This is a genomic window from Stenotrophomonas sp. PI_27 (assembly GCF_027854495.1).
GTDB lineage: Bacteria > Pseudomonadota > Gammaproteobacteria > Xanthomonadales > Xanthomonadaceae > Stenotrophomonas > Stenotrophomonas pavanii.
Window position 1 is genome coordinate 1 of the sequence record NZ_JAJNOF010000012.1, and the last position, 56306, is coordinate 56306.

The window sequence follows — 56306 nt, forward strand, 5'->3', positions numbered from 1 at the left end:
CGGGCGCAGGTGACCCCGCCTCAGAACGGCTTGGCCAGCACCAGCCACACGATGGGAATGAACGCCAGCAGCGGGATCTCGTTGATCCAGCGCAGCGCGCGCGACGACGGCAGCGCCCGGCCCTTGGCCACGCCCTTGAGCAGGCGACCGGTCCAGCCGAAATACACCAGCAGCAGCACCACCAGGCCCAGCTTGGCGTGCAGCCAACCGGCGCCGCCGGGAGCGACCATGGTCGGGAAATCGGGGATGACCTTGTAGCCCAGCCACAGCACCAGGCCGAGCAGGAACGCCAGCCCGAACATCGAGTGGCCGAAGCGGTACAGACGCAGGCCCATCAGCTGCAGGCGCTCGCTCACCGCTGGCTGGCCCGCGGTTTCAGCCAGGTTGACCAGGATGCGCGGCAGGTAGAACACCGTGGCCATCCACGCCACCACGAACACGATGTGGAAGGTCTTGACCCAGTAGTAGCTCTGCATGCGCTCGCTCCGGCGGCTGGCGTAGGTTGGCGGCCATTCTCGCATGCCGTGGCGAAGCCGCCGCAGCCACGCATGCCGCGACACATCGACGCATGGCGCGTCGCAACACCGTACGATAGGCGCCGTTTTCCCCCGATCGCGCACCGCCCCATGGACAAGACCTACGATGCCGCCTACTTCCAACGCTGGTACCGCCGTGCCGACATCGGCGGCAGCGCCCGCCTGGCGCGCAAGGTCGCATTGGCCGTGGCCAGCGCCGAGTACTACCTGGAGCGGCCGATCCGCAGCGTGCTGGACATCGGCTGCGGTGAAGGCGCCTGGCGCGCGCCGCTGCTGAAGCTGCGTCCGAAGGTCGAATACCTTGGCTTCGACAGCAGCGAGTACGCTGTGCGCCGCTACGGCAGGACCCGCAACCTGCACCTGGCGCGCTTCGGCGATTTCGCCTGGCTGCGGCCCTGCGCACCGGTCGACCTGCTGGTCTGCTCGGACGTGATGCATTACGTGCCCAACCGTGAACTGCGCGCCGGCCTGGCCGGCCTGGCCGAGCTGACCGGCGGGGTGGCCTTCCTGGAGACCTTCGCCGCCGAGGACGCGTTCGAAGGCGACCACGACGGCTTCCAGGCGCGCCCGGGGCGCTGGTACCGGCGTGAGCTGACCCGCCAGGGCCTGCAGCCGGTAGGGTCGCACTGCTGGCTCGGCCCCGCCCTGGCAGGCGATGCCGCCGCGCTGGAGCGGATGTGAATCCGGATTCATTATTTTCAGCCGACTTAACCTGCGGGACACCCGGATGGGATATGCTGCGCGGCAACATATGACCATACATATTCGGTCGTCATGCTCTATCAACTGCACGAACTGACCCGCAACCTGCTCGCCCCGTGGGTGCACCAGGCCCAGGCCAACGCCAAGTTCTTCGCCAACCCGGGCCACTGGTGGTCGCAGATGCCCGGTGCCGATCGCCTGGCGGCGGTCAATGAACTCTTCCATCGCATCGGCAAGGATTACGAGAAGCCCGAGTGGGGCATCAACGAAATCGAGGTCGAAGGCGAGCGCGTGCCGATCGTCGTGCACGAGGAAGTGAGCAAGCCGTTCTGCAAGCTGCTGCGCTTCAAGCGCCACAGCAATGAAGCCGACCAGCTGCACACCATGCTCAACCAGCCGTTCGTGCTGGTGGTGGCGCCGCTGTCGGGCCACCACGCCACGCTGCTGCGCGATACCGTGCGTACGCTGCTGCGCGACCACCGCGTGTACGTCACCGACTGGGTCGACGCGCGCATGGTGCCGTCCAGCGAAGGCGAGTTCGGGTTGGATGACTACATCGCCTACATCCAGGAGTTCATCCGCCACCTCGGCGTCGAACGCCTGCACGTGGTGAGCGTGTGCCAGCCGACCGTACCGGTGCTGGCCGCGGTTTCACTGATGGCCAGCCGTGGCGAACCGACGCCGCGCACGCTGGTGATGATGGGTGGCCCGATCGATGCGCGCTGCAGCCCGACCGCAGTGAACAACCTGGCCACGCAGAACCCGCTGTCGTGGTTCGAGAACAACGTCATCCACACCGTGCCGGCCAGCTATCCGGGTGCCGGTCGTCGCGTGTACCCGGGCTTCCTGCAGCACGCCGGCTTCCTGTCGATGAACCCGAGCCGCCACTTCAGCTCGCACTGGGATTTCTACACCGACCTGGTCAAGGGCGACCTGGAAGACGCCGACGCGCACCGTCGTTTCTACGACGAGTACAACGCGGTGCTGGACATGCCGGCCAAGTACTACCTGGACACCATCCGCGTGGTGTTCCAGGACTTCCTGCTGCCGCGTGGCGAGTGGGTGGTGAACGGCGAGAAGGTCGATCCGTCGGCGATCCGCGATACCGCGCTGCTGAGCATCGAAGGCGAGCTGGACGACATCGCCGGCCTTGGCCAGACCGAGGCGGCGCAGGCGCTGTGCACCGGCATCGCGGCCGATCGCCGCGAGCATTTCATCGTCGAAGGTGCGGGGCACTACGGCATCTTCAGTGGCCGTCGCTGGCGCGAAGTGGTGTACCCGAAGGTCCGCGACTTCTTCGCCGCGCATGCCGAAGCACCGGCAGCCAGGGCCACGAAGAAGAAAAGCAACGTCACCCCGTTGCGCCGGAAGGCGGGTTGATTCCCCGCAGGGGTCGGAGCCCGTTCCAACGGAAAGGGCTCTGACCCCAGCATGATGGGATCCCGGGTCAGAGCCCTGTTCTGCGAACAGGGCTCCGACCCTTGGCCTGTTACAACCGCACCAGCAGGTTCTTGGCGATCAGCCCGTGCAGCTTGCCGATGCCACGGGCCAGGTGCAGGGTCAGCACCAGCAGCAGCGCGCCGGCCGCGGCCAACGTGATCGCCACCAGCGGCGAGGCCGCCATCGGCAGTACATTCATGTCGTTGATGTACACGCCCGGGATGTCACCACTGAAGATCGCCGCGACCGGCGCCCAGATCAGGCTCAGCGACAGCGAGAGCAACGTCACCGCGATGGTGAAGTAGATGATGCCCAGCGGCAGCATCAGCACGAAGTACAGCAGGGTCAGCCAGGTGCGCCCGTCGGTGAACATGTCGCCGATGCGCTGCAGCCAGGTGCGGCTGCGGTCGGTGTAGCGCGGGCGGCGCGGCATGCGCTCGCCCAGCAACGCTTCCACCAGCCGACCTTCCAGCAGCGCCAGCCCGCGCACCGAGCCGAAGAACAGCACGGTCAGCGGAATGCCGACGATCAGGATCAGCAGGCCGAGCGACAGCGACAGGCCGGTCACCACCCAGGTGAAGAAGAAGATGCCCGTGGCCAGCGACAGCAGCATGTAGAAGAGCGCGCCATAGGTGTGCGGATCGGCCACCACGCCGAAGAAGCGCGCCAGCAGCGAACGCGGCACCGGTGCCGGCGGCGGTGCGGCCGGCTCGACGCCACTGGCTTCGGCCGCCGCACGCAGCACCGGCGCGGTGTCCGCACGCGGCGTGCGCAGCGCGCGATTGACCGTCACTTCGGTCTCGCGGTAGATCTCGGCCACTTCATCCGGGGCGCCATAGCTGCCGGCCACGTCGGCGATCACCTCGGCTTCGCTGCGGCCGGGCTGCGCCGCCAGCTCCGAGCGCAGGTATTCCTCGGCGTCATACAGCGCGTCCTGCACCATCGCCGGGTCGGCGCCTTCCAGCGCCGCGCGCAGCTGCGCCAGGTACTGCGGGATGGTCGTGGGCAGGGCGCGGCCTGCCAGGCTCGGGTCGTTCATTGCGGTACCCCCTCCAACACGGAATCGACGGAATCGCGGGTGGCCTGCCAGGCCTGGCGCCACTGCGCCAGCACTTCGCGGCCACGTTCATTGATGCGGTAGTAGCGGCGCGGCGGACCGCTGCTGGACGGCTCCACGTGGCTTTCCAGCAGGCCGGCGCCCTCCAGGTTGCGCAGCACCGGGTACAGCGCACTCTGCTTGCCGCTCAGCACGCCCTCGCCCACCCGCTCCAGCTCCTTGGCAATGAGGTAGCCGTACAGCGGCTCCCCGGCTCGGGCCAGCACCGCCAGCAGGGCCAGCGATACCGTTCCAGCGCTGAGCTCCTTCTGGAACTTCTTCAGGTGGACATCGTCCTCGGACATGACCGGCCCTCCACTACGTTGAAGTCCACAGTAGTGCGAAGTTCGGTATAGCGAATGTGTCGTTAGTCACTCTGCCGGTTGGCGCGACTGCGCGGCTCGCGCAGAATCGAAGCCTCGTTCATGTTCCGGGGTTCCCATGCCGCACCGCCGTTGCCTTGCCCTGACCGCCCTCGCCCTGTCCTGCCTGCTGCCCGCCCTCGCCAGCGCGGCCACGCCCTACCGCAGCCCGCAGCAGATCCTCGACGCCTCGGCGGCCAGCGACTGGCGCACCCCGGACCCGGCCAACCTGCTGTACATGGACCTCCCGGCCGGTCGGGTCATCATCGAGCTGGCACCGCAGTTCGCCCCGCGCCATGTCGCCAACATCCAGACCTTCGCCCACGAGCATTTCTGGGACGGCACCAGCATCTACCGTTCGCAGGACAACTTCGTGGTGCAGTTCGGCGATGCCGACGCCGATGACGCAGCCAAGGCCAAGCCGTTCGGCAGTGCCGCGCGCAAGCTGCCGGCCGAGTTCGAGCGCGCCAGCGCCGGCCTGAAGGTCAGCGTGCTGCCGGACCGTGATGGCTGGGCCGCGCAGACCGGTTTCGTCGACGGCTTCCCGGTCGGCCAGGACCCGCAGGCCGGCAAGGCCTGGCTGGCGCACTGCTACGGCATGCTGGGCGCGGGCCGCAGCAACGAAGAGGACAGCAGCATCGGCGCCGAACTGTACGTGGTGACCGGCCAGTCGCCGCGCCAGCTGGACCGCAACATCACCCTGGTCGGTCGCGTGCTGAAGGGCATGGAGCTGCTCAGCGCGACGCCGCGTGGGCCGGCGCCGATGGGCTTCTACACCGACCCGACGCTGCGCACGCCGATCGTATCGATCCGCCGCGCCAGCGACGTGCCAGTGGCCGAGCGCACGCCGATCCAGGTGCTGCGTACCGACTCGAAGACCTTCGCCGATACGGTCGAAGCACGGCGCAATCGCGTGGATGATTTCTACAAGCGTCCGGCCGGGCATATCGATCTGTGCAATATTCCGGTGCCGGTGAAGTAACGCCGTCGCGGGTTCTGCGCGCGGCGCGTGCTGAAGGTGCTTCACGGTTCATGGGCGTTACTTTTCTTTGTACGCAAAGAAAAGTAACCAAAAGAAGCGCGCCGCCGGTCGCGAGCCGCCGTGCTTCGCACGTCGGTCCCCTGCGCTTCTCGGTGAATCAGGGGACGGTGTGCACAAGGCAGCCGACTAGCAGTCGGCTCTACAGGACATCGGCACCTCTTCGCCCCTGGTTCCCCTGCGATGCTCGGCTCGCTCAAGGCGGACCCAGATCAAATGCCACAGCTGCACCCAGTAGATCCACGCCATGCGTGGATGCTCTTGCTGTTGATCTTGATCTTCCAGTCCGCCTTGAGCGAGCCGAGCACCGCAGGTCCGGCGAGGGCGAAGAGGCGCGGGTGTCTGAGCGCAGCGAGTTCCCGCGCCGTCCCTCGACGGGCCGAGGAGCGCAGGGCACCGATGCGCAACGCGCATCGGCTCGTGACCGGCGGAGCGTTTCTTTTGGTTACTTTTCTTTGCGCACAAAGAAAAGTAACGCCCATGAACGATGAAGCACCTTCAGCACGCGCAACGCGCAAAACGCCAACGCCTCAGCCCTTCTGACTCACCGCCACACTACCCAGAATCAACGCACCGGCAATCAGCATCTGCAGCGTCACCGGCTCACCCAGGAACAACCACGCAAACGCCGCGCCGAACAGCGGAATCAGGTAGGTCACCGTCGACGCACGCGACGGGCCGATGCGGCCGATCAGGCGGTAGAACATCAGGAACGCCAGGCCGGTACAGGCGACGCCCAGCGCGATCGCTGCGCCCCAGGCCTTCAGTGGAATCGCCGCCTGCGGCCAGTGGGTCACCGCCATCGGCAGCATCCACAGCGAGGCACACGACAGCGTTGCCGCAGCGGCCGCGGCCGACGGCAGGCCGGTCATATGCCGCTTCACCAGGTTCACGCCGAGGCCGTACAGCAGCGAGGCCGCCGCACCGGCCAGCACTGCAGTGCCGATGCTCAGGCCCGAGACCTTGGCCGTGGCCAGGACCACCACGCCGGCGAAGCCGACCAGCAGCGCGCCCGCACGGCGCATGCCGATCTTTTCACCGAAGAACAGGAACGCGATCAGCGCGGCGAACAGCACGGTCATCGCATTGCAGATCGCACCGATCGCGGCCGGTGCCTGCTCGGCCGCGTAGGCGAACAGCACGAACGGCAGCGCCGAGTTGATCAGGCCGATCGGTGCCAGCCACAGCCAGCGCCGTGGCGGGAACTGTGCGCGGGCGCGCCACAGGAACGGCAGCAGCACCAGCGCACCCAGCACCAGCCGAAGCTCGACCAGCGCGAACGGGCCGAACGAGGGCACCGCCACCCGCATGAACAGGAACGAGCAACCCCAGATGGCGCCCAGCAGGGTCAATTCCAGCGGCGTGCGCCAGTCGCGCTCGGCTGCCTGTGGGACCGCATTCATGTCCTGCCTCCGTCCATCGTCTGTTCCTGGTCAAGGCGTACAGGATCAGGCGCAGACGCCCGCCGCACAAGCGCGTAGTATCGCTGCCAGCCACAAATATGGTTTGAGGCTGGACATGCAGCTACGCCCTTCCCTGCTCCCCGCACTGGCCGTGTTCGCGGTCGCCGCGCGCCACCAGAACTTCGCCCAGGCCGCGCAGGAGCTGCACCTGACCGCCAGCTCGGTCAGCCATCACGTGCGCCGCCTGGAGGAGGTGCTGGAGACCCGGTTGTTCCTGCGCCACGCCCGCGGCGTGCGCCTGACCGCCGAGGGCCGGCAGCTGGCCGATGCCGCCAGCGCGGCATTCACTGACGTTGCGGCGGTGGCCCACCACCTGCATCCGGATGCCGACAGCGTGCCGCTGCGGATCACCACGCTGCGCTCGCTCTCCTACTGTTGGTTGCTGCCCCGGCTGCCGCGCTTCACCCAGGCCTATCCGCATATCCGCATCGAGCTGCACACCGGCAGCGGCCTGGATCGCTACGACGACAACGGACCGGAAGTCGGCATCCGCTACGGGCTGGGCCAATGGCCGGGCCTGCGTGCCCAGCACCTGATGGATGACTACCTGTTCCCGGTGGCCTCACCGGCGCTGGCCGGGGTCGAAACGCTGCTCGATCCGGCGCGCATCGCCGACCTGCCGCTGCTCACCGACCTGTCACCGCAGGGCTGGCGCGACTGGTTCCGCCACGCCGGCGTGCGCCCCCCGTCGCCGCTGCCACCGATGCACACCTTCGCCGACAGCACCGATGCGATGCGTGCGGCGGTATATGGCATGGGCGCGGTGCTGGCGCGCACCCATATCGCCCAGCCCTACCTGCAGCGTTACGAGGTGGTGCGCCTGCCCGGCCCCGCACTGAAGGCGCGCTACGCGTATCACGTGGTGCACGCCGAGGGACAGCCTCCCAGCCCCGCCGCACGCCTGTTCATCGACTGGTTGCTGGAACAGGCGCAGGACGAGCGCACGCCGGTTCCGGCGTTGCCGGAAAGCCTGCTCGGCCGCCCGGCCACGCTTGCCTGACTTCGCCCTCACCCGTTCTTTGCCCGATGCTGGCTAGGCTGCGTGCACCTCCACAACGTACCTACGCCATGGCCATGCTGCGACTGCGCATCACCGGAACCGAAGACGACGCCCGTGCCATCAGCGACCTGCTGCTTGGCCTGGACGGCATCGAACATGTCGAGGAAACCGACGACCTGATGCCACACATGGACGACGACGATTCCAGTTCGGCCGGGCTGTCCGACGACATCGGCCCCGGCATCCATGAGCTGGAAGTGGAAGTCGGCAATGAAAGCACCGCGCAGAAGGTACGCGACGCCGTGCAGGAGCTGGCGCTGGAGCTGGATGTGTTCGTCGAGTACGAGACCGACGAGGGCTGATGCCGGCCGGCGGCCGGCATCAGCCTTGACCTCGGACGTTGGGCGGCAGCGTGCGGCGGCGGCGACGCCACCACGCGCGGGCCCCCCAGGCCACGACCAGGGCCAGCACGCCCACCGGCAGCAGGGCCGCCACCGCGCGGATCAGGAACGCGACGCTGCTGCCGAGGATGCCGCCCGATTCGCTCAGCGCCTCGCCGATCTCGCTGCGGCTGCGCTGGCCAGAGGTGGTCTCGAAGTGCAGCGTCACCAGCTGGGTATCGATGCGACGACGCTGCTGCGCGGCGTCCTTGTTGGCCTGCTCGACGCCGGCCTCGATTTCCGACAGGCGCGTGGTGATCGCCATCAGGTCTTCGATCTTCAGGTCCTTGCGGTCCTGGTAGGACAGCAGACGGGCGTGTTCCTTCTCCAGCCGCGCCTTGGTCAGCGCCGTGTCCGCCACGGCCTGTGCCAGATCCTCGGCGCGGGTGGTGCGCGACTGCAGCGTTCCGCCCTCACCGGCCATCGCGATCAGCGGCTCGGCGCCCTTCGGCGCGATGCGCACCTTGACCTCACCGCTGGGTTGCTCGCCACTGCGCTGGTCGACCTGCAATACCGCGCAGTCGCCGAACTTCGCGCTCTGGCAGGCCTGGGCGATCTGCTGGATGCGCGGTGCGATCTTCGCCGCCTCCAGCTGCACCTGCACGTCATGTTCATAGGCGAGGAACGCACCTTCCGGCGACGCGACCGCCGCCTCGGCGGCCGGGGCGCCCGCATCGGCGGCCATGTCGCCCTGCTTGGCGCAGCCCGCCAATGCCAGCAGCACCACCGGCATCGCCAGGCTGCGCGTCCAGGCGCGCGCGCCCGTCACAGTGCGGCTCCGTTGTAAGAGGTGACCGAAAGACCGGCCAGATCCACCTGCGGTACGCAGCGCACGTTCACCGCCACCATCGGCGTGCCGGTACGCGGGTCGACCGCCTCGCTGTAGGGTGCGATGCCGCACGTGCGGCAGTGGTGATGGTCGATGTGGGCCTTGTTGAAATGGTAGGTGGCTACGTCCGCCGGATCGGTGACCAGCTCGAACGCCTCACGCGGGGCAAACCACAGCAGGCCGCCGCGGCGGCGGCACAGCGAGCAGTTGCAGTCGAGGACGTCGCTGATCGGCGCCTCGGCCTGTACGGTGAATGCGATCCTGCCGCAATGGCAGCTTCCCTGGTATTGCATGTCCTGCGCTCCGCTGGAGGGTCCTTGTCTGTGTCCATGGTAATCCTATGGCACGGGGACAAAGCAGCCCCAGGGCCCTATGCTCGGGGTTTGCCCCTGTACAGGAACGCCGATGCGCCCGCATCTTCTTGCCCTCGCCCTGGTCGCTGCGCTGGCCGGTTGCCAGCCAGCCGACGCCCCGACCACCGCTGCCGCCCCGGCCGCCGGCCAGCAGGCCGCTGACGCGGCGGTCGACGCCGCCTTCGCCGATCTGTCCAAGCGCGCGCTGGACACCTGGATGCAGCTGTCGCCGGTCAGCGCCACCCAGATCGGCGACCACCGCTACGACAGCGAACTGGACGACCTGAGCGCCGCCGGCCAGCAGAAGACCGTGGACGCCTACAAGGCGTTGCTGGGCGAGCTGGACAAGATCGATGTGGCCAAGCTGGGCCGCGAGAACCAGGTGGACGCGGCGATCCTGCGCAACCAGCTGCAGTCGGAAATCTGGAACGCCGAAGTGCTGCAGTCCGGCAAGTGGGACCCGCAGCTGTACAACGGCATCGCCGGCAGTGCGATCTATGGCCTGATGGCGCGTGAGTTCGCGCCGCTACCGGAACGCCTGAAGTCGGCCACCGCGCGCATGGAAAAGCTGCCGGCGATCTTCGCCCAGGCGCGCGAGAACCTGGATCCGGCCCGCGTGCCGAAGATCCACGCCGAGACCGTGGCCAAGCAGAACAAGGGCATCCTCAGCATCGTCGATACCTTCATCACCCCGCACATCGGCGAACTGCCGCAGGCCGACCAGCAGCGTCTGCAGGCGGCCATCGAGGGCCTGAAGAAGGCGGTGGACGAGCAGCAGACCTGGCTGGACAAGACGCTGGTACCCAATGCGAAGGGCGACTTCCGCATCGGTGCGGAAAAGTACGACCAGAAGCTGAAGTTCGCGCTGAACTCCTCGCTGTCGCGCCAGCAGATCGGTGAGCGTGCGCGCGCCGAACTGACGCGCGTTCGCCAGGACATGTACGGCATCGCGCAGACCGTGCTGAAGGACAAGCCGGGGGCGCCGGAGATGCCGGCCCAGCCGACCGACGAGCAGCAGCAGAAGGCAATCGAAGCCGCGTTGGAACTGGCCTACGCCGACAAGCCGGCACGCGACAAGGTGGTCGACGACGCCAAGGCCGCGCTGGCGCAGTCCACTGCATTCGTGCGCGAACACGACCTGATGACCCTGCCCGACGCGCCGGTGGACATCATCCTGATGCCGGAATTCCAGCGCGGCGTGGCCGTGGCCTACTGCGATTCGCCGGGCCCGCTGGACAAGAACCTGAAGACCTTCTACGCCGTGTCGCCGATTCCGGACGACTGGAACGAGAAGCAGGTCGACTCGTTCCTGCGTGAGTACAACTCGCGCATGATCCACCTGCTGAGCATCCACGAAGGCACTCCGGGCCACTACCTGGAAGGCTGGCACTCGGCCAAGTTCCCCTCCACCCTGCGTGCGGTGCTGCGTTCGGGCCTGTTCGCCGAGGGCTGGGCGGTCTACACCGAGCGCATGATGCAGGAGCAGGGTTACCTCAACAACGACCCGCTGTTCCACCTGGTGCAGCTGAAGTTCTACCTGCGCACGATCTCCAACGCGATCCTCGACCAGGGCGTGCACGTGGACAATTGGGATCGCGAGAAGGCGATGCACCTGATGACCCACGACGCGTTCCAGCAGGAAAGCGAAGCGGCCGGCAAGTGGGTGCGTGCGCAGCTGACCTCGGCGCAGCTGCCGACCTACTTCGTCGGCGCGCAGGAACACTTCGACACCCGCAAGGCGGTGCAGGAGAAGCTGGGCGACAAGTTCAACCTCAAGGCCTACCACGACCAGATGCTGTCCTACGGCGCACCGCCGGTGCGTTTCGCACGCCAGCTGATGCTGGACCAGCCGATCGAGTGATCGGGACGGGGTGAGATGAAGCGGAGCGGCCCGGGGAAACCCGGGCCGATCTGTTTGTGGGGGAACGCCAGGCCATCTCCGCATCACGTGCCGGCAACATGGCCAGGCGCATCGTTCGCCGGATTCCCCCCTTCCGCCGGTTTCCAATGTCTCTCCGCTTGCTTCGCCTCGCCCTGCTGCCCACGCTGCTGGCCAGTGCGGATGCCTTCGCCGCCTGCCCCGCGCCGCCGCCCGGCCAGCCGGACATCCGCGCGCTTGGCTACTACACCGACAAGGTCGGCTCGGTGATCGACCCGGCACTGCAGCAGCAGAACAAGGACGCCACTGCACCGCTGGACCGCTATGCCGCCGACGTGGCGCGCATGAGCGATGACTACCTGCGCGATGGTGACCCGGCAGCGGCACAGTGCACGCTGAACTGGTTGGGGGCGTGGGCCGACGATGGTGCCATGCTCGGGCAGATGATCCGGGTCAACAACGATCAGTCGTTCTACATGCGGCAATGGATGCTCGATGCAGTGGCGATGGCCTACCTGAAAGTGCACGACCAGGCCGATGGCCGCCAGCGTGCGCGCATCGATCCCTGGCTGCAGAAGCTGGCACGGGCCAACGTGGCGTACTGGGACAACCCGAAACGGCGCCGCAACAACCACTACTACTGGGGTGGCCTGGGCGTGCTGGCCACCGGACTGGCCACCGACGACGATGCGCTGTGGCAGGCCGGCCACGCCGCGTTCCAGAAGGGCATCGATGACATCCAGGACGATGGCAGCCTGCCGCTGGAGATGGCCCGCGGGCAACGGGCCCTGCACTACCACGACTACGCATTGGCGCCACTGGTGATGATGGCCGAGCTGGCGCGTCTGCGCGGCCAGGACTGGTATGCCAGCAGGGATCACGCGATCGACCGCCTGGCGCGACGGGTCATCGAAGGCAGCAGGGACCCTGCATGGTTCAACCAGCACACCGGCGTTGCCCAGTTGCCCCTGCAGGCCAGCGGCTGGGTCGAGTTCTACCGCCTGCGCTCACCGGATGGCGGCGTGTTCGACGCCGCGCATGCGCGCGGACCGTTCCACTCGCCACGGCTGGGCGGCGACCTCACGCTGATGGCCACGCAGGGCATCGTGCGCACACCGCTGCGATAGCCCTCTGTTTCAGTTCCAGCGACGGCCCCGCTGCAGCAGGTGCTTGAACTGCGCAGGGCTGCAGCCCTGCCGATTGCAGCCTGGCAAGGGCAGCACGACGCGCCCCGGCGGCTGCGCCTCGGTCAGCGGCACGGCATCGCGTAGCTGCGCGGAGGTCGGATAGACGTAGGCCAAGCGGAACCGCTCGCCACCGCTCCGGCGGTCACGCCAACGCTCGAACTGCAGCAGGCCACCAATGGGCGTCTTCTCGTACTGCCCTGGCAGCCGGTAGTCACCGATTCCCATTGCGGCCAGCACCGAACCGATGTTCGAATCGTGGCCGACCAGCAGGCTCACCCTGGGCGACGCCGGATCGTCGAACAAGGCATCGAGCTCCGCCAGCAGCGGCGCGGCCACGTCCCGTGCCACGTCAGGGGTGCCAAACAGGATGTCCTGGTAACCGTTACGGATCTGCGCCAACGCCTGCCATTGGCGTTCCGCGTTCAAGCGGCCCCAACCTTCGCCCGGAACGCCACTTCCCTGGTAATGCTCCATCAGCAGGGCATCGACCAGACCGCTGGCCAGTGCCAGTGAACCCGAAGCGCGTGGCTCCTTGCCCGGCTCCGCACTGAAGGTCGTGTCGGCCAGCGTCAGATGGCAGTCGCTGCGCCCCGCACAGGCCGCCGACTGCGAGTAAAGGGTGATCGCCTCCACCACGGACAGTGCCGGTGCCAGATCTGCTGCGGCCAGCGACTGCTGCATTGCCGCCAGCGCGCGCTTGCGGAAGGCCGCGTCGTCACGGTGGATCACCGGATTGAACAACGGATCCATCGTACCCAGCGCCCTGCGCTGCTCGACCTCCACATGACAACCCGGGAATGCGCCGGCAACGAAGAACTGCGCGGTGGCCTGGGTGCGCTGCAGGCTGTTGGCATGGGCGTGGAAGTCAGCCCGCTGCGGGCAACCCGACCCCGGCAGCAGCTGCGCCTGGCGCAGCCACTGGCCGATGTAGCGGCCCATGTAGACCTCCAGCACGCCGCCCTTGGTGGTCAGCTCGCCGGGGCTTACGTCCCAGGGTGTCCAGTGCTCTGGCGTGGCATGGGCCAGGGCGCCCGACGCGACCACCGGCGCGCGCAGGTTGTGGCGGCTGAGCAGGACGACCTGCTCGAGCTGTTCGCCTTGCACGGGTGCCGTCGCCGCGGCTGCGGCCGTTGTGGCCAAACCAAGTGCCAGCAGCAGCGGGCGCAGGCATCGGATCATGCAGGTCTCCTGAGACACGTCGGGGTCAGAGCCCTTTCCTCCTGAAAGGGATCCGACCCCGAAACCGTTACTGATCGGCCGCCACGAAACCACCGGTCTGCCGCGCCCACAACCGTGCGTACAGGCCACCGGCGGCAATCAGCTCGGCATGGCTGCCGGTCTCGACGATGCGGCCCTGGTCCATCACCACCAGCCGGTCCATGCGCGCGATGGTCGACAGCCGGTGCGCGATCGCGATCACCGTCTTGCCGCCCATCAGCTCATCCAGGCTGTCCTGGATCGCCGCTTCCACTTCCGAGTCCAGCGCCGAGGTGGCTTCGTCCAGCACCAGGATCGGGGCGTCCTTCAACAGCACGCGGGCAATGGCGATGCGCTGGCGCTGGCCGCCGGAGAGCTTCACGCCACGCTCGCCGACATGCGCGTCGTAGCCGCGACGCCCCTGCCCGTCCACCAGCGTGTCGATGAAGGCTTCGGCACGCGCCTTGGCCACGGCAGCGCGCAACTGCTCTTCGGTTGCGTCTGGACGGCCATACAACAGGTTGTCGCGGATCGAGCGATGCAGCAGCGAGGTGTCCTGGGTGACCACGCCGATCTGCTGGCGCAGGCTTTCCTGGGTGACGTGGGCAATGTCCTGACCATCGATCAGGATGCGGCCGCTCTCCAGGTCGTACAGGCGCAGCAGCACGTTGACCAGGGTCGACTTGCCGGCGCCGGAGGGACCGACCAGGCCGATCTTCTCACCCGGCTTCACCACCAGGTCGAGGCCGGCGATCACGCCGCCCTTCTTGCCATAGTGGAAGTGGATGTCCTGGAAGTGCACGCCACCGCGGGTCACCTGCAACGGAACCGCATCCTCGCGGTCCTGCACAGTCAGCGGCTGGGCGATGGTGGTGATGCCATCCTGTACCGTGCCGATGTCCTCGAAGATGCCGTTGATGGTCCACATGATCCAGCCGGACATGTTGTGGATGCGGATCACCAGGCCGGTCGCGAGCGTGATCGCGCCGACGGTGATGTGGCCGCCATTCCACAGCCACAGGGCCAGGCCACAGGTACCGGCAATCAGGAAACCGTTGACGATGGCGATGGTCAGGTCCATGCCGGTGGTCACCCGGGTCTGCGCGCGGTGCTTGACTGCCAGCTCCTGGATCGACTCGGCCACGTAGGCCTGCTCGCGTCCGCCGTGGGCGAACAGCTTCAGCGTGGGGATGTTGGTGTAGCCATCGACGATGCGGCCCATCGCCTTGGAACGCGCTTCGGACGCAATCCAGGCCCGTTCCTTCGCGCGCGGGACGAAGTAGACCAGGATCACCGCGTAGGCCAGCAGCCACAGGATCAGTGGCACCATCAGCCGCCAGTCGGCCTGCGCGAACAGGTACAGCGCGGTGCCGGTATAGACCACGATGTACCAGAGCGAGTCGACCATCTGCACCGCCGACTCGCGCAGCGAGGTACCGGTCTGCATCACCCGGTTGGCAACGCTGCCGGCAAAGTCGTTCTGGAAGAAGCTCAGGCTCTGCCGCACCACGTAGTTGTGCATCAGCCAGCGCGAGCGGTTGCTCAGGCCGGGCACGATGGCCTGGTTGACCAGCAGGTTGTGCAGGCCGACCAGGATCGGCCGCGCGATGACCGTGATGAACAGCATCCAGCCCAGTTCATTGGCATGGCGCCTGAAGAAATCGGCACCGGGCTGCTCGGCGACCATGTCGACGATGCGGCCCAGGTAATCGAACATCGCCACTTCCACCAGCGCCAGCAGCAGGCCGGCGATCAGCGTCGCCAGCAGCACCGGCCACACCGGGCGCAGGTAATGCAGGTAGAACGGCAGCACCTTGCGCGGTGGCATGCGCCCATCCACGGGCGGGAACACTGGAATCAGGGATTCAAACCAACGGAACATCGCATTCCCTCGCCTCTTGCAAGCGGCGGAGTATCCCACGACGGATGTGTACGCCAGCCGACGGTCACCCGCGGCTCCGGTAGTGCCGGCCGCTGGCCGGCAGCCTCGCGACGCATCCGGGGATCATCGGGTTGCCGGCCAGCGGCCGGCACCAGCCTCACTCCCTGACCGGGGTGAACAGCAGGTCCTGGAAATCGAAGCTGAAGTCGGTCAGGTCGGAAATCGACTGCATCCGTACCTCGCGCACCTTGCCATCCGGATCCAGGCTGAAGTTCACGAACGCGTCGGCGTTGAGCGAACGGTCGTCCCAGCGCACGATGAAGGTGTCGTGCTGCCAGTGCTCCAGGCGGCCGCTGAGCTGCGCGGTCTTCATGAAGCGCAGGCGCAGGCCCTTGCCTTCGGCACTGATCTGCATGTCGCCGTACCAGCGGTCGCGGAACGTGCCGGTGTAGCCGGCCAGCGCCAGCGACGGCTTGCTGCCGGCGTCGCGCGCACGCTGGTGCTTGGCCCAGGCCTCGTCGGCCTTGTCCTGGCCCTTGGCCACAGCCTTGGCATAGGCGTCCACCCAGTCGTGCTTCTCGCCGCCCAGGTAAGCGTCGAGCACGCTCAGGGTGATCGCGTTGAACGCCGCGCCCACTTCCTGGTTGGTCAGCACCACCACGCCCAGCTTTTCGCCCGGCACCAGGGTCAGCCGCGAGACCATGCCCGGCCAGCCGCCGGTGTGCCATACCAGCTTGCGTCCACGGTAATCGCTCAGGCTCCAGCCCTCGCCATAGCCGGCAAAATTGGCCCGTGCCGGTGCCAGCTCCGGCACGCTCGGCGCCGGGATCGACTGCGGGGTGATCATCCGCCACATCTGCTGCTGGCTTTTTTCACTGAACAGCACCGTGCCATCGGCAAGCTTGCCCTCGGCCAGCTGCACCTGCATCCAGCGCGCCATGTCGTGCGCGCTGGAATAGATGCCACCGGCACCGGCGTTGTTCGACCAGGTCAGCGGCGCGACGGTGCGCAGGTCCTTGAAATCGTACTTGGCGTGGCCGACCGCGGCCTTGTCGCCCGGCTTCAGGTGGTCGGCGTTGTAGCGCGTGCCGGCCATGCCCACCTTGTCGAAGATGCGGGTCTGCAGGAACTGCTGGTAGCTCATGCCGGAGACATGTTCGATCACCTGCTGGGCCACCGCGTACAGGATGTTGTCGTAGGCGTAGTTTTCGCGGAAACCGCCCTTCAGCGGCACCCTGCCCAGCCGCTCCACCACTTCGGCGTTGCTGTAGGAGGTGGTCGGCCAGAACAGCAGGTCGCCGGCGCCCAGGCTCAGTCCGCTGCGGTGCGAGAGCAGGTCGCGGATCGTCATCTGCCCGGTCACGAAGGGATCGGACATGCGGAACGATGGCAGGTGCTCGATCACCTTGTCGTCCATCTTCAGCTTGCCGTCCTCGGCCAGCAGGTTCAGCGAAGTGGCGGTGAACGCCTTGGTATTGGAGGCGATGGCGAACAGCGTGTCGGCCTGCACCGGCTCCGGCTTGCCCTGCTCGCGCACGCCCCAGCCGCGCTCCAGCACCACCTCGCCGTCCTTGACCACGGCCACCGCGATGCCGGGCACGTCGAACTGCGCGCGCACGCGCTCGACGGTCGCATCCAGATCCTGCAGCGGCGGCGGGGTCGCCGCGCTCGCCATGGTCGTGCACGCCAGCAGCACGGCTCCTCCAATCCAGGTGTTCATGCAGCACGATCTCCGAACAGGGGTGGCGGCCGTGTGCAGGCCGTCACCGGGGTTTCGCGGGATGGTAACGGTCGCCGATGCACCCTGCCCTGTGCCATAGGAGGGGTGTCATGGGACAGAACGGGCAGTCCAGCAAGGGCTCCACCATCATTCCATGCCTGCGCTACCGCGATGCGCTGGCCGCCATCGACTGGCTGCAGCGCGCCTTCGGTTTCCATGCCCAGGCCGTATACGCCGACGGCGATACCGTGTTCCACGCCCAGATGACCTTCGGCACCGGCATGATCATGCTGGGCTCGGCCGGTAACCAGAGCGCATGGAGCGAACACGCGGTACTGCCCGGCGAAGTCGGCGGGCGCCAGACCCAGAGCGCCTGCGTGATCGTCAGCGATGCCGACGCGCACTATGCCCGGGCCAAGGCTGCCGGCGCGCGCATCGTCATCGACATCGCCGACCAGGACTACGGCGGCCGTGGCTACGCCTGCGCCGATCCGGAAGGCTACCTGTGGTGGTTTGGCAGCTACGACCCGTGGCGCGAGGACCACGGCCAGTGATCGCGTCGTCGCACCCGGCGGAGATCCGCTGTGGCATCGGTGGCTGGGTGTTTCCCGCGTGGCGCGGCGGCGCGTTCTATCCGGCAGGGCTGCCACAGCGCGAGGAACTGGCCCACGCCAGTCGCGCCCTGCGCTGCATCGAGATCAATGGCACCTTCTACCGCACGCCCACCCCTGGCCAGTGCGCGCAGTGGGCAGCACAGACGCCGCAGGGCTTCCGTTTCTCGATGAAGGCGCCACGCTACCTGGTCCAGCGTCGCGACCTGTCCAGCACCGTGGACGCGGCCGCGCCCTTCCTGGAGGCGGCGCTGGCGCTGGGTGACCGGCTCGGCCCGTTGCTGTGGCAGTTCGATCCACGCCATCCGGCCGATGCCGAGGCGCTGGATCGGCTGATGGCTGAGCTTCCCAAGCAGCTGCAGGGTGTGCCGCTGCAGCACGCGCTGGAGGTGCGCAACGCCGCGGCACATGGTCCGGCACTGGTCGCCGCCGCGCGCCGCCACGGCGTGGCGCTGGTGATCGAAGACAGCGACGAGGCGCCGTTACACGGCGATGTCAGTGCCGGCTTCGTCTACGCACGGATCAAGCGCAGCCAGGCCCGCTTGAAGGAGGGGCTGCCCGCCCCGGTGCAGCGGCGCTGGGCCGAGCGTGCGCAGCGCTGGTCCCGCGGCGAGCCGGTAGACGACCTGCCCTGCCTGGCCAAGCCAGCCGCGCTCGCACCACGCGAGGTCTACCTGCTGTGCATCGGTGCGGGCAAGGCACGCAATCCGGCCGCGGCGATGGCCCTTCAGCGCCTCATCGACGACGCCAGCGATCCAGCCCCCACAGCAGCGTCCACCCCGTCACGAACACGCCCGCCACGCGCAGCACGTTGAGCAGGAACGCGGCCAGCCCCAGCCGTTGCAGTTCCAGGAACGGATACGGCGCCTGCCCTGTCACCGCGGCCACCCACATCGCCCACCCCAGGTAGATCAGCGGCAGCCACAGCACCGTGCCCAGCGCGCGCCAGCGCAGCGCCCCATGCGGCAGCAGCCAGCACCACCCCAGCAGGTACAGCGCCGGTACCGCGTAGTGCAGGCCGGCATCGACCCACCACTGCAATCCGCTGGGCTGCCACAGGCCCTGCAGCGCCAGCACGTAGACGCAGGCCGTCACCCCGATGCACAACGCGAGCACCGCGGCGACCGTCGTGCCCAGCACGCCCGCACGCACCAGCCTGACACATCCCACGCACACCGCCAGGTTGCTGAGGATGGTGAAGTAACCGAAGAAGCGCAGCGTCACCGTGCCGATCCCGGCCCCTGCGCCTGCCCCGCGCACCAGCAGCAGGTACTGCAGCAGCAACGACGCGGCGGCGATCAGTGCGATCAGCGCGGCCCAGGTGCGCAGGACGGAGCGGTCGGCAGCCATGGCGGGGTCCCTGGGCAGGTTTCCGCGAGCATGCCACAGGCATCGCCGGCTGCCGCGCGATTGCCTCACAATAGGGGGATGAGCACACCCGACACCCACAAAGCGCTGTGGCAGATCCACTTCTGTGTCCTGCTGTGGGGCGTCACCGCCATCCTCGGCAAGCTGATCACTCTGCCCGCACTGCCGCTGGTGTGGTGGCGCATGCTGCTGGTGACGGCGATGCTGGCGTTGCTGCCGCGGGTCTGGCGAGGATTGCGCACGCTGCCGCTGCGGCTGGTGGCCGGCTACGCCGGCATCGGTGCGCTGGTGGCCCTGCACTGGCTGACGTTCTACGGCGCGGTGAAGCTGGCCAATGCCTCGGTGGCGGCCACCTGCATCGCGCTGGCGCCGGTGTTCACCTCCATCATCGAACCCTGGGTCGCCAAGCGGCCGTTCCAGCTGCGTGAACTGGCGTTCGGCCTGGCGGTGCTGCCGGGCGTTGCGCTGGTGGTCGGCGGCGTGCCCGATGGCATGCGCCTGGGCGTGTTGATCGGTGCGCTGTCGGCGCTGCTGGTGGCCGTGTTCGGCTCGCTCAACAAGCGCATGGTCAGCCACGCCGATCCACTTACGGTCACCGCGCTGGAACTGGGTGCCGGCACCCTGACCCTGACCCTGCTGGCGCCGCTGATGCCGTTCCTGCTGCCCGCGCTGGCCAGCCCGCTATGGGTGGTCCCGAATCTGCACGACGGCATCCTGCTGCTGGTGCTGGCCGGGTTCTGCACGCTGCTGCCGTTTGCCCTGGCCCTGGTCGCGCTGCGCCACCTGAGCGCCTACACGGTGCAGCTGGTGACCAACCTGGAGCCGGTCTATGCGGTGGTGCTGGCGGTGGTGCTGCTGCGCGAACAGCACGAGGTGACCCCGTGGTTCTACCTGGGCGTGGCGATCATCGTCGGCGCAGTATTCCTGCATCCACTGCTGAACCGCCGCAAGCCGGTGCAGCACCCTGAAATCCTTGGCACGGCCGAGGCGCGCAACATCGCCGATTGAGCGCAGCCACGCAGGTGGTGGTAGTGGGCCGGTGCTGATTCAGTCCGCCCGTTCCACCCGGTTGCGGCCATTGCCCTTGGCCCGGTACAGCGCCTTGTCGGCGCGTGCCAGCATTTCATCCACGGTCTCCCCTGGCTGGTGCTGGGCAACGCCGATGCTGATCGTGACCGGGAAGCCAAGCGGCAGGTCGGCCACCGCCAGGCGCAGGAATTCGCATTGCAGTTCGGCGGTGCGCAGGTCGGTCGCCGGCATCACCACCACGAACTCCTCGCCGCCATAGCGCGCGGCCATGCCACGGCCGGCGAAGTGCGAGCGCAGCAGCGCGCCCAGCTCGGCCAGCACGCGGTCGCCGGTGGCGTGGCCCTGGAAGTCATTGATGTGCTTGAAGTGGTCGACGTCCAGCAGCGCCACGCACGCCACACCGGGCAGGTCTCCGCTTGGCGCAACGGCCTCTTCCAGCGCCGCCGCCATCGCGCGGCGGTTCGGCAGGCCGGTCAACGCATCGGTGCGGCTCTGCGCGGCCAGGTCGGCATTCTGCGCCAACAGCACGTCCTGGTACTCCGACAGCAGGCGCTCGTAGTCATCGCGTTCCAGCATGTGCTTCTGGATGTCGAGCGCGAAGCGGCGCAGCTCCATCACCAGCATCACCTGCCGCGACAGCGCAGCCAGCGCCTCGGCCTTGTCGCTGGCCAGGTGCTGCGGCTGCGCATCGAACACGCACAGCGTGCCCAGCGGCAGGCCATCGGAACTGATCAGCGGCGCACCGGCATAGAAACGGATGTGTGGATCACCCACCACCACCGGGTTGTCGTGGAAGCGGATGTCCTGCAGTGCATCCTCGACCACCATGATCTGCTGCGGCTGCAGGATGGCGTGGCCGCACATCGATTCGCTGCGCAGGTTTTCTGCCGCATCGATGCCCTGGATCGACTTGAACCATTGCCGCTCGACATCGATCAGGGTCACCGCCGCCATCGAGGTGCCACAGACCGCCTTGGCGATCACCACCAGGTCGTCGAAGGATTTTTCACGTTCCGAATCAAGGATGCGGTAGCGGTACAGCGCCTCGAGCCTCAGAGCTTCGTTGGCAGGCTTGTCGGGCTTGATCATGCAGCGTCACGTTCCGGCAGGTCACCGCAAAGTCTAGCGGATGCCGGTCCCCAATCTGCACCCTGGGTGGTGCCGGCCGTTGGCCGGCATCCCGCGCTCATTCGATGCCGGATGCAGCCGGCCAGCGGCCGGCACTCCCGCGCGTTACCAGTCCAGCTGCTTCGGCAGCAGGCCCTGCAGTTCCTGCTCGGTCAGGTTGCGCCACTGGCCCGGCTTCAGCGCGCCGATCTTGATGTTGTCGATGCGGACGCGGCGCAGCTGGGTCACCCGATAGCCGAACTCGGCGGCCATCAGGCGGATCTGCCGGTTCAGGCCCTGCTGCAGGGTGATGCGGAAACCGAACTTGGCGATGCGCGAGGTCTTGCACGGCAGCGTCATCTGGTCGTGGATGCGAACGCCGCGGGCCATGCCGCGCAGGAACTCATCGGTGACCGGCTTGTTCACCGCCACCAGGTACTCCTTCTGGTGGCCGTTCTCGGCACGCAGGATCTGGTTGACGATGTCGCCGTTGCTGGTCATCAGGATCAGGCCTTCGGAGTCCTTGTCGAGGCGGCCGATCGGGAAGATGCGCTGTTCATGGCCGACGAAGTCGACGATGTTGCCCTTGACCGACGTTTCGGTGGTGCAGGTGACGCCGACCGGCTTGTTCAGCGCGATGTAGACGTGGCGGCGGGCGCCGGGCTTGCGGGCCACGCGCGCGCGCAGCGGCTGGCCGTCGACCAGCACCTGGTCGTCCTCGCCCACCACCGCGCCAGTGCCGGCCGGATGGCCGTTGACGGTGACCCGGCGGGCGGCGATCAGGCGATCGGCCTCGCGGCGGGAGCAGAAGCCGGTGTCGGCGATATGTTTGTTGAGTCGGGTGGTCATCGGCGCATTATCCGGCATTGCCGCGCGCGGCGCTTCATGCGAGCCCGGGCGGATCGAGCGCTTCGCCGTCGAATACGCGGTTGCGGCCGGCGCGCTTGGCCACGTACATGGCGTGGTCGGCGCGGCGCAGCAGCGCGGCCAGGTCGTCCTCGCCCGGCCGCCATTGCGCCAGGCCGATGCTGGCGGTCACCTCCAGACCGGGCACCTGCAACGCCCGACCGGCCTCGGTGATGTGCTGGCGCAGGCGATCCAGGCGGGCCGACGCGGCCTCGCGCGGCATCCCCGGCATCAGCAGCAGGAATTCCTCGCCGCCCATCCGCACCACCTGGTCCTGGCTGCGGACCGCGGACCGCAACGCACGCGCCACCGCCACCAGCACCTGGTCGCCCACGGCGTGGCCGTGGCGGTCATTGATGTCCTTGAACAGGTCGATGTCGAGAAAACCAATCACCAGCGGGCCGCGCTCACGATCCACCCGCTCCAGGTGCTGGGCCAGCTGCTGCAGCCCGGCGCGGCGGTTGGGCAGGCCGGTCAGGCCATCGGTTTCGGCCAGCTGGCGCAGTTCATCGCGCTGCTGGCGCAGTCGGCCCAGCCGCTGGTTCAGCGCATAGGCGGCCATCATCAGCAGCCAGGTCACCGCCAGCTGCAGGGCTTCCACGCGGTATTCCAGCAACCACCCGGCGCGGCAGGCATCGGCCAGGATCAGTACCAGCATCGGTGCCAGCGCGGCCAGCCCTGCCTGCGCCCAGCGATCGCCGCGCAGCCGCGCCCACACCCCGACTGCCAGCGCCAGGCCACAGCCCAGCAGGTAGGACAGCTGCAGGCCCTGCGCCACCCAGGCCAGGCTGCGCCACGGCAGCCAGGGCACCAGTACGGCCAGCAGCAGCAGTCCCCACAGCGCCAGCCGCTGCAATGGACGCGAAGCCGGCAGCAGGCGGTCACCGCCGTTCAGGCGCCACAACGCCGGCAGCACCAGCGCCTGGGACGCAGCGGTCAATGCCAGCAGCCACCACGCGCTGCGCTCACCTACCGGCAGCCAGGGCTCGGGGTAGCCGCTCAGCCCTCCGAGGATGGCCTGCCACAGCACCAGCACGGTGGTACCGGCGATGTAGACCAGGAAACTGCGGTCGCGGGTGGTGAGGAAGGCCATCAGTGCCGACAATGCCAGCGCGATTGCCACGGCGATGCAGGCCGCGCGCACCAGCAGGCGGGCGGTATCGTTCTGCTGCACCGGGCTGGGCGCCCCCAACCGCAGGGTCGGTACCCAGCGCGCCTTCAGCGGTGTCTGCCACGAAACTCGGAACGGTTCGTGGCTGCCCGCCGGCGGCACCGCCACCAGCCCGATGCCGGCGCGGAAGCGTGAGTCTCGGGTACGGGCATCGTGCATGTTGCCGCAGATTTCGCGATCACCGTGCTGCACGCGGACTTCGCCGGCGAACACATTGAACACGTCCAGTGCCTGCGGCTGTCCTGACCAGCCTTCCGGCGGCGCGGGCACCAGCACCTGCTGCCGCGAACCGGCCAGCATGGCCGCCGTGCATGCGCGATGCGGGGTCGGCTCATCGGTGCCTGCACCGACCAGCAGATAGTCGCGCCCGGCTTCGGCTGTGGCGGCCCACAACGGCCACGGCGTTGCCAACCACACCAGCAGCACGACCAGCACCGCTCCTGTTCCGTACTGCCACTGCCTGCCGCCCACGCCAGTCCCGTTTCCTGCTTACGCCCGCGCCCACTGCACGTCGCCCCTGGCGGGCATTATCGCAGCCACGGCCACCGCCCACGTGTAGACCAAGGTCGCTGTCAGGTTCAGCCAGCGGCGGGCGGCCCCTTCACCGCCACCAGGCGCACCGGCCGCAGGTCGGCCAGGGTCATCCGCTCCAGCGGCTGCGGCCGCTCGATCGCATAGCCCTGCAGGCCCTGCACCCCGAGCCGGGTCAGTGCGGCGGCCACTTCGGCGGTCTCCACCCATTCGGCCACCACCTCCATCTGCAGCTCGCGCCCCAGCTCACTGATCGCGCGCACCGTGGCGTGGCTGACCGGATCAGTATCCATGTCGCGCACGAATGCCCCGTCGATCTTCAGGATATCGGCCGGCAACTGGCGCAGGTATCCGAACGAGGACAGGCCGGAGCCGAAATCATCCAGGGCCATCCGGCACCCCCGTGCCTTCACCGCGTCGATGAAGGCGCGCGCCTGGCTGAGGTTGCTGATCGCCGCCGTTTCGGTGATCTCGAAGCACAGCTTGGCGGCCAGCGCGCGGTTGCGCTCCAGCAGGTCGCAGACAAAGGCGAGGAAGCCGGGCTCGGCGATCGACTGTGCCGACACGTTGACGTTGCACAGTCCCAGCTGCCGCACGTGCGCCGGGCATACCTGCAGATGCCGGAACAGCAGGCCGAGCACGTGCCGGTCCAGCGCCACGGCCATTCCGTAGCGCTCCACTGCCGGCATGAACTGGCCTGGCAGGTGCAGGCTGCCATCGCTGCCGCGCATGCGCACCAGGACCTCATAGTGCAGGTAGCTGGGATCGCCGACGCGGGCGATGCGCTGCGCGTACAGCACCATGCGGTTCTCGGCCAAGGCCAGGCTGACGCCCTGCAGGCGCTCGGCTTCCTGGCGCCGCTCCTCCAGTGCCATTCTGTCTTCGTTGAAGCAGTGCACGCGGTTGCGGCCGGCCTGCTTGGCCGCGTAGCAGGCGCTGTCGGCGGCGCTCATCAACCAGTTCACATCCGGTGCCTCGGCGCTGACCTCGACCACGCCGATGCTGCAGCTCAGCTGTGGGCTGCCCTCGCTGATCGGGAACGTCGCCTGCCCGAGATTGCGGATCACCCGCTGCAGCACGCGCTTGGCCTCGTCCTGCCCGGCATGGGCAAGGAACACCGCGAACTCGTCCGCACCCAGCCGGCCCACCCAGTCGCCATCGCGCACCGCCGCCACCAGGTAGTCGGCGAAGCTGCGCAGCATCTGGTCGCCGGCGGCGTGGCCGAAGCTGTCGTTGACCAGCTTGAAGTGGTCCAGGTTGATGTAGCACAACGCATGCGTGCCGCCCTCGCTGCGCACCTGCAGCAGCGCGCGTTCCAGCAGCCGCTCGATCTCGCGGCGGTTGATCAGGCCCGTCAGCGGGTCATGGCTGGCGTGGTGTTCGATCTCGCGCGCCAGGGCATGGTTCTGGCTGACGTCTTCGATGATGGCAAACACCGACAGCCCGCCCCCGGCGCTGCGCACGCCGGTACCGCTCCAGCGGCCCCAGACCAGGCTGCCGTCGCGACGGCGGAAGCGCAGTTCGCTCGGCCGCAGCTGGCGGTCCCAGTCGATGCGCCCCACTCCGTCGATGACCAGCTCACCGTCCATCAGCAGGTCACCCAGCGACAGCTGCAGCAGCACGTCGCGGCGATGGTCGAGGATATCGGCCATCGCCTGGTTGGCCTCGATCACCTTGCCTTCGGTGTCGAGCTTGAGCATGCCGACGTTGGCCTGGTAGAACGCTGCGCGGAAACGGCTCTCGTGCTCGGTCAGGTCCTTGCCGACGCGGCGCGCCAGGGCGACCGCCATCAGGCTGATCGCCAGCACCGACAGGCCCGCGACCATCAGGGTCGCCAGCCGCACCAGCGTGGCCATCCGCAGCAGTGCCTGCGAGAACGCCTGGCTCTGCACCTTCATCCGCTGGTCCAGGTCACGCAGCTGCTGCAGGTAGTGGTCGCGTGCGGCAACGGGCACCAGGCTGCCGTCGTGCTGCAGCTGCAGTTCATCGATCAGTCGCTGCAGCGCCATCAGGTCGCCATCGGTCTGCCGCCACAACGCGCTCGCTTCGCGGAAGGCACCGATGTCGCGCGCGTAGCGGAACGAGAACACCAGGCGTGGGATGTCGGCACGTGCGTTGCCGCCCTGCAGGAAGCCCTGCCTGGCCTTTTCCTCGTCCGGTTCGGCCTGTTCCAGCGCCAGTCGCGCCTGCAGGTCGCCCAACGGCACCTGCAGGGCCTCGCGTGCGTCGTCCAGGTCCTGGGCATCACCGCGCGCCAGGTAGCGACTGAGTGCGGCAGTGGCATCCTGCTGGCCACGCGACCAGTAGCCCTGGCCGGCGATCCAGGCAGTGGAGGCCGCCTGCAGTTCCTGGATCAGGGCGGACAGAGCGACCAGTCCGATCGCCATGCCCGTCAACAACGCGAATCGCAGTCCCAGCCCCCGGGTCATCGGCACCCGCCGGCTGTGTTGGTCCGTGCCACTCCTACCCATCCCGGATCCCCCTGAATGTGCTGCGGTGACAACCTCCTTAGGAACCGGCTCAGCCTAGGACCGGCAATGTGTGGGCCATGCGAAAAAGGGGACGGAGGGGATTAAGTCGTATCTGGCTGGCCATACGCCAGTGCCAAGAACGACTTAATCCCCTCCGTCCCCTTTTTCTGTCCGCCAGCCCGGGGGCTGGCGGTGGTGTGGACGGCTGCGGCTTAGAAGCTGCGCGGGCCGCGCGGCTTGAAGCCGTCACGACGCGGCGGGCGGCTGTCGCGGTCACCGCCGCGGTCGCCACCATGGCCACCATGGCCACCCGGACCACCCGGACCACCCGGCCCGCTGCGACGGGGGCCACCCGGGCCGCCCGGGCCGCGCTTGTCGAAGCGCGGCTTGAACGGACGCGGTGCCGGGTTGGTGTCTTCACCCGGGGCCAGCGCGCGCATCTGCAGCTGCTGGCCGGACACCCAGACCTTCTGCAGGTGCGACAGCACGTCCGGCGGCATCTGTGCCGGCAGGTCCAGCAGCGAGAAGTCGTCGTGGATGTCGATGCGGCCGATGAAGCGGCTTTCCAGGCCGGCTTCGTTGGCGATGGCGCCGACGATGTTGGCCGGCTTCACGCCATGCTGGTGGCCGACCGAAATGCGGTAGGTCTCCATGCCCTGCTCCGGTGCGCCACGCGGCGGAACCTCGCGGCGCGGACGCGGCTCGAAACCACCTTCGGCGTCGTCGCGACGCGGGCCGCGCTCGAAGCGCGGACCCCGATCGTTGCGCTCGAAGCGATCGCCACGTTCCGGACGGTCGCCACGGTCGAAGCGCTCGCGCGGTGCGCGCTCTTCGCGCGGGGCACGCACCGGCGGCTGCAGCAGGAACGGGGTGTCACCCTGCAGCAGCTTGGCCAGCGCGGCGGCGATCTCGATGGCCGGCACGTTCTGCTCGTTCTCGAAGCGCTCCAGCAGCTGGCGGTAGAAGTCCAGGCCGCCGGCACCCAGGGCTTCGCTGATGCGCGAGGTGAACTTGTTGATGCGGGTGTCGTTGACCGCTTCCACGCTCGGCAGCTGCATCTCTTCGATCGGCTGGCGGGTGGCGCGCTCGATCTGGCGCAGCATGCCCTTCTCGCGCGGGGTCGCGAACAGGATCGCCTCGCCGCTGCGGCCGGCACGGCCGGTACGGCCGATGCGGTGCACGTAGCTTTCGGTGTCGTAGGGGATGTCGTAGTTCAGCACGTGGCTGATGCGCTCCACGTCCAGGCCGCGGGCGGCCACGTCGGTGGCGACCAAGATGTCCAGCTTGCCTTCCTTCAGCATGGCGATGGTGCGCTCACGCTGGGCCTGCTGCATGTCACCGTTGATGGCGGCAGCGGCCAGGCCACGGGCCTGCAGCTTGCTGGCCAGTTCTTCGGTGCCGGCCTTGGTCCGCGCGAAGATGATCATCGCGTCGAACGGCTCGACTTCCAGGATGCGGGTCAGCGCGTCCAGCTTGTGCATGCCGCTCACCCACCAGTAACGCTGGCGGATGTTGGCCGAGGTGGTGGTCTTGGCCGCGATGGTCACTTCCACCGGGTCCTGCAGGTAGGTCTGCGCGATGCGACGGATCTGCGGCGGCATGGTGGCCGAGAACAGGGCCACCTGGCGCTGCTCCGGCAGCTTCTTCAGCACGGCTTCGACGTCGTCGATGAAGCCCATGCGCAGCATTTCATCGGCTTCGTCCAGCACCAGCGTCTTCAGCTCGGACAGGTCCAGGGTGCTGCGGTCCAGGTGATCGATCACGCGGCCCGGGGTACCGACCACGATGTGCACGCCGCGGCGCAGGGCCGACAGCTGCTGGCCGTAGGGCTGGCCGCCGTACACCGGCAGCACGCGGAAGCCGGGAATCTTCGACGAATAGGACTGGAACGCCTCGGCAACCTGGATGGCCAGTTCGCGGGTCGGCGCCAGGATCAGGGCCTGGGGCTTGATCTGCTGCAGGTCGATGTTGGACAGTACCGGCAGCGCAAAGGCCGCGGTCTTGCCGGTACCGGTCTGGGCCTGGCCCAGCACGTCGCGGCCTTCCAGCATCGCCGGGATGGTAGCGGCCTGGATCGGCGACGGGGTTTCATAGCCGATGGCGGTGACCGCCTGCATCACGGGCTCGGACAGGCCGAGCTGCGCGAACTGCAGCGGCGCTTGGGAATCTTGGGACATGGGGAACTCCGAAGGCACTGCCGTCTTCCTGGCAGTGCGATAAAAAAGGTGATGGTCCGCGCTTTGGGCGCCCTTCTTATCGCGTGCCCTGGCGCTGCTCGGTCGGAGGAGATTTCACTCGCTCAGAGCGGAATGATACCGCATTGATGCTGAACGAGGCATACAGCTTTCCTCACACGTGCCGTCGGCCCCGTGCTGGCGCACAATACGCGCCCTCTTCCCGGCCCGGCCGCTGGCCTGTGCCCTCCTCCCAGGAACGCGCTCCATGCAGATTCTCGAATTCGACCTCGACGACGACTACGTCGAACTCAAGCAGCTGCTCAAGCTGGCCGACCTGGTCACCAGTGGCGGCGAGGCCAAGATGGTCATCAGCGAGGGCCAGGTACGGGTCGACGGCGAAGTCGAACTGCGCAAGGCCTGCAAGATCCGCGCGGGCCAGGTGGTCGAATTCGCCGACAGCCAGATCCGCGTGCTGGCCGCCGGCTGAGCTGAAGCGGTTCAGGCCACGCGCTGGGTCAGGTGCGTGGCGATCAACTGCCTGAACGGAGCCACGCCCTGCGCCACGCGCAGGCCGGCCGCCCGCAGCAGCCGTGCCGGCCGGCGATCGTCGGTGTACAGGCTGGCGATCGCATTGGTGGCTTCGTACAACGGACGCGATGCCAGCCGATGACCGCGCTGGTAGCGGGCCAGCATGCCGGCGGCGGCAATGTCGGCACCACGGCGCTGCTGCGCGACGATGCCCTGCGCCAGCCGCTGTGCGCTGGCCAGGCCCAGGTTGAAGCCATGCGCGGTGACCGGGTGCATGCCCACGGCGGCATCGCCGATCAGCGCCGAACGCTCGCCGACGAAGCGGTGCGCGTACATCCCCACGAGCGGATACGCCTGCGCCGTGGCCACCGGCTGCATCCGGCCCAGGCGGTGTTCGAAGCAGGCGCTGATGGCCTCACCGAAAGCCACCTCGTCCATCGCCAGCAGTTCTTCGATCTGCCGCGGCGGCAGCGTGATCACCGCCGATGCCTGGCCCGCGTTGAGCGGCAGCAGCGCCATCGTGCGGCCGTAGCCGAACCATTCCCAGGCAGTGTGGTGATGGTCGCGCTCGACCTGCATGCGGCATACCAGCATGGACTTGCCGAAGTCGCGCATCTGCGCACCGATGCCGAGCATGCGACGCGTGGCGGAGAAGCGGCTGTCGGCCGCGACCAGCAGCCGCGCGTGCAGCGTACTGCCGTCGTCCAGCGTGACCACGTGGCCCTGCGCATCGGCCTGCGCGCCCAGCACCTTGCGCCCGTCGAACAGGTGCAGGCCATCCTGGCCCTGCACGGCGTCCCAGGCAGCACGGCGGATCAGATGGTTGGGTACCAGCCAGCCCAGCGGCTGGCCGTCGACCTGGCTGCTGGCGAAGGTCAGCGCGAACGGCGAGCTGCCGTTCATCACCTTGGCATCGCGCAGTTCAGCGACCTCGGCCTGCGGCAGGCGCTGCCACAGCCCCAGCTGCTCCATGCTCTGCCGCGAGGCATGGGTCAACGCGATCTCGCGCCCATCGAAGGCGGCTTCGGCCAGCGCCTGGCGCGGCTGCACTTCGACCAGCCCGACCTGCAGACCATTGCCCGCCAGCGCACGCGCGAAACACAGGCCCGCCGGTCCGGCGCCGACCACCACCACGTCCATCCTGCGCATGCGCGCCTCCTGCCGTTGATCCCGTCCGCGCCAGCATAGCGCCGCACAGCTGAGCGGCCTTGATCTGGATCAGGCCCGGATCACAGCAGTGCGAACACCAGCGCCAGGATCGACAGCAGCGACACCAGCCACACCAGGCTGCGCACGTAGGGCACGCCTGCGGCGTACAGCGGCAGGTAGACCACGCGCGCCCAGAAGTAGGCCTGCGCGGCCAGCGCGGTGGTGTCGTTGCCGCGCCCGGCCAGCACGACCGCGATCGCCGCGGCGGCGAAGAATGGGAACGTCTCCAGGAAGTTGGCCTGGGCCCGCTGCAGGCGACCGGCCAGCGGACTGAGCGGCCTTGCGTCGCCATCCCGTGCCGAGGCATTCCACTTCATTCCCCGTTCGCGGGTGACCACGGTGGAGGTGGCGAAGATGTAGACAAAACCCAGCAGCACCGACCAGGCCAGCATCGTCAGTTCAGTTGCCATCGCTCATCTCCTCAGGGCGCCGACGCACGCAGGCTGTAACCGGCCAGGCGCCACACCTGGTCTTCGTCGAAGCGGAACGAAACCAGCTCGCGCACCGGCTGCGCGCTGTTGGCGAAACGGGTCGGGAAGCTGACGTTGATGTAGAGGCCTTCGGGCACCGCAGCGCCGGCGCTGTACTTGACCCGGGTAATGGTCGGCTGGCCACGGCCGGCCAGCGCCCCCAGGCGCGTGCGCTCGGCGCTCAGCTGGCTGACGAATGCAGCCTTCGGCACCGCACGACGCGCGACGGCCGAAGCCCCGTCCCACAATTCGCCGGCGCGATTGGCATCGACCAGCTGCGCCGCCTTCAAGGCAGCCGCGCCCATTTCCGCGTCCTGTTTCTGCACCTGTGCCTGCTGCGCGGCGGTCAGCGCCGGTGTGCCGGCGGTGGCCGGCTTCGCGGCTGCCGGCGAGGCCGGGGCCGGGCGTGCCGGAGCCGGGGCGGGCGTGGCCGGCGCAGGTGCCTGCGCCAATGCGGTCAGGGGCAGCAGGGACAGCAGCAGGAGCACGCGCTTCATGGACACCGCCGGTTTTCTGGAGAGAACCGCAGTCTACGCCAGCGCGGTGACTACGCTGTCAGCGTGCCGGGGCGTTGCCCTCCACCGCTGCCGCATCGGCCTGCGCTGCGGGCGCGGCGGTGTTCACTGGCGCCTGCTCGGCCACCGGCGGCGGCTCCGACGGTGCCGGCGGCAGCGTCGCCACATCGATCTCCGACAGCGGGCTTTCTTCCGGGCACACCGCGTCCGGGAAGCCGAAGCGCTGCTTCAGGGCCTGGCCGCAGCTGTTGATCGACTCCATGTCGGCGCCGTCGCGCTTGCACTGCTGGTCGAAGGCGATCAGGAAGGCATCCTTGCGCTGCACGAAGTCATCGCCGCAGGCACGCATCTGCTTGATCCTTTCCAGATCGTCCTGCACCGCGTTGGTGCCGTCCAGGCCGAACTGGCGCAGCTCCTCCGGCGTCAGCAGGCGCAGGCTGCGGTTGGGCACGGTCATCATCAGGTCGGCCACGCCCACGGCCACGCCATTGCGCTGCAGGTAGTCCTTCACGTTGTCGTAGACCTCGTGCAGCTCGCGGTTGAGTTCCGCGCGCGAGGTGGCCTTGGAACTGATGCGCATCATGCGGTGGATGCCGACCTTGCCAGACAGCAGGCGGTTGTCACCTGCGGCCAGCACGAACACGCAGGCACTGTGGCAGATCGAGCCTTCGCGCACCCAGATGGTCCAGCCCGATTCACCAATGCTGTCGCCGGCGACGATCGCCGATTCCACCTGGCCGCCACTGGAATCCAGGTCGAGGATGCGCTTGTGGATCTTCTGCTGGTCGGCGACCACCGCCAGCCGCCACATCATCTCGGCGAAGCCAGGATTGATCTTGCCGGCATAGCGCACCCGCACCAGGCCACGCGCGGCACAGGGTGCCAGGGCCTGGGTGATCTGCTCGCGCTGCAGGCCTTCCAGCTCGGCACCATCGCCAGCCTCGCCGGCGTACTCGGTGCTGCAACTGACCCACGCGCGGCCGTTCTCCAGCTGCGCCTGCGGCCACGGCCGATCGCCCTGGCTGCGCGGTGGTGCCGGCGGCGGCGGAGCATCGGCGGCATTGATCGACACCATGTTCTCGCCATCACTGGCCGGTGCCCGCGCCGCCTTGTCGGCTGCGGTCACGTTGCCCGGATTCTCCAGCTGACTGCAGCCCGCCAGGGCCAGGCACAACAGGGGCAACCAGCGGAGTTTGGCGGACATCGGGCAACCGGCCTTCACGTGGGCAAGAGCCACAGTCTACCCGCCCGTGGCGCGCATTCAGCGCGTGGCACTGAACCCCCTCTGACCCTTGGGAAAGCGTGTGGACCGAGGCCGACACGCACGCGCGGCCGCGCAGGACGCCGTGTTATTGCTGCCGGCCAGCGGCCGGCACTACCACGGCCAGCGTCCAGCACTACCACAGCCAGCGGCCGGCACTACCGCGGATACCGGGTGCAACCCGGCCTGACTCGCGTCAGCATCCATGTCCGAATGTGGCGAGTATCACCGCCCGCACCCGCCTAGACTGGCGCCATGGACACCGCTCTCGCCCTCGACACTGCCGCCTGTGATCGGGCCCGCCTGGCCCGCGACGCACGCTTCGACGGCGTGTTCTTCACCGCCGTGCGCAGCACCGGCATCTACTGCCGCCCGGTGTGCCCGGCCCCGCCACCGAAGCCGCGCAACATCAGCTATTTTCCGACCGCCGCTGCGGCCTCCGCCGCCGGCTACCGGCCGTGCCTGCGCTGCCGCCCCGAACTGGCACCACAGGCGCAGCAGGCGTTGGCCGGGCAGGCCGTGCAGCGCGCCCTGGCGCTGATCCACGGTGGATTCCTGCAGGAACACGCCGTCGCTGACCTCGCGCGGAAAATCGGACTCAGCGCGCGCCAGCTGCAGCGCCTGTTCGTCGAGCACCTGGGCGCGACGCCCGGACAGCTCCATGCCACCCACCGCCTGCTGCTGGCCAAGCAGCTGCTGACCGAAACCACGCTGCCGGTGACCGACGTCGCACTGGCCGCCGGCTACAACAGCCTGCGCCGTTTCAATACCGCCTTCCTGCAGGGCTGCGGGATGGCGCCGAGCGCACTGCGGCGCCAGCACCCGCCGTTGGCCGCAGAGGATGACGGCCTGGTACTGCGTCTGGCCTATCGGCCCCCCCTGGATTTTGCGCGCATGCTGGCCTTCCTGCGGAAGCGCAGCCTGCCCGGCATCGAGCTGATCGGCGAGGACAGCTACCAGCGCGTGCTCGGCACACCCGAGCGCCCCACCCTGCTGCGCGTCACCGCCGACCCGAAGCGCCCGGAGCTGCGACTGCAGCTGGGAGCAGTCGATCCACGCCTGATCCCGGACATCGTGCGCCGCGTGCGTCGCGTATTCGATCTGGATGCCGACCTGCAGCAGGTCCATGCCGCGCTGGCCGAAGAACCGCTGCTGGCGCGCGGCATCGCCGAACGCCCCGGGCTGCGCGTGCCCGGCGGCTGGGATGGCTTCGAGGTGGGTGTGCGTGCCGTGCTCGGCCAGCAGGTCAGCGTGGCCGCGGCCACCACCTTCGCGCGGCGCCTGGTCGATGCCTACGGCGCGCACCTGCCGGGCATGCCCCCCGCATTCGATCGCCAGTTCCCGGCACCTGCGATGCTGGCCGAAGCGCCGCTGGAATCGATCGGCCTGCCCCGCAGCCGCGCGGCCACCGTGCGCGCACTGGCCGCGGCCTGCGCCAGCGGCCAGCTCGACTTCGGTCCTGGCCAGGCCGTGGAGGAATTCGTTGCGCGCTGCGTTGCACTGCCCGGCATCGGCCCGTGGACCGCGCATTACATCGCCCTGCGCGGGCTCGGCCAGCCCGATGCGTTCCCGGCCGGCGATCTTGTACTGCAGCAGGTCCTCGGCCACGCGCAGGGCCAGCGCCTGAGCGAACGTGCTACCGAAGCGCGCTCGCAACCGTGGCGCCCGTGGCGCGCCTACGCCGTGCTGCACCTGTGGCACCTGTCCGGCACCTTTGTTGGAGAACCGACATGACCCTGTTGTTCGATCGTTTCGACAGCCCGATCGGCGTGTTGACCATTGCCGGCGACGAGCGCGGTCTTTCGCATGTGCTGTTCCCGGAGAACCGCCACCCCGCACGCGGGCGCGATGATTGGCACTACGCACCGGACGCGTTGCCGGAAGCGCGCGAACAGCTGCTGCAGTTCCTGCACGGTGAACGCCGCCGGTTCGACCTGCGACTGGCACCGCGCGGCACTCCGTTCCAGCTGCGTGTCTGGCAGGCACTGGCGTTGATTCCGTTCGGCCAGACCTGGAGCTACCTGCAGCTGGCACAGCACCTGGGCCAGCCCAGCGCGACCCGCGCGGTGGGCGCGGCCAACGGCCGCAATCCACTGCCGATCATCCTGCCCTGCCATCGCGTGATCGGCAGCAACGGTGCACTGACCGGCTTCGGCGGCGGCCTGGAAACCAAGGCCGCGCTGCTGCGACTGGAACAACGCCAGGCCCCGCTGTTCGCTTGAGCATCGGGGTCAGATCCCTTTTCCGGTGGAAAAGGGATCTGACCCCGGACGGTCCTGGCGCGCCGTGTCTTGGGCCGGTAATTGCACCGACTTATCATGCACGGATGACTTCCGTACGCCTGACCTTTTCGCTGGCACTGCTGCTGCCACTGGCCGCCTGCAGCACCGCGCCCGCCCCTTCCGCCGCCGTTCCCCCTGCGTCCGTCGCTGCGGCCGCGCCGCCGAAGCTGCTGCTGATCTCCATCGATGGCCTGCGCGCCGACGCGCTGGACCGCGGGCTGACACCGAACCTGCAGCGGATGATCGACGGCGGCGTGCGCGCCCGCTGGATGACGCCGTCCTACCCTTCACTGACCTTCCCCAACCACTACACGATCGTCACCGGCCTGCGCCCTGACCACCACGGCATCGTCAACAACAGCATGGACGATGAGGCGCTGGGCCGGTTCGAGCTGAGCAACCGCGAGGCAGTCACCACCAGTGCGTGGTGGGGCGGCGAACCGATCTGGGTCGGTGCCGAGAATGTCGGCGTGCGCACTGCAACGACCTCGTGGCCGGGCAGCGAATCGGCGATCCGTGGCGTGCGCCCGAGCCAGTGGCGCGTCTACGACGCCACGGAGCCCCTGGAACAGCGCGCCGGCATCGTGCTGGACTGGCTGGCACAGAACGACGCCGACGCGCCGCGACTGACCACGCTGTACATGGAGCATGTAGACAAGGCCGGCCACAACTACGGCCCCGAGTCGACGCAGTACGCCGATGCGATCACACGCGCCGATCTGATCGTCGGCCAGGTCCTCGATGGACTGCAGCAGCGCGGGCTGGCGGCGACCACCAACGTGATCGTGGTCTCCGACCATGGCATGGCATCCGTGCCTGAGGACCAGGTGATTTCCACCGAATCGATGGCCGACCCGTCGATTGCGCGCAACGTCAGCCAGGGCCAGTCGGTCGGCTTCGTACCGGTGGCCGGTCGCGAGAAGGAGGCCGAGCGCGCACTGCTCGGCCGCCACGCACACTACGCGTGCTGGAAGAAGGAAAACCTGCCGGCACGCTGGCACTACGGCACGCATCCGCGGGTGCCGGCCATCGTCTGTGCGATGGATGAGGGCTGGGACGCGCTGCACCTGGAGAAGATCGCCAAGCGCGCAAGACGGGATCGGGGCTCGCACGGATACGACAATGCCCTGCCTTCCATGCGCGCGGTGTTCGTGGCTAAGGGTCCCTCGTTCCGCCAGGGCCTGGTGATCGACGGCTTCGACAACGTGGACGTCTATCCGCTGCTGGCCCATCTGCTGCAGGTGCCGGCCGCACCGAACGATGGCAACCCGGACACGCTGAAGCAGATCCTGCGCTGATGCGGTTGTAGCGGCGAGCCCGCGCTCGGCTGCATTTCCGGCCAGCCGGGCATGGGCTCGGCGCTACAAGAACGCGCATAAAAAAACGCGGCGCCAGGCGCCGCGTTCTTCGTGGACCGGTCGGTCGGCCGGATCAGGCCTTGGCGACGGCCTTCTTCGCAACGGCCTTCTTCGCCGGAGCCTTGGCCACGGTCTTCTTGGCAACCGGGGCGGCGGCGCCTACGGCGACCTTGCTCGCAGTGTGCGAACGGGCGTTGCCGTAGCTGGCGTTGTAGCGCTTGCCCTTGGCGGTCTTGCGGTCACCCTTACCCATGTCTTCAACTCCTCAAGTGTGAAATCTGGTTACCCCGTACTGACACGGGTTCGGCGGGGCCGCCTTGCTGGGCGCCCCCGCGCACGATCGAAAATCCTATCACGGAGCGCCTAGTGCGCGCAGCTGGCGTCGTGCACGTGGCCGTGGTTGAGGCGCAGGTTGACCAGGTGGGCCACCCCCACCAGCAGGCCGCCGATGGTCATCACCACCGCATGCGGTACCGCGTTGTGGTGCAGCGGGTCGTACAGCACGCCGGCCCACAGCGCGACCAGGCCGGGGATCAGGAAGCCGAGCGCACGCAGCGCACCGTGGCGGCGGTAGCCCCAGACCAGGCTGAACAGCCCAAGCAGGGTCACAAACACCACCAGGCCCTGCTCCACCCCATCGCTCAGCCAGAACGACAGGCCCAGAGAAGGCGCCGCCGCCAGCAGCACCGGGATCACCGCGCAGTGCACCGCGCACAGCATCGAACCCGTGGCACCGAAACGGTCAAGCAGATGGCGCATTCGTGAGGACAGGGACATGACTTCCAGCAGGGTCGGCGAATCGTTATGGAATAATATAACATCCCTTCCCGACCCGCACGGTGTCCCCTCCCCCTGTCCCATCGACGGGATTCGTGCGCCCCGTGATTGATATAGTGTAACAAAGGACCTGCCCATGCCCGCCCGTACCCCGCGGTTGAAGCCGCATTCCCTCGCCCTCGCCCTGACCGCTCTGCTCCCGACCGTTGCCTTCGCCGCCGGCGAAGACGATTCCCACCGTGACCGCCACCTGACTGAACTGTCGTCGGTGCAGGTCACCGCTTCGCCGCTGCAGGGCGACGCCGAATCGCTGGCACGCCCGGTGGAGGTTCTGGCCGGTGAACGCCTGGACGAGCAGAAGGCCGGCACCCTCGGTGATACCGTGGCCAAGCTGCCCGGCGTGCAGAGCACCTTCTTCGGGCCGGGTGTCGGCCGCCCCATCATCCGCGGCCAGGAGGGCCCACGCGTGGCGGTGCTCTCCAATGGCATGGGCAACATGGATGCCTCCACCGTCAGCGCCGACCATGCCACCAGCATCGAGCCGTTCCTGGCCGACCAGATCGAGGTCCTGAAAGGCCCGGCCACCCTGCTGTTCGGCAGCGGTGCGATCGGCGGCGCGGTCAACGTGGTCGATGGCCGCATCGCGCGCGAACTGCCGGAGCGACCGCTGAGCGGCCGCGCCGAACTGCGCGGCAACTCGGTGAACAACGAGCGCAGTGGCATGTTCCGCCTCGATGGCGTCAGCGGCAACGTCGTGCTGCACGTGGATGGCCTGGTCCGCAACGGCGATGACTACCGTATTCCCGGCTACGCAGTGATCGACAGCCTGGAAGACCACCATGACCACGATCACGACCATGAAGCGGCCGAAGGCGAAGAACCGCGTCGCGGCCGCCTCGACAACAGCTCCATCCGTACCCGCGCCGGTGGCGTCGGTGCGACCTGGCTGGGCGACGGCGGCTATTTCGGCGTATCGGCCAGCACCTACCGTACCAACTACGGCATTCCCAATGGCGCGCACGTGCATGCCGACGGCGATGACCACGACCATGACCACGGCCACGATCATGGCGATGAAGAGGAAGGCGGTGACGAGCACGACGTGCGCATCGACATGGTGCAGAACCGCTTCGAGACCAAGGCCGGCATCTACGACCCGGTCTCGTTCCTGAAGAACATCAACGCGCGCGTGGCCTATACCGACTACGAGCACGTGGAGCTGGAGGCCGGCACGCCGTCGACCCGCTTCACCAACCGCGGCATCGAGGCACGCCTGGAAGCCGTGCAGCAGCAGATCGGCGGCTGGGATGGTGCCTTCGGCCTGCAGTTCGGCAACAGTGATTTCGGCGCCAAGGGTGAAGAAGCGTTCGTACCGGATACCGGCACCCGGAACATCGGCCTGTTCGTGCTGCAGGAAAAGCAGTTCGGCCCGTTCAAGCTGGAACTGGGCGGCCGCCACGATCAGGTCAAGCTGGACCCGAGCGGTGACTACCGCCGCCGCACGTTCGGCGCCACCAACCTGTCGGCCGCTGGCATCTGGAAGCTCAACGATGCGGTTGATCTGCGCATCGGCGTGGACAGTTCCGAGCGCGCACCGACCAACGAAGAGCTGTATGCCGCCGGCGCGCACATCGCCACCCGCTCGCTGGAAATCGGCGATGCCAACCTGAAGACCGAGCGCGGCCAGCGCGTGGAACTGGGCATCCACACCCACAGCGAACGCCTGGACTTCTCCGCCTCGGTCTACCAGACGAAGTTCAAGGACTTCATCTACCTGGCCGACACCGGCGTTACCGAGGGGCTGCCGGTGCGCGCCTGGACCCAGCAGGACGCGGTGTTCCGCGGCGCCGAGGCCGAAGCGCTGGTGCACCTGTTCGAGGGCGGCGCCGGTGACTGGGACCTGCGCCTGTTCGGCGACTACGTGAAGGCCAAGCTGGATGGCAGCGGCAGCCGCAACCTGGACATCGCCGTGCCGCACGGCGACCACAACCACAACTACACGGTGGAGCTGGCCAACACCGGCTACCTGCCGCGCATCGCCCCGGCCCGCGTCGGCGCCGACCTTCGCTGGTCGAAGGATGGCTGGCGTGCCTCGGTCGGTGCGGTGCGCTACAGCCGCCAGAAGGATGTCGCCCAGAACGAAGCACCGAGCGACGGCTACACCCTGGTCGATGCACACCTGGCCTACCGCTGGGATCGCAACGCGAGCAACAGCTACGAGGTGTTCCTGGATGGCAGCAACCTGACCAACCGCGAAGTGCGTCCGCATACCTCGCTGCTGCGCGACTACTCGCCGCTGCCGGGCCGTGGTGTCGCATTCGGCATCCGCGCGTTCTTCTGACCGCGCACGGCGGGGCCGGATCCCTTTCCGAAGGAAAGGGCTCTGACCCCAAGCCATTCCACGGGGGCCTTCGGGCCCCCGTTTTCTTTTCACTCCGTGCCATCACGCATCCGTCACAAAGATGTGCGTACGACAACAACCGGACAATCCCGTCACTCACTGTCTCGCCAAACGGACAATTTTGTCCGAAAATCACTCCATGACCGCTCAACGTGCCGATGCTGCCGCCCGCCGTGCCCTCATCCTCGACGCCGCCGATCATGTCTTCGGCCAACATGGCGTCACCGCCCCGCTGGACCTGGTGGTCGAACGTGCCCAGGTGGGCCGCGCCACCCTGTACCGCAACTTCCCCGACCGCACCGCACTGATCCAGGCGCTGCTGCAGCGCACGGTCGACCGCATCCGGCGCCAGGTCGAACAGCTCGGCGACCGCGACGACGCCCTGTTCGAGGTGTTCGAAGGCATGGCCCAGCGCATCATCGATTCGCCGGCACTGGCCGACTACTGGCGTGCGGTTGATTCGGACGTGCCGTCCATGCGCGCCGCGCGCGAGACCGTGCGCGACCTGCTGGAGGAACCGATCGCCCGCGCCAAGGCCGCCGGGCTGTGCCGTGCCGACCTGGAAAAGACGGATATTTCACTGATCTCGGGCATGCTGGGTGCGGCCCTGCGCGGCAAGACCCGCGACGAGCGCGCCCAGTTGGCCGGGCGCGCCCTGCAGCTGCTGCGTGGGGGTCTCCAGGGAGCTGCCAGCGAGGCCCGTTGATGGTCCAGCCGTATCTGAAGCCGGTTCCGGATTGGGAGGAGCATGAGAAGCCGACCATGCCCGGCTCGGCGTCGATGCCCTGGCACCCGCCGTACCGGCGCGCGGCCTATGCGCTGGTATCGCTGCTGGTGGCGATCACCGGCGGCCTCGGCAATGCGCTGGTCACCGCCAACCTGCCGTTCCTGCAGGGCCAGCTGGCACTGACACCGACCCAGGGCAGCTGGCTGGTAGCGGCCTATGCCATGGTCAACGTCACCGCCAACCTGCTGGCCTTCAAGTTCCGCCAGCAGTACGGCATCCGCCTGTTCGCCGAGATCGGGCTGGGCCTGTATGCGGCGCTGGCGGTGCTGCACCTGTTCGTCGGCAGCTTCGAGACCACGATGCTGACCCGTGCCGCCAGCGGCTTCGCCGGCGCGGCGTGTTCAACGCTGGGCACGCTGTACATGCTGCAGGCACTGCCGCGACGGTTCACCGGCAACCTGCTGGTGATCGGTGTCGGCCTTTCGCAGCTGGCGGTGCCGATTGCCTGGATCGTCTCGCCGGGCCTGGTCGATACCGGCCAGTGGCACCAGCTGTACTCGTTCGAGGCCGGCCTGGCCCTGTGTGCGTTCGCGGCGGTGGTGCTGCTGAAGCTGCCGCCGGGCATCCAGGTCAAGGCCTTCGAACCGCTGGATTTCCTCACCTTCGCCCTGCTTGCCCCGGCCGTTGCCCTGCTGGTGATCGTACTGGCGCAGGGCTACACGCGCTGGTGGCTCGACACAGCGTGGCTGGGCTGGGCGCTGATCGCCTCGATCGTGCTGTCCACCACCGCCCTGATCATCGAGCACTACCGACGCAATCCGCTGCTGCAGATCCGCTGGCTGTCGACGCTGCCGGTCCTGCATTTCATCGTCGGCGCCTTCCTGATCCGCTTCCTGACCACCGAGCAGTCCTACGGGGTGGTCAACCTGATGCGTACGCTGGGCATGGGGCCGGACCAGATGCGCCCGCTGTTCGTGGTGATCCTGGCCGGCGTGGTCACCGGCATCGCCGGCGCCGCGTTGACCTTCGGGCCCAAGCGGTTGATCGCCCAGTTGCTGATGGCGATCCTGCTGCTGGGAGCCGCCGCGTTCTTCGACCAGCACCGCACCAGCCTCGATCGGCCGCACGACTTCTATGTGAGCCAGTTCCTGGCGTCGGTGGGCGCCGGCATGTTCATGGGCCCGCTGATCATGCTCGGCATTTCCGCCGCATTGAAGCAGGGCGTGGACCACATGATCACCTTCCTGGTGACGCTGTCGATCACGCAGACGCTGGGCGGCCTGGCCGGCTCGGCAGTGCTGGGCACCTTCCAGCTGCATCGGGAGCAACTCTATTCCAGCGCGTTGACCAGCCAGCTCGACCCGGCCGATCCGGTGGTCGCGCAACGCCTGCGCATCCAGCAGCAGCTGTACGCTGCGCAGATCACCGACCCGGTGCTGCGCAGTGCGCAGGGCAGCGCGCAGCTGGCACAGACCACGCGCCGCGAAGCCAACGTGCGTGGCTTCAATGACGTGTTCACGCTGAGCGGCTGGCTGGCGATCGGCTTCCTGTGCTGGCTGCTGCTGCTCTCGCTGCGCACTGCCGTACGCAAGCAATGGCGCAAGCGCCACCCCACTCCTCCCATTGCGGCCACGCCAGCCGCGCCCCGCTGAGTTCTCGACCATGCCCCCCGTCCCGCCCCGACCCGACGACGCCGACAACGTGACCCCACCGCCGCCGACCGACGCGGCGCCTGCGCCCACGCCGGTTGAACCGGCGGTCGCGCCGAAATACCTCAAGCCCAGCGCGCGCAGCGTGGTAGTGATGGTGGTGGTGGCCCTGCTGGGCATCGCGCTGATCCTGCGTGCGTGGCACCTGTGGCCGTTCACCAGCAGCGTGATGGTGACCGACAACGCCTACGTGCGCGGGCAGATCACGGTGATGGCACCCCAGGTGAACGGCTATGTCACCGAAGTGCTGGTGAAGGATTTCCAGCATGTGCGGCAGGGCGAGCCGCTGCTGCGCATCGATGACCGCATCTATGCGCAGCGCGTGGCCCAGGCGCAGGCGACGCTGGACAGCGCGCGCGCGGCGCTGGCCAATTCGGACCAGTCACAGGCGCAGAACCGCGCACAGATTGCGTCCGCCCGCGCCACGCTCTCGGCCGGCCAGGCGGAACTGCAGCGCTCGCGCAATGAGCTGAAACGCTACGAGGAACTGGCGGCGCAGCAGCTGGTGTCCATCAACGACCGCGACAAGTTCCGCACCACCCAGGCGTCGGCACAGGCCAGCGTGCAACAGGCGCAGGCGCAGATCCGCATCGCCGAGGAGACCCTGGTATCGACCCAGGTGGCGCGCAAGAGCCTGGAAGCCCAGGTGGAGAGCGCGCAGGCGCAGTTGGAGCTGGCACGCATCGACCTGGCCAACACGGTGATCCACGCGCCGCGCGACGGCCAGATCAGTGAGGCCAGCGTACGCGTGGGCCAGTACGTCGCGGCCGGTTCGCAGCTGCTGTTCCTGGTGCCCGATACGCTGTGGGTGGTGGCCAACTACAAGGAGGGCCAGACCTGGGGAATGGCGATCGGCCAGCCGGCCACGTTCTCAGTGGACGCGTTCCAGGGCCAGGTGCTGCGGGGACGCGTGCAGGAGATCGCGCCGGCCACCGGGTCGGAATTCAGCGTGCTGCGCCCGGACAACGCCAGCGGCAATTTCACCAAGGTGGTGCAGCGGCTGCCGGTGCGGATATCGATCAACAGGGATCAGAAGCTGGCAAAGCAGCTGCGGCCCGGCATGTCGGTGATCGTGCGGGTGGATACCCGCTCCAAGCCGATGGACTAGACGCAGGCCCTGTCGCGCCGATATGAAACGGGGTCAGATCCCTTTGCCACTGGCAAAGGGATCTGACCCCGTTTCCAAAATGCCGGCCAGCGACCGGCACTACCGTTGCGTTAGCCGGCGCAGCGCGCGCAGAGGCCGTGCACTTCCAGCGTCTGCGCCTGTGGCTGGAAGCCCAGTTCCTTGGCGCGCTTCTCCAGCTGGGTGACGATCTCGCGGTCCTCCAGCTCCACTGCGCTGTGGCAGCTGTTGCAGATCAGGAACGGCACCGAATGCGCGGCACTGCTGGGGTGATGGCAGGCCACGAAGGCATTGACCGATTCCAGCTTGTGCACGAACCCGTTGGCCATCAGGAAGTCCAGCGCGCGGTACACGGTGGGCGGGGCATCCGCGCCCACGCCCTTGCCGTTGCGCACCCATTCCAGCAGCTCGTAGGCCTTGACCGGCTTGCCGGCCTCGGCGATCAGCTTCAGCACATTGGCGCGGATCGGGGTCAGGCGCAGCCCGCGTTCGCGCGAGACACGCTCGACCACCGCCACGAAATCCGATGCGTCGTGGACGTGGTGGTGCGGGGCGGTACAGGCAGTGGCGGTCTTGGCGGGCATGCGTGTTCTCCGGTTCGGGCGTGGCGGGGATGCGTCAGGCCGTTGCTACCTTGGTGATGGCCACATCGATGCGTTTCAAGGCCTGCTCGCGGCCGGCCAGGTACACGGTGTGGGAAATGTCAGGACTGACCTGGGTGCCGGTGATGGCCACGCGCAGCGGCTGGGCGACCTTGCCCATGCCGATTTCCAGTGCCGCCGCCGCGTCATGCAGGGCCACGCCCACCGCCTCGGCGGTCCACTCCGGCAACGCCGCCAGCAGCTCGCGGGCCTTGCCCAGCGCCACCTCGGCACCGGCCTTGAGGTGCTTGGCCACCGCCGCTTCGTCGTACTCGGTCAACGGCTGGTACCAGACCACGGCCTTCTCGGCCATTTCCTTCAGGGTCTGCACGCGTTCACGCAGGGCGATCACCACGTCCTCCGGGGCCGGGCCGGCGGCCACGTCCAGGCCCAGCTTCTGCAGCTGGTAGACCAGGTGCGGCACGATGCTGGCCACGTCCTCGGTCTTCAGGAAGTGCTGGTTGACCCAGCCCAGCTTGGCCATGTCCAGACGCGAGGCCTTGGAATTGCAGTCCTTCACGTCGAACAGGTCGATCAGCTCCTGGCGGCTGAACAGCTCCTGGTCACCGTGCGACCAGCCCAGGCGGGCCAAATAGCTCAGCAGCGCGTCGGGCAGGTAGCCGGCGTCCTTGTACTGCATCACGTCGGCCGCACCGGTGCGCTTGGACAGCTTGGCGCCCTGCTCGTCCAGGATCATCGGCATGTGGCCGAACTTCGGCACCGGGGCCCCGATGCCTTCGTACAGGTTGATCTGGCGCGGGGTGTTGTTGATGTGGTCGTCGCCGCGGATGACCTCGGTGATGCCCATGTCCCAGTCGTCCACCACCACCGCGAAGTTGTAGGTCGGGTAGCCATCCGGGCGGAAGATCACCATGTCATCCAGCTCGCTGTTGGCGATCTCGATGCGGCCCTTGATCAGGTCATCGAACACCACCGTGCCTTCCAGCGGATTCTTGAAGCGGATGACACGGTTCGGGTCGTCCCGGTACGGCAGGCCGAGCTCGCGCGCGGCGCCGTTGTAGCGCGGCTTCTCCTGCCTGGCCATGGCGGCCTCGCGCATGGCGTCCAGTTCTTCGCGGGTTTCATAGGCGTAGTACGCCTTGCCTTCAGCGATCAGCTGCTCGGCCACTTCCCGGTAGCGGGCAACGCGGTCGGTCTGGTAGATCGGGCCTTCGTCGTAATCCAGGCCCAGCCAGTCCATCGCCTCCAGGATGGCGTCGATCGCGCCCTGGGTGCTGCGTTCACGGTCGGTGTCCTCGATGCGCAGCACGAACTCGCCGCCGCGGTGGCGGGCCTCCAGCCAGCAGTACAGCGCGGTGCGTGCACCACCGATATGCAGGTAACCGGTGGGACTGGGGGCGAAGCGGGTGCGGCAGGTCATGGAGGGCTCGAGGAACGGGAATCCCCCGATTTTACCAGCCCACCGCCCCCGACGGAAAAAGGGGACGGAGGGGATTAAGTCGCGATTGCCCAGCCCCTGGGCACTGCAACCCGGCAACGGAGGGGAGATACGACTTAATCCCCTCCGTCCCCTTTTAGGGTTCGGCCTTGCGCGGGAACGGCTGCTCGCGCATCGCGGCGTTGTAGGCGAACGAGGCGACGATGGCCGCAGCCTGCTTCAGGTCTTCCGGCTCGGCGTGGTCCCAGGTGTCCAGGTGGCTGTGGTGGACATTGGTGAAGTAGTCCAGCCGGTCCTGGATGAACTGGAAGCCCGGCAGGCCGATGCGGTCGAAGCTGATGTGGTCGGTGCTGCCGGTGTTGCGGGTGGCCACGGTAGTGGCGCCCACGTCATGGAACGGGGCCAGCCAGGCTTCGAAGATCGGCATCGCCGCCAGGTTTTCCTGCGCGTAGATGCCACGGAACCGGCCCGAGCCGTTGTCCATGTTGAAGTAGACCTGGAACCTGCTGTAATCGCGGGTCTTCTGCAGCGCACCGGTTGGCTCGCGCAGCGACGCCGGCAGCGCCTTCTGGGCCGGGTCGGTGGGCTCCGGGAACCGGCCGAAATGCTTGGCCACATAAGCCTGCGAGCCGATCAGCCCCTGCTCTTCGCCGCTCCACAGCGCCACGCGGATCGTGCGCTTGGGCTTGGCGCCAGTGGCCTTGAGGATGCGCATCGCCTCCATCATCACCGCCACGCCGGCGGCGTTGTCGGCTGCGCCCGTGCCGCTGTGCCAGGAATCCAGGTGCGCACCGATCATCACCACTTCATCGGGCCGGCTGCTGCCACGGATCTCGGCCAGCGTGTTGTAGCCGGGCTGGTCGGCCTCGTCGGTGAAGCGCGCGGCCACATCCACGCGCAGCCGCACGGTCTGCTTGGCCTTCAGCGCGCGCACCAGCGGGTTGAAGTGCTCGCTGATCATCGCCAGCTCGGGAATGCCAACCGCCTCGCCGGCCTTGCGCGAACCGCCACCGGCGACGCGGATGATGCCGTTGTCCCAGCTGCTGACGCTGATCGAGGCCAGCGCGCCCTCTTCGACGAAGAAGGCGTTGACCTTGCTCGCCAGCAGCTGGCGCTCCTGGTATTCCTTGACCCGCTTGGCGCGCTCGGCGGTGGCGTCCTGGTCCTTGGGCACGGTGAACGCCTGCAGGCCTTCCAGCGAGGTCGCGTCGTGACGGTGCGAATCCGGTTCGGTGCCGCGCTTGTACTCGCGCGCCTCGCCCAGCAGCAGGATTTTGCCGCGCAGCTTGCCGCGGTACTTTTCGATGTCTTCGGGCTTCTTGATGTCGACCTGCACCAGTTCGCCTTCAACCGGCCCGTTCGTGCCCGGCGTCCAGGCCTTCGGCAGCGCATGCAGCGGCTGGATGCGGTCACCCAGCATTTCCACGCTGGCCGAGGTGAACTCCCAGCCACGGCCGAAGTCATCAAAGGCTTCATCGTGGACGTTGTCCAGCTTCCATTCGGTGAACTTGCCACGGGTCCATGCGTTGGCGCGGCCCATCGCCGGCGAGTTGGTCAGGCGCGGGCCGATGCGCTCGGTGAGATAGCTGAAGGTGTCCATCACCTGCGAACGGTGAAACGCCTCCTGCCGGATGCGGCTGACCATGTCCAGGTCCACCGCCTCGCGCTGCTGCGCCCCGGCATTGCCCCCGATCGCCAGCGCTACGGCCAGCACACCCCACTTCAACACATCGCACCCCTGCCCTTCGGCTCGATCATCAACCCACCGAGTCTAGCCAGCGGGGACGGGCGGATACCGTCCCATCGGTCATGGACAGCGGTAGAAGCGTGCGAACCACGGTTCGCACCCACAGAAGAGTGCTTGGTTCGCACCTGCCGAGCCGCTTCACCCACTCCACCCCAGCCACAGCTGCGCCCGCTCCGGGAGCAGCAGCAACCAGTGCCGCCGGTCGAAGCTGCTGCAACCGTACACCGCTGCATGCGCAGGCCAGTCATCGGGCAGGCCGCCGATGCCGATCTCGGCCAGCGCGTCCGCCCCGGCCTTCCATGGCCGGTAGCGCGGCACCTTCCCCGCCAGCGCGCCGCGTCCCTGCCGCGCGCCCTGCAACCAGGCCAGTCCCTGGCCCCGCAGTCCCTCGCAGGTCACCGCCGCCAGCTGGAAGCGGACCAGGCCGGGGGCGATCCGTGCCCCCGGCAGGGCCGCCAGCACGCCATGTGCCTGCAGCAGTGCATCCACTTCCAGCAGGGCCGGAATGCCCTGCCGCGCCCGTTGCCGGAAACTCTGGCGCCAGCCCATGGCGCGCTCCTTACTTCAGGTCCGCGCCGAGCGCGTACCAGTCGACCCGGCGGGTCACCCACATCGCCAGCGCCAGGATCACGAACAGCAGCAGCGACCCCATCAGCAGAGCGTTGTTCTCCGACACCAGCAGGCCATACAGCGCGCCGTACAGCACGGTCAGCAGCGCAGCGAAACCAAGGCCGCGCTTCCAGTGGCCCAGCACGTTGGCCAGGTACACCGCCTGCAGGCCGATACAGGCCACCGCCGAAACCAAGTAGGCCTTCCAGAACGCGATGTGCTCGGACAGGCTGATCAGCAGCAGGAAGAAGATCGCCAGCGCCAGTCCGACCATCAGGTACTGCAGCGGATGGATGCGCAGCGACTTGATCAGCTCGAACAGGATGAAGCCGACGAAGGTCAGCACCACGAACAGCACGCCGTACTTGGAGGCCCGGTCGGCCTGCGTGTAGGCATCGACCGGATCGACCAGCGACACCGTCACTGCCTGCGAATCGATGGCGCCGTCGCTACGCAGCTGGCGCTGTGCGTCGGAGGCCAGCGAAGACACCGCCCATTGTGCATCGAAGCCGCCGGCATCGACGCGGCGCTCGTTGGGCAGGAACGCACCGCTGAACGACGGATGCGGCCAGCTCGACCGCAGAGCGATGCGGGTGTCGTCACCCACCGGCACCACCGACAGCATGCGGCTGCCATCCAGGCGCAGGTCCAGCTCAACGGTACTGGCCGCGAGGGTGCCGCCCTGATCCACCGCGAAGCCACTTACCGGCGCATGCAGGCCACGCCCGATCTCGCTGGCCGCGCCGACGCCCGGCAACAGTCGCAGCGGCTTGCCGTCCACCCGCAGGTTCGGCGTTCCCACCAGGCCACGCACATCGGAAACCCCGAGCGCGACGTACGGCTGCCCATACGTGCGTCCCGCCTTCACTGGATAGTCGTCGGCGGCGAAGCTCGCCTTCAGCTGGCCGTTCCAGCTGTACACCGGCACCTTGAACAGGCCGACCTCGCGCTGGCTCGGCAGCATCTCGCCACCCACCTCCAGCGACGCCGGCATCTGCAGCCAGTGGCCCTCGGTCACCTGGATCTCGGTCTTCTTGACGCCCAGCGGGTCAACCAGTTCAACCTGCTTGCGTTCCACCCACGGCACCACCCGTACCGGCCCCACCAGCTGCTGCGCCCCGGCGCGGCTGTCGGCCACCCGGGTAAAGGCTTCGTCACGGTACTGGCTGCGCTCGTTGATGACGCCGCGGATCATCATCAGCGGCACCAGCAGCAACAGGATCAGCCCGCCGACAATGGCGAACCGCAGCAGCATCTTCAGGGATTTCATGGTCCATCCTCGTTGGAGAGGGCTGCAGGATGGACCGCCGCGGTGAGCGGGGTTTGTGGCGAATTTGAAGCGAGGGTGAAGTCAGCGGCGCGGGCGCTGGCCCGGGTTCGCCAACGGCAGCCACAGGCTGGCCACGGTGCCACCGCCGTCGCGGGTGTCGACGCTGGCGCGGCCGTCATGCAGGCGCGCGACCTCCTGCACGAACGGCAGGCCCAGGCCGGAACTGCGCCGGCCGCTGCCCGGTCGCGCCAGCGAATAGAAGCGCTCGAACACGCGTTCGCGCGCATAGTCGGGAATGCCGGTACCGCGGTCGGCCACCTGCAGGCGCACGCCCTGCCCATCCACCTCGGCCTGCAGCGCGATGTCCGCGCCGGCCGGCGAGAAAGCAATCGCGTTGTCGATCAGGTTGTGCAGCGCCTGCCGCAGCAGATAGGCGTCGCCCTGCACGCGCAGGTCGGGCGCGCTGCCGATGCTGACCTGCACGCCGGCCGCCTGCGCCCGCACCTGCGCGGACGCTGCCGCATCGGCCAGCAGCGACGGCAGCGCGATGGGGTCGCGGGTCTGCAACCAGCCATGCTGTTCCACCTCGGCCAGGGCCAGCAGCTTGTCGATGGTCTCGGTCAGCCGCTCCTGCTGGTCGACGATGCTGCGCGCGAAATGCACGCGGTCAGCCTCCGGCAACGGTTCCTGCAGCAGCTCGGCAGCACCGCGGATCGCCGCCAGCGGGCTCTTCATTTCATGCGTCAGTGACTGCACGTACTGCTCGACGTAGGCCTTGCCTTCCAGCTTGCGGCGCATCGTTTCCAGTGCCTGGCCCAGGTCGCCGATCTCGTCGCGGCGCCGCCGCGGCGGCGGCACCGGTTCGCCGGCAGTGACCGCGCGCGCATAGCGGCTCAGCTGGCCCAGACCGGTGGTGAGCCACATCGTCACCAGCACGCCGACCAGTGCCGACAATCCGATCAGCCAGGCACCACGCTCGATGATGGCGCGCTGGCTGGCGGCGATGAACGGATCGATGCTCCGATTGGGCTGGGCCAGGCTGAGCACGCCGATCAGGGTCCGCCCATCGGCCGGGTCGTATACCGGCGCGGCCACATGCATGACCGTATCGCCTTCCTGACCCGGGATCTCGGGGCTGGAACGGGCACCGTACTCGCCTCGCAGGGTGCGGTACACGTCGTTCCAGCGCGAGTTGTCGCGCCCCAGGTCGCGGCCCAGCGAGTCATAGATGACGATGCCCTTGGCGTCGGTGATGGTCACCCGATAGTCCAGCGAGCGCTTAGGGAAGCGCCAGACCATCGCCTTCAGGTCGCGCTGCCGCGCCTTGGCCAGGTTGCGGGTGAAACTGCCGCTGCGGAGCGTGCCCGCCTTGACGTCGGCGGCCGCCATCTCGGCCAGCACGTTGGCAGCATCGACCAGGGTCGATTCCATCGCCTGGCGCACGCCGGGCTTCACCTCGTTGACGAACACGCGCATCACGAAGAACGCGGCGATGCCGGTGATCAGGAAGAAGCCGAGGAACAGCTTCAGTACCAGGCGCATGGCTAGACCTCCAGCGCGTAGCCGAGGCCACGGTGGGTGCGGATCGGGTCGCTGGCGCCGGCCGCGCGCAGCTTGGCGCGCAGGGTCTTTACGTGGGTGTCGACCGTGCGGTCGGCGCTGTCGGCACTGCTGTCCCATCCGCGATCCATCAGCTGGGCACGGCTGAGGATCGCCCCCGGCCGCTGCAGCAGGGCCTCCAGCAGCGCGTACTCGTAACGGGTCAGGTCCAGCGCGTGGCCACGGAAGCGGATGCGCCGGCCTTCGCGGTCGATGGCGAAGGCGCCATGTTCCTGCCAGCCCGCCTCGGCGCTGGTTGCTGCCACCGCCGGTGCCGCACGACGCAGCCGCGCGCGCACCCGCGCCACCAGTTCGCGCGGCGAGAACGGCTTGGTCATGTAGTCGTCGGCGCCCAGCTCCAGGCCGAGCACGCGGTCCACTTCATCATTGCGGGCGGTCAGGAAGATCACCGGCAGCTGCGCCGCCGGCCCGGGCTGCGCGCGCAGCCGGCGGCAGACCTCGAAACCGCCGAGGTCGGGCAGGCCCACGTCCAGCACCACCACGTCGATATCACCGGCCTGCAGCCGCTGCAGGGCCTCCCCGCCCAGCAGGCAGTGGGTGGCGGCATAGCCTTCGCTGCGCAGCGCGTACAGCACGGTTTCGGCGATGGCGGCTTCGTCCTCGACCACCAGGACATGGGCAACGGGAGCTGTCATGGCGCGCAGCATAGCCGCTGCGGCCGCCGCCCCGTACACTGCCGCCCATGAACTATCGCCACGCCTTCCATGCCGGCAACCACGCCGACGTGCTCAAACACATCGTGCAGCTGGCCCTGATCGACAGCTTCAAGCGCAAGGACAGCCCGTTCTTCGTGCTGGACACCCACGGCGGTGCCGGCCGCTACCTGCTGGCCAGCGAAGAGAGCCGCAAGACCCTGGAGGCCGAATCGGGGATCATGCGGCTGATGGCACAGCCCAGGCTGCCGGAGGTGGTCGAGCGCTATCTGAAGGCCGTGCAGGCCGACAATCCTGTGGGGGCACTGACCAATTACCCCGGTTCCCCGCTGCTGAGCGCCCAGGCGATGCGTGCGCAGGACCGGATGGCGGTGTGCGAACTGCAGGAAGCTGAAACGGCCACGCTGAAGGCACTGTTCGCCCACGACAGCCGCGTCGACGTGCGCGCCGGCGACGGCTACGCCCTGCTGCGTTCGCTGCTGCCGCCGAAGTTCAACGGCAGCAAGATCGGTCGGGGCCTGGTGCTGATCGACCCGCCCTACGAGGCGCAGGACGCCGAATACCAGAACATCCTGGCCGCCCTGGCCGAGACCCTGGCGCGCTGGCCGCAGGCCACCTGTGCGGTCTGGTTCCCGATCAAGCAGCGCCGCACCATCCTGCATTTCCTGCGCAAGGCCTCCGCCCTGCCGGTGAAATCGGCGATGACGATCGAGTTCCTGGTGCGTCCGGACGACTCGCCGCTGCGCCTCAATGGCAGTGGCATGCTGCTGCTCAACCCGCCGTGGCAGTTCGACCGGGTGGTCGGCCCGGCCCTGCCGGCGTTGCGCCAGCACCTCGGCGAACCCGGCGCCAGCACCCGCCTGGACTGGCTCAAAGCCCCCGAATAGCGGCCTTCACGAGGCTGTACCGCCGTGAGCCTTTCGTTCACGGAATGCAGCCCCGGTGATGCCACAATCGATGGACCACCAAGGAATCACCCGGTATGGCCACTCGCAACCGCATGCCGCCCTGGCATGAGATCTTCAAGGCTCCCAGCGGCCACGAGCTGCTGATCCGCCCCATCCGCCCGGAAGATGGCGCACCGCTGCAAGCGGCGTTCAGCCTGTTCGGGCCGGAAGAAATCCGCGATCGTTTCCTGCAGGCGGTGACCGAGCTGTCGCCGGAAACCACCCAGCGCCTGACCCATCCCAATCCCAAGACCGAGATCACCCTGGTCGCAGCCGAATCGCTGCCCGCGGGCGAAGCGGTGGTCGGCGCGGTTGCCCGGGCCTCGATCATCCCCGGTACCCGCGAGGCCGAGTACGCGATCCTGATCAGCCGCTTCCTGATCGGCCAGGGCCTGGGCCGGCAGTTGATGCGCAAGCTGGTGAAGTGGGGCCGTGGCAAGTACCTGGACCGCCTGTACGGCGATGTTGCCGCCGAAAACGAGCCGATGAAGCAGCTGGCCGCCTCGCTGGGCTTCAAGCCGGTGCCGCACCCGGCCGGTGCCGAGGGGCTGGTGCGCATGGTGCTGGAGCTGGACAACTGACGGAGGCGCCGAGCCTTGCCCGCCGACGCATTCCGGTAATGCCGGCCGCTGGCCGGCATTGCCAAACCCCAACGGTACATGAGGCGGCCAGCCAGCGGCCGGCACGACCGGACGGGCGTTGACCGGGCTTCTGCTAAAATCGGCGGTCCATGTCGCGTACCTCATACCCCGCCCCGCCGCTGCCGCGCGCCGGCCAGCTCCGCGCCTGGTGGCGCGCCCCCGCATCGCCGACCGCCCTGGCCTGGTACCTGGCCCAGGCCGCGCGCGCGCACGATGCCCCGCTGCTGGTGATCGCCCGTGACAACCACGGGGCCAACCAGCTCGAAGCCGATCTGCAGACCCTGCTCGGCGGCGACCCGGCCGTGCCGGTGGTCGCCTTCCCGGACTGGGAAACCCTGCCCTACGACCGCTTCAGCCCGCACCCGGACATCATCTCGCAGCGCCTGGCCGCCCTGCACCGCCTGCCCGCGCTGAAGCGCGGCCTGGTGATCGTGCCGGTGCAGACCCTGCTGCAGCAGCTGGCCCCGCGCAGCTACGTGATCGGTGGCAGCTTCGACCTGAAGGTCGGCCAGCGCCTGGACCTGGACGCCGAGAGGCGGCGCCTGGAAAGCGCCGGCTACCGCAACGTGCCGCAGGTGATGGACCCGGGTGACTTCGCCGTGCGCGGTGGCCTGCTCGACGTGTTCCCGATGGGGGCCGACGAGCCGCTGCGGATCGAGCTGCTGGACGAGGACATCGACTCGATCCGCGCCTTCGACCCGGAAAGCCAGCGCTCGCTGGACAAGGTCGACGCCGTGCACATGCTGCCCGGCCGCGAAGTGCCGATGGACGAGGCCAGCATCGCCCGCGTGCTGGCCACGCTGCGCGAGCGCTTCGACGTGGACACCCGGCGCAGTTCGCTGTACCAGGATCTGAAGTCCGGGCTGGCCCCGGCCGGCGTCGAGTACTACCTGCCGCTGTTCTTCGAGCGCACCGCGACGCTGTTCGACTATCTGCCCGACGGCAGCCTGCCGGTGGTCTGCACCGGTGCGTATGAAGCGTCCGTCGCGTTCTGGGCGCAGACCGCTGACCGCTATGAGCAGCGCCGCCATGATGTGGAGCGCCCGCTGCTGCCGCCGTCGGCGCTGTACCTGTCACCGGAGCTGCTGCGCGAGCGCCTCAATGATGCCCCGCGCATCGAGGTGTGGTCGGCGGACCACGCACGCATCGCCGACGCGCACGCGCTGGGCGACCAGTCGCTGCCACCGCTGCCGGTGGCGGCGCGCGATGCGCCGGCCGGCGAGGCGCTGAAATCCTTCCTCGGCCATTACCCGGGCCGGGTGCTGATCGCGGCCGATTCGCCCGGCCGCCGCGAGGCCCTGCTGGAAGTGTTGCAGGCCGCTGAACTGAAGCCGCCGGTGGTGGCCGACCTGCCCGGCTTCCTCGCCGACGATGCGCGCTTCGCGATCGCGGTGGCGCCGCTGGAAGATGGCTTCGCGCTGGACGACCCGCGCATCGCGGTACTGACCGAGCGCCAGCTGTTCCCCGAGCGCGCCGGCAGCGCCCGCCGCACGCGCCGTGCCGGGCGCGAGCCGGAAGCGATCATCCGCGACCTCGGCGAACTGACCGAAGGCGCGCCGATCGTGCACGAGGACCATGGCGTCGGCCGCTACCGTGGCCTGATCGCAATGGATGTCGGCGGCATGCCCGGCGAGTTCCTGGAAATCGAGTACGCCAAGGGCGACCGGCTGTATGTGCCGGTCGCGCAGCTGCACCTGATCAGCCGCTACTCCGGTGCGTCGCCGGAAACCGCGCCGCTGCACTCGCTCGGTGGCGAGCAGTGGAGCAAGGCCAAGCGCAAGGCCGCCGAGAAGGTGCGCGACGTTGCCGCCGAACTGCTGGAAATCCAGGCCCGCCGCCAGGCGCGTGCCGGCCTGGCATTGCAGGTGGACCGCGCGATGTACGAGCCGTTCGCGGCCGGTTTCCCGTTCGAGGAAACCCCGGACCAGCTGGCGGCGATCGATGCCACGCTGCGTGACCTGGCCAGCAGCCAGCCGATGGACCGCGTGGTCTGCGGCGACGTGGGCTTCGGCAAGACCGAGGTTGCGGTGCGGGCTGCCTTCGCTGCGGCCAGCGCCGGCAAGCAGGTGGCGGTGCTGGTGCCAACCACGCTGCTGGCCGAGCAGCACTACCGCAATTTCCGCGACCGTTTCGCCGATTACCCGCTGAAGGTGGAGGTGCTGTCGCGCTTCAAGACCAGCAAGGAAATCAAGGCCGAACTGGAGAAGGTCGCCGCCGGCACCATCGACGTGATCGTCGGCACCCACCGCCTGCTGCAGCCGGACGTGAAGTTCAAGGACCTGGGCATGGTCATCGTCGACGAAGAGCAGCGTTTCGGCGTGCGCCAGAAGGAAGCGCTGAAGGCGCTGCGCGCCAACGTGCACCTGCTGACCCTGACCGCCACGCCGATCCCGCGCACGTTGAACATGGCCATGGCCGGCCTGCGCGACCTGTCGATCATCGCCACGCCGCCGCCGAACCGGCTGGCGGTGCAGACCTTCATCACCCAGTGGGACAACGCGCTGCTGCGCGAGGCGTTCCAGCGCGAGCTGGCGCGTGGTGGCCAGCTGTACTTCCTGCACAACGACGTGGAGAGCATCGGCCGCATGCAGCGCGAGCTGTCCGAGCTGGTGCCCGAAGCCCGTATCGGTATCGCGCACGGGCAGATGCCCGAGCGCGAGCTGGAAAAGGTGATGCTGGATTTCCAGAAGCAGCGCTTCAACGTGCTGCTGTCGACCACGATCATCGAGTCCGGCATCGACATCCCCAACGCCAACACCATCATCATCAACCGCGCCGACCGCTTCGGCCTGGCCCAGCTGCACCAGCTGCGCGGCCGCGTCGGGCGTTCACACCACCGCGCCTACGCCTACCTGATCACCCCTGACCGCCGCGCGATCACGCCCGATGCCGAAAAGCGCCTGGAAGCGATCGCCTCGATGGACGAACTGGGTGCCGGTTTCACCCTGGCCACGCACGATCTGGAGATCCGTGGCGCCGGTGAACTGCTCGGCGAGGACCAGAGCGGGCAGATGGCCGAAGTCGGCTTCAGCCTGTACACCGAGCTGCTGGAGCGCGCGGTGCGCAGCATCAGGCTGGGCAAGCTGCCCGACCTGGATGCCGGCGAGGAAGTACGCGGCGCCGAGGTCGAGCTGCATGTGCCGGCGCTGATCCCGGAAGACTACCTGCCCGACGTGCACACCCGCCTGACGCTGTACAAGCGTATTTCCAGCGCGCGCGACAGCGACGCGCTGCGTGAGCTGCAGGTGGAGATGATCGACCGCTTCGGCCTGCTGCCGGATGCGGCCAAGCACCTGTTCGCCATCGCCGAGCTGAAGTTGAAGGCCAACACGCTGGGCATCCGCAAGCTGGACCTGGGCGAGAACGGTGGCCGCATCGTGTTCGAGTCCAAGCCCAACATCGACCCGATGGCGGTGATCCAGCTGATCCAGAAGCAACCGAACCTCTACGCCATGGAAGGGCCTGACAAGCTGCGCATCAAGCATCCGCTGCCGTTGCCGGAAGACCGCTTCAACGCGGCCCGCGCCCTTCTGACCACCCTCGCCCCGGGTTGATCGCCCCCCCGCACACCCGCATCGGCGCGCAGCCGGTGCGGGCGGATGACCATGTTTCCTGACGCCGTACCCGCCCCCGACCTGCTGCACGCGCAGGCCTGCCTGATCGATGCCCTCTCGATGTCGCTGCAGATGCGCGACGCCTACACCCGTCACCACTGCGACCGCGTGGGCCTGCTGGCCCGCTGCCTGGCCACGCACTGCGATCTCGCCCCCCCGGCCTGTGCGCAGATCGGCCTGGCCGCACGCTTCCACGACATCGGCAAGATCGGCATACCCGACGATGTTCTGCTGGCGCCGCGCCAGCATACCGAAGAAGAACGCGCGATCATGCGCGAGCATCCGGTGCGCGGCGAGCATATCTTC

Annotated in this window: 50 protein-coding genes (1 of these 50 running past the window's edge); 22 read left to right on the top strand and 28 right to left on the bottom strand. The window is 68.1% G+C overall.

Annotated elements, in window-relative coordinates; genetic code table 11:
• Positions 1–20: 20 nt before the first annotated feature.
• A complete protein-coding gene (locus tag LRM18_RS15050) occupies positions 21–476 on the bottom strand; it encodes a CopD family protein (RefSeq protein WP_057493531.1) in 456 nt (151 codons plus the stop codon).
• A 150-nt stretch (positions 477–626) separates the two neighbouring features.
• Here LRM18_RS15050 and LRM18_RS15055 point away from each other — a divergent pair, with 150 nt between their 5' ends.
• Both LRM18_RS15055 and phaZ read left to right on the top strand, forming a co-directional pair.
• Complete coding sequence (locus LRM18_RS15055; protein ID WP_270954923.1) at positions 627–1217, top strand: class I SAM-dependent methyltransferase; 591 nt, start codon at positions 627–629, stop codon at positions 1215–1217.
• 93 nt (positions 1218–1310) lie between these two features.
• The gene (gene phaZ, locus LRM18_RS15060; protein WP_164688223.1) at positions 1311–2618 is read left to right on the top strand and encodes a polyhydroxyalkanoate depolymerase; all 1308 of its coding nucleotides are present in this window, start codon (positions 1311–1313) and stop codon (positions 2616–2618) included.
• A 109-nt stretch (positions 2619–2727) separates the two neighbouring features.
• Here the strand turns inward: phaZ and LRM18_RS15065 are convergent, their stop codons facing one another.
• Both LRM18_RS15065 and LRM18_RS15070 read right to left on the bottom strand, forming a co-directional pair.
• Positions 2728–3717, bottom strand: a complete 990-nt coding sequence (locus LRM18_RS15065) for a sensor domain-containing protein (RefSeq protein WP_270954924.1) — start codon at positions 3715–3717, stop codon at positions 2728–2730.
• Complete coding sequence (locus tag LRM18_RS15070) at positions 3714–4079, bottom strand: PadR family transcriptional regulator (RefSeq protein WP_004150914.1); 366 nt, start codon at positions 4077–4079, stop codon at positions 3714–3716. Before LRM18_RS15070 ends, LRM18_RS15065 begins: the two co-directional genes overlap by 4 nt.
• 136 nt (positions 4080–4215) lie before the next feature.
• On the opposite strand from LRM18_RS15070, the gene LRM18_RS15075 reads away from it, so the two are divergent.
• Positions 4216–5118 carry a peptidylprolyl isomerase gene (locus LRM18_RS15075; RefSeq protein ID WP_270954925.1) on the top strand — a complete coding sequence of 301 codons (903 nt, stop codon included), beginning with the start codon at positions 4216–4218 and terminating at the stop codon, positions 5116–5118.
• Between the two features lie 587 nt (positions 5119–5705).
• Here LRM18_RS15075 and LRM18_RS15080 read toward each other — a convergent pair.
• Positions 5706–6578, bottom strand: coding sequence for a DMT family transporter (locus LRM18_RS15080; RefSeq protein ID WP_053506845.1), 873 nt, complete (start codon positions 6576–6578; stop codon positions 5706–5708).
• A gap of 115 nt (positions 6579–6693) precedes the next feature.
• Here LRM18_RS15080 and LRM18_RS15085 point away from each other — a divergent pair, with 115 nt between their 5' ends.
• Entirely contained in the window at positions 6694–7638 is a 945-nt protein-coding gene (locus LRM18_RS15085; protein WP_270954926.1) for a LysR substrate-binding domain-containing protein, read from the top strand.
• Between the two features lie 68 nt (positions 7639–7706).
• Entirely contained in the window at positions 7707–8000 is a 294-nt protein-coding gene (locus LRM18_RS15090) for a hypothetical protein (protein ID WP_005415831.1), read from the top strand.
• Between the two features lie 19 nt (positions 8001–8019).
• Here the strand turns inward: LRM18_RS15090 and LRM18_RS15095 are convergent, their stop codons facing one another.
• The gene (locus LRM18_RS15095; protein ID WP_270954978.1) at positions 8020–8811 is read right to left on the bottom strand and encodes a DUF4349 domain-containing protein; all 792 of its coding nucleotides are present in this window, start codon (positions 8809–8811) and stop codon (positions 8020–8022) included.
• A gap of 32 nt (positions 8812–8843) precedes the next feature.
• Positions 8844–9200 carry a GFA family protein gene (locus LRM18_RS15100; protein WP_049470176.1) on the bottom strand — a complete coding sequence of 119 codons (357 nt, stop codon included), beginning with the start codon at positions 9198–9200 and terminating at the stop codon, positions 8844–8846.
• Positions 9201–9312: 112 nt separating this feature from the next.
• On the opposite strand from LRM18_RS15100, the gene LRM18_RS15105 reads away from it, so the two are divergent.
• Together LRM18_RS15105 and LRM18_RS15110 are read left to right on the top strand one after the other, a co-directional pair.
• Positions 9313–11121, top strand: a complete 1809-nt coding sequence (locus tag LRM18_RS15105; protein ID WP_064237978.1) for a DUF885 domain-containing protein — start codon at positions 9313–9315, stop codon at positions 11119–11121.
• A 146-nt stretch (positions 11122–11267) separates the two neighbouring features.
• Positions 11268–12266 carry a polysaccharide lyase gene (locus tag LRM18_RS15110; RefSeq protein WP_336297086.1) on the top strand — a complete coding sequence of 333 codons (999 nt, stop codon included), beginning with the start codon at positions 11268–11270 and terminating at the stop codon, positions 12264–12266.
• Between the two features lie 9 nt (positions 12267–12275).
• Here the strand turns inward: LRM18_RS15110 and agp are convergent, their stop codons facing one another.
• The 3 genes from agp to LRM18_RS15125 all read right to left on the bottom strand — a co-directional run bounded on the left by agp (position 12276) and on the right by LRM18_RS15125 (position 17125).
• The gene (gene agp / locus LRM18_RS15115) at positions 12276–13505 is read right to left on the bottom strand and encodes a bifunctional glucose-1-phosphatase/inositol phosphatase (RefSeq protein WP_270954928.1); all 1230 of its coding nucleotides are present in this window, start codon (positions 13503–13505) and stop codon (positions 12276–12278) included.
• 67 nt (positions 13506–13572) lie between these two features.
• On the bottom strand, positions 13573–15405 hold the full coding sequence (gene smrA / locus LRM18_RS15120) for a multidrug efflux ABC transporter SmrA (RefSeq protein WP_049470159.1): 1833 nt from the start codon (positions 15403–15405) through the stop codon (positions 13573–13575).
• A gap of 157 nt (positions 15406–15562) precedes the next feature.
• Entirely contained in the window at positions 15563–17125 is a 1563-nt protein-coding gene (locus tag LRM18_RS15125) for a serine hydrolase (protein ID WP_270954929.1), read from the bottom strand.
• Positions 17126–17235: 110 nt separating this feature from the next.
• Between LRM18_RS15125 and LRM18_RS15130 the strand changes: the two genes are divergently transcribed.
• Both LRM18_RS15130 and LRM18_RS15135 read left to right on the top strand, forming a co-directional pair.
• A complete protein-coding gene (locus LRM18_RS15130) occupies positions 17236–17679 on the top strand; it encodes a VOC family protein (protein ID WP_074726282.1) in 444 nt (147 codons plus the stop codon).
• On the top strand, positions 17676–18551 hold the full coding sequence (locus LRM18_RS15135) for a DUF72 domain-containing protein (protein ID WP_270954930.1): 876 nt from the start codon (positions 17676–17678) through the stop codon (positions 18549–18551). Before LRM18_RS15130 ends, LRM18_RS15135 begins: the two co-directional genes overlap by 4 nt.
• Here the strand turns inward: LRM18_RS15135 and LRM18_RS15140 are convergent.
• Positions 18472–19086 (bottom strand): Pr6Pr family membrane protein, encoded by a 615-nt coding sequence (locus LRM18_RS15140; protein WP_270954931.1) that lies wholly within the window; start codon positions 19084–19086, stop codon positions 18472–18474. The genes LRM18_RS15135 and LRM18_RS15140 overlap by 80 nt on opposite strands.
• 78 nt (positions 19087–19164) lie before the next feature.
• Here LRM18_RS15140 and LRM18_RS15145 point away from each other — a divergent pair, with 78 nt between their 5' ends.
• Entirely contained in the window at positions 19165–20112 is a 948-nt protein-coding gene (locus LRM18_RS15145; protein ID WP_270954932.1) for a DMT family transporter, read from the top strand.
• A gap of 39 nt (positions 20113–20151) precedes the next feature.
• Here the strand turns inward: LRM18_RS15145 and LRM18_RS15150 are convergent, their stop codons facing one another.
• The 5 genes from LRM18_RS15150 to LRM18_RS15170 form a co-directional block, all read right to left on the bottom strand.
• Positions 20152–21222, bottom strand: coding sequence for a sensor domain-containing diguanylate cyclase (locus LRM18_RS15150; protein ID WP_270954933.1), 1071 nt, complete (start codon positions 21220–21222; stop codon positions 20152–20154).
• Between the two features lie 144 nt (positions 21223–21366).
• A complete protein-coding gene (locus LRM18_RS15155; RefSeq protein WP_053505407.1) occupies positions 21367–22089 on the bottom strand; it encodes a pseudouridine synthase in 723 nt (240 codons plus the stop codon).
• A gap of 34 nt (positions 22090–22123) precedes the next feature.
• Positions 22124–23788 carry a GGDEF domain-containing protein gene (locus tag LRM18_RS15160; protein ID WP_064237969.1) on the bottom strand — a complete coding sequence of 555 codons (1665 nt, stop codon included), beginning with the start codon at positions 23786–23788 and terminating at the stop codon, positions 22124–22126.
• Between the two features lie 107 nt (positions 23789–23895).
• A complete protein-coding gene (locus tag LRM18_RS15165; RefSeq protein ID WP_270954934.1) occupies positions 23896–26319 on the bottom strand; it encodes an EAL domain-containing protein in 2424 nt (807 codons plus the stop codon).
• A gap of 212 nt (positions 26320–26531) precedes the next feature.
• Positions 26532–28496, bottom strand: coding sequence for a DEAD/DEAH box helicase (locus tag LRM18_RS15170; protein ID WP_270954935.1), 1965 nt, complete (start codon positions 28494–28496; stop codon positions 26532–26534).
• Between the two features lie 265 nt (positions 28497–28761).
• Here LRM18_RS15170 and LRM18_RS15175 point away from each other — a divergent pair, with 265 nt between their 5' ends.
• Positions 28762–28983, top strand: a complete 222-nt coding sequence (locus tag LRM18_RS15175) for an RNA-binding S4 domain-containing protein (RefSeq protein ID WP_270954936.1) — start codon at positions 28762–28764, stop codon at positions 28981–28983.
• A gap of 11 nt (positions 28984–28994) precedes the next feature.
• Here the strand turns inward: LRM18_RS15175 and ubiM are convergent, their stop codons facing one another.
• The 4 genes from ubiM to LRM18_RS15195 form a co-directional block, all read right to left on the bottom strand.
• Entirely contained in the window at positions 28995–30173 is a 1179-nt protein-coding gene (gene ubiM, locus LRM18_RS15180; RefSeq protein WP_270954937.1) for a 5-demethoxyubiquinol-8 5-hydroxylase UbiM, read from the bottom strand.
• 80 nt (positions 30174–30253) lie between these two features.
• Positions 30254–30643, bottom strand: coding sequence for an MAPEG family protein (locus LRM18_RS15185; protein WP_053505404.1), 390 nt, complete (start codon positions 30641–30643; stop codon positions 30254–30256).
• A gap of 11 nt (positions 30644–30654) precedes the next feature.
• Complete coding sequence (locus tag LRM18_RS15190) at positions 30655–31200, bottom strand: DUF4019 domain-containing protein (protein ID WP_270954938.1); 546 nt, start codon at positions 31198–31200, stop codon at positions 30655–30657.
• Positions 31201–31258: 58 nt separating this feature from the next.
• A complete protein-coding gene (locus LRM18_RS15195) occupies positions 31259–32422 on the bottom strand; it encodes a hypothetical protein (protein WP_154330307.1) in 1164 nt (387 codons plus the stop codon).
• 312 nt (positions 32423–32734) lie between these two features.
• Between LRM18_RS15195 and LRM18_RS15200 the strand changes: the two genes are divergently transcribed.
• The 3 genes from LRM18_RS15200 (at position 32735) to LRM18_RS15210 (ending at position 36059) form a co-directional block, all read left to right on the top strand.
• Positions 32735–34213, top strand: a complete 1479-nt coding sequence (locus tag LRM18_RS15200) for a DNA-3-methyladenine glycosylase 2 (RefSeq protein WP_206631597.1) — start codon at positions 32735–32737, stop codon at positions 34211–34213.
• Entirely contained in the window at positions 34210–34701 is a 492-nt protein-coding gene (locus LRM18_RS15205; RefSeq protein WP_049470116.1) for a methylated-DNA--[protein]-cysteine S-methyltransferase, read from the top strand. Before LRM18_RS15200 ends, LRM18_RS15205 begins: the two co-directional genes overlap by 4 nt.
• A gap of 104 nt (positions 34702–34805) precedes the next feature.
• On the top strand, positions 34806–36059 hold the full coding sequence (locus tag LRM18_RS15210) for an ectonucleotide pyrophosphatase/phosphodiesterase (RefSeq protein WP_270954939.1): 1254 nt from the start codon (positions 34806–34808) through the stop codon (positions 36057–36059).
• A 133-nt stretch (positions 36060–36192) separates the two neighbouring features.
• Here the strand turns inward: LRM18_RS15210 and LRM18_RS15215 are convergent, their stop codons facing one another.
• Together LRM18_RS15215 and LRM18_RS15220 are read right to left on the bottom strand one after the other, a co-directional pair.
• Complete coding sequence (locus LRM18_RS15215; protein ID WP_004150462.1) at positions 36193–36372, bottom strand: 30S ribosomal protein THX; 180 nt, start codon at positions 36370–36372, stop codon at positions 36193–36195.
• Positions 36373–36482: 110 nt separating this feature from the next.
• Entirely contained in the window at positions 36483–36896 is a 414-nt protein-coding gene (locus LRM18_RS15220; RefSeq protein ID WP_049470111.1) for a MerC domain-containing protein, read from the bottom strand.
• A 136-nt stretch (positions 36897–37032) separates the two neighbouring features.
• Here LRM18_RS15220 and LRM18_RS15225 point away from each other — a divergent pair, with 136 nt between their 5' ends.
• The 4 genes from LRM18_RS15225 (at position 37033) to LRM18_RS15240 (ending at position 42841) form a co-directional block, all read left to right on the top strand.
• Entirely contained in the window at positions 37033–39237 is a 2205-nt protein-coding gene (locus LRM18_RS15225) for a TonB-dependent receptor (RefSeq protein ID WP_053462518.1), read from the top strand.
• Positions 39238–39436: 199 nt separating this feature from the next.
• On the top strand, positions 39437–40003 hold the full coding sequence (locus LRM18_RS15230; RefSeq protein ID WP_019659167.1) for a TetR/AcrR family transcriptional regulator: 567 nt from the start codon (positions 39437–39439) through the stop codon (positions 40001–40003).
• Positions 40003–41676 (top strand): MFS transporter, encoded by a 1674-nt coding sequence (locus LRM18_RS15235; protein WP_270954940.1) that lies wholly within the window; start codon positions 40003–40005, stop codon positions 41674–41676. The genes LRM18_RS15230 and LRM18_RS15235 overlap by 1 nt, the downstream gene beginning before the upstream one ends.
• A gap of 10 nt (positions 41677–41686) precedes the next feature.
• A complete protein-coding gene (locus LRM18_RS15240; protein ID WP_154330303.1) occupies positions 41687–42841 on the top strand; it encodes an HlyD family secretion protein in 1155 nt (384 codons plus the stop codon).
• Between the two features lie 110 nt (positions 42842–42951).
• Here the strand turns inward: LRM18_RS15240 and LRM18_RS15245 are convergent, their stop codons facing one another.
• From LRM18_RS15245 to creB, 7 genes are all read right to left on the bottom strand, one after another.
• Complete coding sequence (locus tag LRM18_RS15245; RefSeq protein ID WP_004150412.1) at positions 42952–43443, bottom strand: Fur family transcriptional regulator; 492 nt, start codon at positions 43441–43443, stop codon at positions 42952–42954.
• A gap of 34 nt (positions 43444–43477) precedes the next feature.
• Positions 43478–44881 (bottom strand): glutamate--tRNA ligase, encoded by a 1404-nt coding sequence (gene gltX, locus LRM18_RS15250; RefSeq protein WP_053462516.1) that lies wholly within the window; start codon positions 44879–44881, stop codon positions 43478–43480.
• Between the two features lie 154 nt (positions 44882–45035).
• The gene (locus tag LRM18_RS15255; RefSeq protein ID WP_270954941.1) at positions 45036–46628 is read right to left on the bottom strand and encodes a M20/M25/M40 family metallo-hydrolase; all 1593 of its coding nucleotides are present in this window, start codon (positions 46626–46628) and stop codon (positions 45036–45038) included.
• A 156-nt stretch (positions 46629–46784) separates the two neighbouring features.
• Positions 46785–47195 (bottom strand): hypothetical protein, encoded by a 411-nt coding sequence (locus LRM18_RS15260; RefSeq protein ID WP_057493896.1) that lies wholly within the window; start codon positions 47193–47195, stop codon positions 46785–46787.
• A gap of 10 nt (positions 47196–47205) precedes the next feature.
• Positions 47206–48525 (bottom strand): cell envelope integrity protein CreD, encoded by a 1320-nt coding sequence (creD, locus tag LRM18_RS15265; protein ID WP_057493897.1) that lies wholly within the window; start codon positions 48523–48525, stop codon positions 47206–47208.
• An 81-nt stretch (positions 48526–48606) separates the two neighbouring features.
• Positions 48607–50067, bottom strand: coding sequence for a two-component system sensor histidine kinase CreC (gene creC, locus LRM18_RS15270; RefSeq protein ID WP_057493898.1), 1461 nt, complete (start codon positions 50065–50067; stop codon positions 48607–48609).
• Between the two features lie 2 nt (positions 50068–50069).
• Positions 50070–50792, bottom strand: coding sequence for a two-component system response regulator CreB (gene creB / locus LRM18_RS15275; protein WP_270954942.1), 723 nt, complete (start codon positions 50790–50792; stop codon positions 50070–50072).
• Between the two features lie 35 nt (positions 50793–50827).
• Here creB and rlmJ point away from each other — a divergent pair, with 35 nt between their 5' ends.
• The 4 genes from rlmJ to LRM18_RS15295 all read left to right on the top strand — a co-directional run.
• The gene (rlmJ, locus tag LRM18_RS15280; RefSeq protein WP_049466883.1) at positions 50828–51685 is read left to right on the top strand and encodes a 23S rRNA (adenine(2030)-N(6))-methyltransferase RlmJ; all 858 of its coding nucleotides are present in this window, start codon (positions 50828–50830) and stop codon (positions 51683–51685) included.
• A gap of 95 nt (positions 51686–51780) precedes the next feature.
• A complete protein-coding gene (locus LRM18_RS15285) occupies positions 51781–52326 on the top strand; it encodes a GNAT family N-acetyltransferase (RefSeq protein ID WP_014646444.1) in 546 nt (181 codons plus the stop codon).
• A 149-nt stretch (positions 52327–52475) separates the two neighbouring features.
• A complete protein-coding gene (gene mfd / locus LRM18_RS15290) occupies positions 52476–55940 on the top strand; it encodes a transcription-repair coupling factor (RefSeq protein WP_270954943.1) in 3465 nt (1154 codons plus the stop codon).
• A 45-nt stretch (positions 55941–55985) separates the two neighbouring features.
• Positions 55986–56306: the 5' portion of an HD domain-containing phosphohydrolase gene (locus LRM18_RS15295; protein ID WP_053505391.1), read on the top strand. Its footprint extends 297 nt past the window's final position; 321 of the gene's 618 nt are visible here — the first part of the coding sequence; the start codon lies at positions 55986–55988; its stop codon lies beyond the right edge, outside the window.

What these genes read in the sequence shown, in the direction of transcription:
- LRM18_RS15170 (WP_270954935.1), bottom strand. Translation starts at nt 28,496, where the DNA reads ATGTCCCAAGATTCCCAAGCGCCGCTGCAGTTCGCGCAGCTCGGCCTG.
- creC (WP_057493898.1), bottom strand. Translation starts at nt 50,067, where the DNA reads ATGCGCCTGGTACTGAAGCTGTTCCTCGGCTTCTTCCTGATCACCGGC.
- LRM18_RS15165 (WP_270954934.1), bottom strand. Translation starts at nt 26,319, where the DNA reads ATGGGTAGGAGTGGCACGGACCAACACAGCCGGCGGGTGCCGATGACC.
- LRM18_RS15090 (WP_005415831.1), top strand. Translation starts at nt 7,707, where the DNA reads ATGGCCATGCTGCGACTGCGCATCACCGGAACCGAAGACGACGCCCGT.
- LRM18_RS15175 (WP_270954936.1), top strand. Translation starts at nt 28,762, where the DNA reads ATGCAGATTCTCGAATTCGACCTCGACGACGACTACGTCGAACTCAAG.
- LRM18_RS15055 (WP_270954923.1), top strand. Translation starts at nt 627, where the DNA reads ATGGACAAGACCTACGATGCCGCCTACTTCCAACGCTGGTACCGCCGT.
- LRM18_RS15075 (WP_270954925.1), top strand. Translation starts at nt 4,216, where the DNA reads ATGCCGCACCGCCGTTGCCTTGCCCTGACCGCCCTCGCCCTGTCCTGC.
- LRM18_RS15095 (WP_270954978.1), bottom strand. Translation starts at nt 8,811, where the DNA reads ATGCCGGTGGTGCTGCTGGCATTGGCGGGCTGCGCCAAGCAGGGCGAC.
- LRM18_RS15210 (WP_270954939.1), top strand. Translation starts at nt 34,806, where the DNA reads ATGACTTCCGTACGCCTGACCTTTTCGCTGGCACTGCTGCTGCCACTG.
- LRM18_RS15155 (WP_053505407.1), bottom strand. Translation starts at nt 22,089, where the DNA reads ATGACCACCCGACTCAACAAACATATCGCCGACACCGGCTTCTGCTCC.
- LRM18_RS15130 (WP_074726282.1), top strand. Translation starts at nt 17,236, where the DNA reads ATGGGACAGAACGGGCAGTCCAGCAAGGGCTCCACCATCATTCCATGC.
- LRM18_RS15065 (WP_270954924.1), bottom strand. Translation starts at nt 3,717, where the DNA reads ATGAACGACCCGAGCCTGGCAGGCCGCGCCCTGCCCACGACCATCCCG.
- phaZ (WP_164688223.1), top strand. Translation starts at nt 1,311, where the DNA reads ATGCTCTATCAACTGCACGAACTGACCCGCAACCTGCTCGCCCCGTGG.
- LRM18_RS15230 (WP_019659167.1), top strand. Translation starts at nt 39,437, where the DNA reads ATGACCGCTCAACGTGCCGATGCTGCCGCCCGCCGTGCCCTCATCCTC.
- LRM18_RS15240 (WP_154330303.1), top strand. Translation starts at nt 41,687, where the DNA reads ATGCCCCCCGTCCCGCCCCGACCCGACGACGCCGACAACGTGACCCCA.
- LRM18_RS15215 (WP_004150462.1), bottom strand. Translation starts at nt 36,372, where the DNA reads ATGGGTAAGGGTGACCGCAAGACCGCCAAGGGCAAGCGCTACAACGCC.
- LRM18_RS15225 (WP_053462518.1), top strand. Translation starts at nt 37,033, where the DNA reads ATGCCCGCCCGTACCCCGCGGTTGAAGCCGCATTCCCTCGCCCTCGCC.
- LRM18_RS15245 (WP_004150412.1), bottom strand. Translation starts at nt 43,443, where the DNA reads ATGCCCGCCAAGACCGCCACTGCCTGTACCGCCCCGCACCACCACGTC.
- creD (WP_057493897.1), bottom strand. Translation starts at nt 48,525, where the DNA reads ATGAAATCCCTGAAGATGCTGCTGCGGTTCGCCATTGTCGGCGGGCTG.
- agp (WP_270954928.1), bottom strand. Translation starts at nt 13,505, where the DNA reads ATGATCCGATGCCTGCGCCCGCTGCTGCTGGCACTTGGTTTGGCCACA.
- ubiM (WP_270954937.1), bottom strand. Translation starts at nt 30,173, where the DNA reads ATGCGCAGGATGGACGTGGTGGTGGTCGGCGCCGGACCGGCGGGCCTG.
- LRM18_RS15205 (WP_049470116.1), top strand. Translation starts at nt 34,210, where the DNA reads ATGACCCTGTTGTTCGATCGTTTCGACAGCCCGATCGGCGTGTTGACC.
- LRM18_RS15080 (WP_053506845.1), bottom strand. Translation starts at nt 6,578, where the DNA reads ATGAATGCGGTCCCACAGGCAGCCGAGCGCGACTGGCGCACGCCGCTG.
- LRM18_RS15190 (WP_270954938.1), bottom strand. Translation starts at nt 31,200, where the DNA reads ATGAAGCGCGTGCTCCTGCTGCTGTCCCTGCTGCCCCTGACCGCATTG.
- LRM18_RS15105 (WP_064237978.1), top strand. Translation starts at nt 9,313, where the DNA reads ATGCGCCCGCATCTTCTTGCCCTCGCCCTGGTCGCTGCGCTGGCCGGT.
- smrA (WP_049470159.1), bottom strand. Translation starts at nt 15,405, where the DNA reads ATGTTCCGTTGGTTTGAATCCCTGATTCCAGTGTTCCCGCCCGTGGAT.
- LRM18_RS15185 (WP_053505404.1), bottom strand. Translation starts at nt 30,643, where the DNA reads ATGGCAACTGAACTGACGATGCTGGCCTGGTCGGTGCTGCTGGGTTTT.
- LRM18_RS15070 (WP_004150914.1), bottom strand. Translation starts at nt 4,079, where the DNA reads ATGTCCGAGGACGATGTCCACCTGAAGAAGTTCCAGAAGGAGCTCAGC.
- creB (WP_270954942.1), bottom strand. Translation starts at nt 50,792, where the DNA reads ATGCTGCGCGCCATGACAGCTCCCGTTGCCCATGTCCTGGTGGTCGAG.
- LRM18_RS15110 (WP_336297086.1), top strand. Translation starts at nt 11,268, where the DNA reads ATGTCTCTCCGCTTGCTTCGCCTCGCCCTGCTGCCCACGCTGCTGGCC.
- LRM18_RS15195 (WP_154330307.1), bottom strand. Translation starts at nt 32,422, where the DNA reads ATGTCCGCCAAACTCCGCTGGTTGCCCCTGTTGTGCCTGGCCCTGGCG.
- LRM18_RS15050 (WP_057493531.1), bottom strand. Translation starts at nt 476, where the DNA reads ATGCAGAGCTACTACTGGGTCAAGACCTTCCACATCGTGTTCGTGGTG.
- LRM18_RS15100 (WP_049470176.1), bottom strand. Translation starts at nt 9,200, where the DNA reads ATGCAATACCAGGGAAGCTGCCATTGCGGCAGGATCGCATTCACCGTA.
- LRM18_RS15140 (WP_270954931.1), bottom strand. Translation starts at nt 19,086, where the DNA reads ATGGCTGCCGACCGCTCCGTCCTGCGCACCTGGGCCGCGCTGATCGCA.
- LRM18_RS15200 (WP_206631597.1), top strand. Translation starts at nt 32,735, where the DNA reads ATGGACACCGCTCTCGCCCTCGACACTGCCGCCTGTGATCGGGCCCGC.
- LRM18_RS15220 (WP_049470111.1), bottom strand. Translation starts at nt 36,896, where the DNA reads ATGTCCCTGTCCTCACGAATGCGCCATCTGCTTGACCGTTTCGGTGCC.
- LRM18_RS15085 (WP_270954926.1), top strand. Translation starts at nt 6,694, where the DNA reads ATGCAGCTACGCCCTTCCCTGCTCCCCGCACTGGCCGTGTTCGCGGTC.
- LRM18_RS15260 (WP_057493896.1), bottom strand. Translation starts at nt 47,195, where the DNA reads ATGGGCTGGCGCCAGAGTTTCCGGCAACGGGCGCGGCAGGGCATTCCG.
- LRM18_RS15150 (WP_270954933.1), bottom strand. Translation starts at nt 21,222, where the DNA reads ATGATCAAGCCCGACAAGCCTGCCAACGAAGCTCTGAGGCTCGAGGCG.
- LRM18_RS15145 (WP_270954932.1), top strand. Translation starts at nt 19,165, where the DNA reads ATGAGCACACCCGACACCCACAAAGCGCTGTGGCAGATCCACTTCTGT.
- LRM18_RS15125 (WP_270954929.1), bottom strand. Translation starts at nt 17,125, where the DNA reads ATGAACACCTGGATTGGAGGAGCCGTGCTGCTGGCGTGCACGACCATG.
- gltX (WP_053462516.1), bottom strand. Translation starts at nt 44,881, where the DNA reads ATGACCTGCCGCACCCGCTTCGCCCCCAGTCCCACCGGTTACCTGCAT.
- mfd (WP_270954943.1), top strand. Translation starts at nt 52,476, where the DNA reads ATGTCGCGTACCTCATACCCCGCCCCGCCGCTGCCGCGCGCCGGCCAG.
- LRM18_RS15285 (WP_014646444.1), top strand. Translation starts at nt 51,781, where the DNA reads ATGGCCACTCGCAACCGCATGCCGCCCTGGCATGAGATCTTCAAGGCT.
- LRM18_RS15235 (WP_270954940.1), top strand. Translation starts at nt 40,003, where the DNA reads ATGGTCCAGCCGTATCTGAAGCCGGTTCCGGATTGGGAGGAGCATGAG.
- rlmJ (WP_049466883.1), top strand. Translation starts at nt 50,828, where the DNA reads ATGAACTATCGCCACGCCTTCCATGCCGGCAACCACGCCGACGTGCTC.